Origin of the sequence: Hydrogenophaga sp. (assembly GCF_036675665.1) — a bacterium.
Lineage (GTDB): Bacteria > Pseudomonadota > Gammaproteobacteria > Burkholderiales > Burkholderiaceae_C > Hydrogenophaga.
In genome coordinates this window covers 285,414-341,357 of record NZ_JAKFEO010000006.1, presented here as the reverse complement: position 1 = coordinate 341,357, position 55,944 = coordinate 285,414, and the positions used below count along the sequence as shown (strand labels likewise).

Here is a 55,944-nt window from a genome sequence, read left to right as displayed (position 1 = left end):
ATCGGCGGTGCGCGATTCCAGATCGTTGATCGCCTGGGCCGCGTCGGTCTTGACCTTGACTTGATCGGCCTCGGCCTCGCTGCGTTTCATGAACCAGAGCTGGTGCTGCTTGAGCGTGACGCCAGCCTGCAGGTTGTTGTACTTCGCGGCCACCTCGGCCTGCTTCTCCAGCTTGTCGAGGTTGGCGTTGAGCTCGCGCAGGATGTCTTCGACCCGCGTGAGGTTCTCGCGCGTGTCGGCCAGGCGGTGCGCGGTCTCGCGGCGGCGTTCCTTGTATTTGGAGACGCCGGCGGCTTCCTCGAGGAACAGGCGAAGTTCTTCGGGCTTGCTCTCGATGATGCGGCTGATGGTGCCCTGGCCAATGATGGCGTAGGCGCGCGGGCCCAGGCCGGTGCCCAGAAACACGTCCTGCACGTCGCGCCGGCGCACCGGCTGGTTGTTGATGTAGTAGCTGCTGGTGCCATCGCGCGTGAGCACGCGCTTGACCGCGATCTCGCCGAACTGGCCCCACTGGCCGCCCGCGCGGTGGTCGCTGTTGTCGAACACCAGCTCCACGCTGGAGCGGCTGGCCGGCTTGCGCGTGTTGGTGCCGTTGAAGATCACGTCCTGCATGGACTCGCCACGCAGTTCGGAAGCCTTGGACTCGCCCAGCACCCAGCGCACCGCGTCCATGATGTTGGACTTGCCGCAGCCATTGGGGCCGACCACACCGACGAGCTGGCCCGGCAGCATGAAGTTGGTCGGTTCGGCGAAGGACTTGAAGCCGGAGAGCTTGATGGAGTTGAGACGCACGGCGCTGCCCGATGACTGACTGGATGAGAAACGCCCGCCCGAGGCCGACGACGCGAGCGAAATGATACCCCGCTGCCCCTGCGGAGCGGCCCGGGGTGGTGATCACCAAAGCGGTGAACGCCCCCTGGGGGCGGGGGTATGCGGGGCAAACGGATAATCGGGGGATGAACCCGCTCCTGTCCCGCCTGCAGCCCTACCCCTTCGAACGTCTGCGTCGGCTGTTTGCCGACATCACCCCCAACCCGGCCCTGCGCCCCATCAGCCTGGGCATTGGCGAGCCCAGACACGCCGCCCCCGATTTCCTGAAACAGGCCCTGGCCGCGGCGCTGGACACAGGCCTTTCCAGCTACCCCGCCACCGCTGGCGAGCCCGCCCTGCGCGAAGCCTGCGCGGCCTGGGTGCAGCGGCGCTATGGCGTGGCGTTGAACCCGGCCACCCAGGTGTTGCCGGTCAACGGCTCGCGAGAAGCCCTGTTCGCCTTCGCCCAGACCGTGATCGACCCGACCCGCCCGGGCGCCACGGTGGTGTTTCCCAACCCGTTCTACCAAATCTACGAGGGCGCGGCCCTGCTGGGTGGCGCCGAGCCGTTCTATGTGGCCAGCGACCCGGCGCGCAACTTCGCGGCCGACTGGGACGCGGTGCCGGCCGAGGTCTGGGCCCGTACCCAATTGCTGTTTGTGTGCTCGCCGGGCAACCCGGCCGGCGCGGTGATGCCGCTGGAGGAATGGCGCAAGCTGTTCGAACTGAGCGACCGGCACGGTTTCGTGATCGCTTCCGACGAGTGCTACAGCGAGATCTACTTCCGCGACGAGCCGCCGCTGGGTGGGCTGGAGGCGGCGCAAGCACTCGGTCGCACCGATTTCCGCAACCTGATGAGCTTCACCAGCCTGTCCAAGCGCAGCAACGTGCCGGGCCTGCGCAGCGGTTTTGTGGCTGGTGACGCAGCGCTCGTCAAGCCTTTCCTGCTCTACCGCACCTACCACGGCGGCGCCATGAGCCCGGTGGTGCAGGCGGCCAGCAAGGCCGCCTGGGCAGACGAAGCCCATGTGGTGGACAACCGGCGCCAGTACCGCGAGAAATTCGCCCAGGTCACCCCCCTGCTGTCCGAGGTGCTGGATGTGGCCCTGCCCGATGCCTCCTTCTACCTGTGGGCCGGCGTGCCGGCGTCTTTTGCCGATTCCAGCGCGGGCTTGAGCGCCGACGAAGCCTTCGCCCGCGCCCTGCTGGCTCAATACAATGTGACGGTTCTGCCCGGCAGCTACTTGGCCCGCACCTTCGCCGGATCCAACCCGGGCACGGGCCGCGTGCGCATGGCCCTGGTGGCCGAACCCGCCGAATGCCTGGAGGCAGCGCAACGCATCAGGTCCTTCATGGCCGGGCACGCCTGACTTCCCTTTTCTATTCCCTCCTCTGACCTGCCTCATGACACAACAACTGCAAACCCTGATCGACAACGCCTGGGACAACCGCGCCGAACTCTCACCAGCCTCTGCACCCAAGGAAGTGCTGGATGCGGTGGAGCACGTGATCGCCGAGCTCAACAAGGGCCGCCTGCGCGTGGCCACGCGCGAGGCCGTGGGCCAGTGGACGGTGCACCAGTGGATCAAGAAGGCGGTGCTGCTGTCGTTCCGCCTGAAGGACAACGAGATCATGCGCGCGGGTGATCTGGGCTTCTTCGACAAGGTCAAGACCAAGTTTTCCCACCTGAGCGAATCCGAGATGAAGGCCAGCGGCGTGCGCGTGGTGCCGCCTGCCGTGGCGCGCCGCGGCAGCTACATTGCCAAGGGCGCCATCCTCATGCCCAGTTACGTCAACATCGGCGCCTACGTCGACGAAAACACCATGGTCGACACCTGGGCCACGGTCGGCTCCTGTGCCCAGATCGGCAAGAACGTGCACCTCTCGGGCGGTGTCGGCATCGGCGGGGTGCTGGAGCCGTTGCAGGCCGGCCCCACCATCATCGAAGACAACTGCTTCATCGGCGCGCGCTCCGAGGTGGTCGAAGGCGTCGTCGTCGAGGAGAACTCCGTGCTGGGTATGGGCGTCTACCTCGGCCAGAGCACGCCCATCTTCAACCGCGACACCGGCGAGGTGTTGTTTGGCCGCGTGCCGAGCGGCAGCGTGGTGATCAGCGGCAGCCTGCCCAAGAAAACGGCAGCGGGCAAGGAGTACAGCACCTACGCAGCCATCATCGTCAAGACGGTCGATGCGCAAACGCGCTCCAAGACCAGCTTGAACGACCTCCTCAGAGACTGAATCTCCGGTTTTTGGAACTCCAAGGGAAAGGCACGACATGAGCAGCGGAACAATGGAGCGCATCCTGCGCCTGATGGCCGAGAAGAAGGCCTCGGACGTGTACCTGACGGCGCATGCGCCGGCCATGATCAAGATCAACGGCCAGACCATCCCGATCAACAGCCAGGTGCTGCCGCCCGAGGCCCCGCGCAACCTGCTCTCGGAAATCGTGCCGTCCACCCGCATGGAAGAGCTGCAGGAGACCGGCGAACTCAACATGGCGGTGCCCTTGGAAGCGCTGGGCAATTTCCGCATCAGCGCGTTTCGCCAGCGCGGCCAGGTGGCCGTGGTGATCCGCTACATCCCGGGCGACATTCCGGCGCTCGATTCGCTGAATGTGGCGCCCGTGCTGGCCGATCTGGTGATGGAAAAACGCGGCCTGGTGCTCATGGTGGGTGCCACCGGCGCCGGCAAGAGCACCACGCTGGCGGCCATGATCGATCACCGCAACGAATGCGCCAGCGGTCACGTGCTCACCATCGAAGACCCGATCGAATACGTCTACCGCAACAAGAAGTCGGTGGTGAACCAGCGCGAGATCGGGCCCGACACCGCCTCGTTGCAGATCGCGCTGAAGAACGCGTTGCGCCAGGCGCCCGACGTGATCCTGATCGGTGAAATCCGCGACCGCGAGACCATGTCGGCCGCGATCGCTTACGCCCAGTCGGGTCACCTGTGCCTGGCCACGCTGCACGCCAACAACAGCTACCAGGCCCTCAACCGCATCCTGAGCTTCTACCCGGTCGAGGTGCGCCCCACCATGCTGGGTGACCTGGCAGCCGCCCTGCGCGCCATCGTGTCGCAGCGGCTGCTGCGCACCCACACCGGCAGCCGCGTGCCGGCCATGGAGGTGCTGCTCAACACCTCCTTGATCGCCGACCTGATCCAGAAGGCCGATTTCTCCGGCGTGCGCGAAGCCATGGAGAAGTCGCTGGCCGATGGTTCGCAAAGTTTCGAGCAGGACCTGGCTCGCCTCATCAACGATGGTCTGGTCACGCGCAACGAAGGCCTGGCACAGGCCGACTCGCCCAACAACCTGTTGTGGCGTTTGCAGAACGACTTCCACGCGAGCAAGTCGAACGATGCGGCCAACGCGAGCGACGAAGACACCACCGAAAACGCCACCTTCACCGAGTTCACGCTCGACGTGAAGTATTGACCCGATGACCGATACCCTGCGCCTGACCGAACAGCTCATCGCCCGCGCCTCCGTCACGCCGCGCGATGAGGGCTGCCAGTCGGTCATTGCGCAGCGCCTCTCGGCGCTGGGCTTCGTGTGCGAGACGATCGAAAGCGGCCCCGACGATTTCCGGGTGACCAACCTGTGGGCCCGGCTGGGCACCGGCCAGCAGCCCACGCTGATCTTTGCCGGCCACACCGACGTGGTGCCCACCGGGCCCACCACCGCGTGGAGCAGCGATCCGTTCGCTCCGACGCACCGCGACGGCAAGCTCTACGGCCGAGGCGCCAGCGACATGAAAACCTCGCTGGCAGCCATGGTGGTGGCCTGCGAAGAGTTCGTGGCCGACCACCCCCGGCCAGCCATTGACATCGCCTTCCTGCTCACCAGCGACGAGGAAGGCCCGGCGCTGGATGGCACGGTGGTGGTGTGCGAGCAATTGAAGCAACGCGGCGAGCGGCTGGACTGGTGCATCGTGGGCGAACCCACCTCGGTGGAACGCACCGGCGACATGATCAAGAACGGCCGCCGTGGCACCCTGAGCGGCAAGCTCACCGTCAAGGGCATCCAGGGCCACATCGCCTACCCGCACCTGGCGAAAAACCCGATCCATCTCGCCGCCCCCGCGCTGGCCGAGTTGGCTGCCACCAGTTGGGACGAGGGCAACGCGTTTTTCCCGCCCACCAGCTGGCAGATCAGCAACATCCACGGCGGCACCGGCGCGAGCAACGTGATCCCCGGCACGGTAGTGATCGACTTCAACTTCCGCTTTTCCACCGAGTCCACGCCAGAAGGCCTGCAACAGCGCGTGGTCGAACTGCTGGCGCGCCACGGTCTTCAGGCCGCAGACGGCTACGACCTGGCCTGGACGCTGGGCGGGCGGCCCTTTCTCACCCCACCGGGCACGCTGGTGGCCGCGGTGCGCGACGCCATCCGCAGCGAGACCGGCCTGGAAACCGAACTCTCCACCACGGGCGGCACCAGCGACGGGCGGTTCATCGCCCAGGTGTGCCCGCAGGTGATCGAACTCGGACCACCCAACGCCACCATCCACAAGATCGACGAGCACGTGGCCCTGGCCGACATCGAACCGCTCAAAAATATTTACCGCCGCACGCTGGACAACCTGTCCCGCCTCGCCGGCACTCCAGACTGAGCGCCCCGTGAAACTGAAAGAATTGCTGGCCGCGGCCACCCGCCGCCTGGATGCGGCCCATCTGGCTTATGGCCATGGCACCACCAACGCGCGCGACGAAGCCACCTGGCTCGTGCTGTGGCAGCTTGGCCTGCCACTGGACAGCGATCTGGACGCCCTGGCTCGCCAACCCATCACGGCGCAGCAACAAGCCGCGGTGGAGGCGCTGGTCCAGCGCCGGATCGACTCCCGCGAACCCGCGGCCTACCTCACCGGCGAAGCCTGGCTGCAGGGTGTTCCCTTCCACGTGGACCGGCGTGCCATCGTGCCGCGCAGCTTCATCGCCGAACTGCTGGCCGAGGGCTCGATCGACCCCTGGCTGGATGAGAAGACGCGCGACGTGCTCGATCTGTGCACCGGCAACGGCAGCCTGGCCGTGCTCGCGGCCATGGCCTACCCCGACGTGCGCGTGACCGGCGCCGACATCTCGATCGAGGCACTGGAAGTCGCGCGCATCAACGTGGCGCGTCACGAGCTGCAGAACCGTATCCAGCTCGTGGTGTCCGACGGCCTGAAGAACTGCCCCGGCCCCTGGGACCTCGTCCTGTGCAACCCGCCGTATGTGAACGCCCGCAGCATGGCCGCGCTCCCACCCGAATACCGCGCCGAACCCGCCCTGGCGCTGGATGGCAACACCGCCGGCAATGTGGACGGCATGGACTTCGTGCGCCAGCTGATCCGCGACATCCCCAGACGCCTCAAGCCCCAGGGCGTGCTGGTGCTGGAAATCGGCAACGAACGCGAGCACTTCGAAGCCGCGTTCCCCCACCTGGAAACCGTCTGGCTCGCCACCAGCGCCGGCGACGACCAGGTTCTCCTGCTCACCCTTGATTCCCTTTTGGCGCTGCCCACCTCGCAGACGCCCGCTCCATGATCACTTTGAAAAACCTTGTCCTTCGCCGCGGTGTGAAGGTCCTGCTCGACAACGCGTCCTGCACCATCAACCCGGGCGAAAAAGTCGGTCTCGTGGGGCGCAACGGCGCAGGCAAATCCAGCCTGTTCGGGCTGCTCAACCACACGCTGCACGAAGACAAGGGCGACTTCTACGTGCCCCCGCAGTGGCGCATGGCACAGGTGGCGCAGGACATGCCCGAGACCGAGCAGTCGGCCACGCAGTTCGTGATCGAGGGCGACGTGACACTGTTGGCCGCCCAGCAGGAAGTGACCGCCTCGGAAGACAGCGGCGACGGCGAGCGCATGGCGCACGCCTACATGGCCCTGCATGACGCGGGTGCACACGACGCGCCCGCCCGCGCGCAGGCCCTCATCCTGGGTCTGGGGTTCCGCACCGACGAACTCGAGCGCCCGGTCAACAGCTTTTCGGGCGGCTGGCGCATGCGCCTGCAACTCGCGCGCGCGCTGATGTGCCCGAGCGAGCTGCTGCTGCTCGACGAGCCCACCAACCACCTGGACCTCGATGCACTGGTCTGGCTGGAAGCCTGGCTCAAGCGCTACGAAGGCACCATGCTGGTCATCAGCCACGACCGCGAGTTTCTTGACGCGGTGACCAACGTCACCATCCATATCCACACCGCGCAGCTCACGCGCTATGGCGGCAACTACAGCCGTTTTGAAGACATGCGCGCCGAGCAGATGGCGCTGCAGCAGTCGGCCTATTCGCGCCAGCAGGACAAGATGGCGCACCTGCAGAAGTTCATCGACCGCTTCAAGGCCAAGGCCAGCAAGGCCAAGCAGGCGCAAAGCCGCGTGAAGGCGCTGGAGCGCATGGAGAAGATCGGACCGGTGCTGGCCGATGCCGACTTCACCTTCGAGTTCGCCGAGCCGCAGAACCTGCCCAACCCGATGCTGGCCATGAGCGACGCCAGCTTCGGTTATCCACCGCCCGACGAAGGCAGTGAGCCCACCATCATCGTCAGGAACATCAGCCGTTCGGTGCTCGCGGGCCAACGCATCGGCATCCTCGGTGCCAACGGCCAGGGCAAGTCCACCGTGGTCAAGACCATCGCGCGCGACCTGCAGCCGTTGGCCGGCCAGATCACCGAAGGCAAGGGCCTGAACATCGGCTACTTCGCGCAGCAAGAGCTCGACGTGCTGCGCCCGGCCGATACACCGCTCGAACACATGATCCGCCTGGTTCGCGAATGCACCGCCGAGGGCCGGCTGAGCGGCCAGCCCACACGCGAACAAGACCTTCGCAGCTTCCTCGGCAATTTCAATTTCACCGGCGACCAGGTCAAGCAGAGCGTGGGCAGCATGAGCGGCGGCGAAAAGGCCCGCCTGGTGCTGTGCATGATCGTCTGGCAGCGCCCCAACCTGCTGCTGCTCGACGAGCCCACCAACCACCTGGATCTCGCCACCCGCGAGGCCTTGTCGGTGGCACTGAACGAATTCGAAGGCACCGTCATGCTGGTCAGCCACGACCGTGCCCTGTTGCGCGCGGTGTGCGACGAGTTCTGGCTGGTCTCGCGCGGCGGCATCGAGCCGTTTGACGGCGACCTTGACGACTACCAGCGCTACCTGCTGGACATGGCCAAACAATCGCGCGAGGCGCAACGCCAGGAACAACGCGACGCACAACGCAGTCCGGTGGCCGCCCCCGTGGCTGCGCCCGAGCAGAAGACCAGAACGGTCGAGCCGAACCGTTCGCCCGAGCAGAAACGCAGCGATGCCCAACGCCGCCAGCAGCTGGCCGAGAAGGCCAAGCCGCTGAAGAAAGAGCTCGAGCAGACCGAGAAACGCATGGCGCAACTCGCACAGGAGAAAACCCGGCTGGAAGCCAGCATGAGCCAACCCCTCAGCCCGGCCGACCTGGCCCACAACGGCAAGCAGCTCAAGGCGTTGAACGACGAGAACGAAGCGCTCGAAGCGCGCTGGCTGGAGCTCACCGAAGCCATCGAGGCCGTCAGCGCCTGACCCGTTGATGGACAGCCGCAGGCTCGGCGAGGGACGAGGGTGAAAAGCAGCTAGAGTGCAAGTTCTATTGCTTTTGTATCAACCCCAACCTTCAGGAGCCTCGCGAATGATGTCCATCCTCGGTACCCTCTTCATCGGCCTGATCGCCGGTTTCATCGCACGCGCCATCAAGCCCGGCAACGACAGCATGGGCTGGATCATGACCGCCCTCCTCGGTGTCGCCGGCGCGTTCCTGGCCGGTTATCTCGGCGCAGCACTTGGTCTGTACCGCCAGGGCGATCCGGTCGGTTTCCTGGCTTCGGTGGTCGGCGCGATCATCCTGCTGGTGATCTACGGCTTCTTCAAGAAGCGCTGAGTTGTAGCGAGGCGCCACCCGCCGCATGACATGCAGCGGGCAACAAAAAAGCCCTGATCTTTCGATCAGGGCTTCACATGTTTTGGTGGGACGTGCGGGGGTCGAACCCACGACAAACGGATTAAAAGTCCGCTGCTCTACCAACTGAGCTAACGTCCCATCAGGGTTTCGCGTTCTGCACAATGTGCTTCCTGCGAAGCCTCAAATTATAGCTTCTTTTTTGGTGACTTTTGAAGGCCTTGTCGAGATTGCTTTCGCATCTTTCGACACGGTGTTCAGCACCCACCCGGCGGCACAAAAACCGAAGGTCGCCGTGACACTCACCACCGAGCCGTAACCATGGCAATTGAGCGAACCATCAGCGCCCTCGATGTTGCACGAAGCATCAGGCGGGGCCACGGTTTCGCGACTGAACACGCAGCCCACACCCATGCTCCCCGCGCGCGCGCCGCCGTGGTGCTTGCGCAAGCGGTAGCGCAATTGAGCCAGCAAAGGATCGTGCGTGACCTCGGCCAGATCAGCGACATCAACCGCATGAGCGAGCTGCTTGCCGCCAGCGGCACCCACCGTGATGAAGGGCACCGAGTGAGCGGCTGCCCAGGCGGCCAAGGTCGTTTTGGCGCGCACCTGGTCACAGGCATCGATGACGGCCGAGGGCAAACTTGCCAGTCCCGGCACAGCATCGAGCAAGGCGGGCCAGTTGTCGGGCGTCACGAAGTCATCGACCACGTCGACCACACAACCGGGGTGAAAAAGCGCAATGCGTTCGCGCATCGCTTCGGCCTTGGCCTGGCCGAGGGTCGGCTCCAGGGCATGGATCTGCCGGTTGATGTTGGATTCAGACACATGGTCCAGGTCGATCAGCGTGAGGCGCCGAACGCCGCTGCGCGCCAGGGCCTCCACCGCCCAGGACCCGACACCACCGATGCCCACCACCACCACATGCGCATCGAAAACGCGTCGAGCTCCGTCGACACCATAGAGTCGGCGCAGGCCGCCAAAGCGCCGCTCGAAGGATTCGCTGGCGTCGTGCGTCACTCGCGGTCCAGCAACCATATCTGGAATCGAAAGCCACCGATGGCACCCAGCACGATCCCGGTCACGGCGATGATGCTCGTCAGGCTGAGCGTGGACAGGCCCGACATGCCCTGCCCCACGGTGCAGCCCAGCGCCGTGACACCACCCACACCCATGCAGACGGCACCGGCCATGTGCAGCGCCGTGTCTTGCGTGGTACGGAAACCCTCCCAGCGGAAGCTGCCTTCGAGCAAGGCGCAGATGAACGCTCCGACGACCATGCCCACCACCGTGACGATGCCGAAGGTGAGCACCTTGGAGGAATCGCTGAAAAAGATGAGCCAGTCCAGTGTGAACGCCATCGGTGCGGTGAAGGTCAGTGCCTCCATGCGCCCGGTGTTGCTGCCCAGGTAGACCGCCTCCAGTGTCTCGGGGTGTTCGGCCACGTAACCCAGTCGACCGCTGACCCACCACATCGCGATCACCACCAGCCCGAGCCCGATGCCGGCGAGCAGGTTGTTCCCGGTGCGGAAGTCCCGGCCCACCAGTGCCCACACCACGAGGGCACCACCCACCACCAGCGCGAAGACCAAACCGGTGAGCGCCGGCTCCATGCCCGTTGCGCTGGCCAGCCAGGCCGGCAGCGCAGACCCGGAGGCCATGTCGAAACTGACCTTGTCCACGGTGTTGACGCGCAGCACCGCGGTCACGCCGCGCAAGGTGGCAAAAGCAGCAATGCCCATGACGAAAAAGACCACCAGCGACTTCAAGCTGCCCGCGCCGATGCGCACCAAGGTCTTGCTGCCACAGCCCGACGCCAGCACCATGCCGAAGCCAAACAGGAGCCCACCCACCATGGCCGAGAGCCAGATCACGCGACTGCTGGTGTAGATGCTCTGGGTTGGATCGATCCAGCCCAGCCAGGCCATGCCGTAGAAGCCGATCATGGCAATGCCCACCGCCATGCCCCACATGCGCATGCGCGTCCAGTCGCCCATGTTCACGATGTCGCTGATCGCGCCCATGGTGCAGAAATGGGTGCGTTGGGCGATGAACCCGAAGACAACGGCCACCGCGAAGGCGGCCCAGAGCACAAGGGCGTTCAGTTTGAGAAGGTCGGCGATTTCCATGGCCGCCATTGTAGGAGGCGGCCCCTGCCCCTCATGAACGAACGGAACGCGCGCCGAAGCGCGCGTCTGGCGTCAGCGCAGGCGGGCCAGCCGTTCGCGCGCCGCTGCCGCGGCTTCGGAGTTTGGATACACCTTCACGAGGTCTTCCAGCGTGCGCTTGGCGGTGCGTGGATCTTTCAGTTCGATCTGGCTGTTGGCCATGGCGAGCATGGCCTCGGGCGTGCGCACGTGGGCAGGAAACTCGCGCACCAGCCGGCCGTGGGTGACCACGGCTTCCTTGTAGGCGCGGCTGGCGTACTGGGCGTTGCCCAACCAGTACAGCACCGACGGCGTGTAGCCGCTGGCCGGATACCGCTGCAGGAAGCCGGCATAGGCCGCAGACGCGGGCTGGAATTCGGATTTGCGCAACTGAGCCATCGCGGCCTCGAAGTCGTTCTTCTCGGCGGGCGCTGCCGTGAAGGTCTGGCCGTCGTACTCGACGCGCAGGGGTTCCACCTGGCGCAGGCGTTCGTCGATGCCCGACTGCACATCTTTTTGCTGGCGTTGCAGCTCGGAGACTTCGCGCGCCAGCTGTTCGTTCTGACCCCTCAGCCGGGCCAGCTCCGCGCGCAGCTGCTCGATCTGGTTGGACAGCTCGAGCAGGCTGCGCCGCGTGCCCGCATCACCTTCCCGCGCCTCTGCGGCCGCGGCGTCGGTGGCCTGCTTGTTGGCATCCACCTTCTGGCGCAGCTCGATGATGGCCTTGCGGGCCTCGTCGTCGCCGAACAGCGCGTGTGCCTGAAAGGGCCACAGGACCGCCAGGGAAAGCGCCCAGGGCGCTGCGGTGGAGAGCTTCATGTTCAACGGTAGGTCAATTCAACGCGGCGGTTCTTGGCGAAAGCGGCTTCATCCAGCCCCGCTTGCGCCGGCTTCTCTTCACCAAAGCTCACGGCTTCCATCTGTGTTTCGGTCACGCCCAGCAGGCCCAGTGCACGGCGCACGGCTTCGGCGCGCTTCTGGCCCAGCGCCAGGTTGTATTCACGACCACCGCGCTCGTCGGTGTGACCTTCGAGGTTCACACGGCGGGTGCGGTTGGCGTTGAGGTAGCGTGCGTTGGCTTCCAGCGTGGCGGCCGAGTCGGCCTTCACCTCGAAGCTGTCGTAGTCAAAATAAATGATGCGGGCCACGGCTGCAGGCTGGGCCGAATCGGCGCCACCCACGGCCACGCCGGACACGCCGCGCGGATCAACCGCGCCACCCTGACCACCCGCGGCAGCGCCGGAATCGAGCGCTGAACCGGAGCGGTCTTCAACCGGCACATCATCGAGCTTCACACCGGAGCTGCAAGCGGCCAGCACGGCGGCCAGCCCGAGGCCGGCGACCAGGCGAATGCCGCGCTGGGCCCAGCTGTTTCGGACGGCGGAGGTGTTCTGGATGTTGTTCATGTGAAGATTCCTTGGAATTGAAAAGATGGATGCGATTGGGAGCAGGAGGGCTCCCCATGTGAATCAGCGCAGGAACGGGCCCCATTCGGGTTCCCGGATGTCACCCTGCGCGCCGGCCAGACGGGTCTTGATGCGCCCGTCCACCGTGGTGGTCATGAGGGCTTCCTGGCCCTTCTCCCGGGTGGCGTAAATGATCATGCGGCTGTTGGGCGAGAAGCTGGGGCTCTCGTCGGCATTGGACTCGGTCAGCGCCGTGACGGTGCCGCTGGAGAGTTCCATCACGTGCAGGCGGAACGCACCGTTGACTCGCGAGACGAAAGCCAGCCAACGGCCATCGGGGCTGGGTGCCGGTGAGATGTTGTAGTTGCCGGTGAAGGTCAGGCGTTGCGCACCGCCGCCCTGGGCACCCATGCGATACACCTGCGGCGAGCCTCCGCGGTCGCTCACGAAATAGATGGTCTTGCCGTCGGGGCTGAACACCGGCTCGGTGTCGATGCTGGCCGACTGGCTGAGGCGGCGGGGCTCACCACCGTTGGCATCCATGGTGTAGACCTGTGCACCGCCGGAGAGCGAGAGCGTGGCCACCACCGAGCGGCCATCGGGCGACCACGACGGTGCGCTGTTGGAGCCCTTGAAGTTTGCCAGCAGACGCCGCTTGCCCGACGCCACATCGTGCGCGTAGATCACGGGTTTGCGGGCTTCGAACGACACGTAGGCCAGTTGCGCGCCACCCGGGGCCCAGCTCGGCGAGATGATGGGTTCGGGGCTCGTGAGGGCCGCGCGCGCATTTTCGCCGTCGGCGTCGGCCACCCACAGGTTGTGGCGCTGCGCGGATTTGGTGACGTACGCAATGCGGGTTGAGAACACGCCCTTCTCACCGGTGATCTTCTCGTAGATGAAATCGGCCACACGATGCGCGGCCAGTCTCAGGTCCTGCGCGCCCACCGGGTAGCTCAGGCCACCGAGATCCTGACCACGGACCACGTCCCAGAGGCGGAAACGCACGTCAAAGCGGCCGTCGGCCAGTTTGGTGACGCTGCCGGTGAGCAAGGAATCGGACCTGCGCTCGCGCCAGGGGCCGAGATCGGGGCGGGAGGTTTCGTCCAGTCCGCCCGCAACGGGCTCGACAAAACGGAATTGCCCGCTGCGCTCGAGGTCGGCTCGCACAATGGCGGCGATGTTCTCGCTGGCCACGTCGTTGCCACGGAAACCCACGGCAGAGAATGGAAACTGGGTGAGGCCAACGCCCGCCACTTCAACCCGGAACTGGGCCTGCGAGGCCAAGGGCCAGCCGAGCAGCGGCAGTGTGGAAACCAGGCCGAGCGCGCGGCGTCTCGGAATCAGGGGCAGCGCGTTGTGTCGGGTCAAATCCAGCATGCTGTGTGTGTCGCTTGTCCTGAGGTCGCAGCAGGGGCAAAACGCCCTGCACAGCCGACCGATAATAACGGAGGCATCCGGCCCTTCCGTGACAAGATGTGTGCGCGCAGGGCCGGCGCTTGTGGTGCAAGGCTGATTCAGCGCCGTGCGGAATGTTCCGCAAGCCCGCACATTTTGGGACCGATCCGCTTTTGACCGCATCCAACCGCTCCAACCCGCCCCTGGCCGGCACGCTGACCCAGCGCCTGCTGCGCCTGTGGCCTTATTTCCGCTCGGCCAAGACCGGCATCGCACTGGCGGCCGTCAGCACGCTGATCGGCGCGCTGACCGAGCCACTCATCCCTGCCCTGCTCAAGACCTTGCTCGACCGCGGCTTTGCCGAGGGCAACATCGACCTGTGGATGGTGCCGGTGGCGCTCATGGGGCTGTTCGGCATTCGGGGCATGGCGGGCTTTGTGGCGCAGTACACCTTGTCCTACACCGCCAGCCTGGGCCTGCTCAACCTGCGCCGGGCCATGTTCGTCAAGCTCAACGATGCCCAGATGACGCTGTTTGCCCGCCAGAGCGCGAGCAAACTGTCCAACACGCTGGTCTACGAGGTGCAGACCGGCTCGCAGATGCTGGTGTCGGCCTTCCTCACGCTCACCAAGGACAGCCTCACGGTGGTCGCGTTGATGGGCTACCTGTTCTACCTGAACTGGAAGCTCACGCTGATCGTGCTGACCGTGTTTCCAGGCCTGATCCTGATCATGCGGGTGCTCTCGCGCCGCCTCTACAAGCTCACCCGCGACAGCCAGACCGCCACCGACGAACTCGCCTATGTGGTGGAAGAAAACGCCCTGGCCCACCGCATGGTGCGGCTGCACGGCGCCCAGGCACGCCAGACCGAGCGCTTCGATGTGTTGAGCGTGGCGCTGCGCCGGCTGGCACTCAAGTCCACCGTCGCCATGGCGGCCATGACGCCGCTCACCCAGTTGCTGGCCTCGGCCGCTCTCTCCGCCGTGATCGCCGTGGCGCTGTGGCAAAGCAACAGCAGTGGTGTCACCGTGGGCAATTTCGTGGCCTTCGTCACCGCGATGCTGATGCTGATCACGCCGATCCGGCACCTGGCGGAAATCAGCGCGCCGATCACGCGAGGTCTCGCGGCACTGGAGCGCGGGCTTGAACTCATCGAGAACACGCCTGAGCAGCCCGGCGGCGCCCACACGGCCGACCGCGTGACCGGCTCCATCGCCATGACCGACGTGTGGGTGCGCTACCCCGCCAAGGACGATCAGGTGGTGCGCAGCGATGACGACAGCCTCGTGGCCCTGCGCGGCATCTCGCTGAACATCCATCCCGGCGAGACCGTGGCCTTCGTCGGGCCATCGGGCTCGGGCAAGACCACCCTGGTCAACCTGCTCCCGCGCTTCGTGGAGTTCGAGCGCGGCGACATCCGGCTTGACGACGTGCCGCTGACCGACTGGAACCTGACCAGCCTGCGTCGCCAGTACGCCATGGTGAGCCAGGACGTGGTGATGCTCAACGACACGCTCGCGGCCAATGTGGCCCTGGGAGCCATGGGCAACGAGATCGATGAGGGCCGCGTGCGCGCGGCACTGGTGTCAGCCAATCTCGGCGAGCTGATCGAACGCCTGCCCCAAGGCATTCACAGCACCGTGGGGCACAACGCCGCCGAGCTCTCGGGCGGTCAGCGCCAGCGGCTGGCGATCGCACGCGCCATCTACAAGGACGCGCCCATCCTGATCCTGGACGAAGCCACCTCGGCACTGGACAACGAATCGGAGCGGTTGGTGCAGGACGCACTGGCCCGGTTGATGAAGGGTCGCACAACGCTGGTGATTGCGCACCGCCTTTCCACCATCGAACACGCCGACCGCGTGGTCGTGCTGGCCGATGGGCGCATCAGCGAACAAGGCACACACCGGGAGCTGCTGCAGGCCGACGGGCTGTACGCGCGGCTGCACGCCCAGAGCTTCAGACCCGAGGTATAGGTCGGAGAAAGAGGTTCCATCCAGGAACACCGCGGAACCGGCTTTGCCGGGCCGCAGGTGTTGCCCCTGGGGAGGCGCCGCAGGCGCTTCGGGGAGCCTACAACAACACGATGTCGTACTGCTCTTGCGTCATTGAATTCTCGCTCTGCAGCGAAATCGGCTTGCCGATGAAGTCCGACAGGCCCGCCAGGTGGGCTCGCTCTTCGTCCAGAAACAGCTCCACCACCTTGGCCGAGGCCACCACGCGGAATTCGCGTGGGTTGAAGGCGCGGGCTTCGCGCAGGATCTCGCGCAGGATGTCGTAGCACACGCTGCGCGCGGTTTTCACCACGCCTTTGCCGCTGCAGGCTTCGCAGGGCTCGCTGAGCATGTGCGCCAACGATTCGCGTGTGCGCTTGCGCGTCATCTCAACCAGACCGAGCTGCGAGAAGCCGCCGGTCATGGTTTTCACGCGGTCGCGCGCGAGCTGTTTGCGGAACTCGCTGAGCACCGAATCCCGGTGGTCTTCGCGCACCATGTCGATGAAATCCACGATGACGATGCCACCCAGGTTGCGCAGGCGCAACTGGCGCGCGATGGCCTGTGCCGCTTCCAGGTTGGTGCGAAACACGGTGTCGTCGAAATTGCGCGCACCCACAAAACCACCGGTGTTCACGTCCACCGTGGTCAGCGCCTCGGTCTGGTCGATCACCAGATACCCGCCCGATTTGAGATCGACCCGCCGGCTGAGCGCGCGCACGATGTCTTCATCCACGTTGAACAGGTCAAAGATCGGTCGCTCGCCGCTGTAGTGCTGCAGCTTGGCCACCGTGTCGGGCATGAACTCGGCGGCAAATGCGGTGAGCAGGCCGTGCTGCTCGCGCGAATCGATGCGGATGGAATGGGTGCCGGCGCCCACCAGATCGCGCAGCACGCGCTGCATCAGGTTCAGGTCTTCGTGCAGCAGCGTGGCCGAAGGCTGGCGCGTGGCCGCCTCCTTGATGCGCAACCAGGTCTTGCGCAAGTAGGCCGTGTCATCTGTCAGCTCCTCGTCGGTGGCGTCTTCGGCATTGGTGCGCAGGATGAACCCACCCGCTGCGCTGCCATCGGTGGTGGCCGTCAACTGCAGCAATCGCTGGCGCAAGGCTTCGCGCTGCGCCGGTGGAATTTTCTGCGAGACGCCGATGTGGTTGTCCTGCGGCAGAAACACCAGCAGGCGGCCCGCGATGCTGATCTGCGCGGTCAGGCGGGCGCCCTTGGTGCCGATCGGGTCCTTGAGCACCTGCACCATCAGCGCCTGGCCCTCGAAAATCTGGCGCTCGATCGGCAGCACCGGGTTGGGCGTGAGCAGCTTGCCGTTGGCGCCGGGCGCTGGCGCTGTGGGCTCGGATTCGACCGCCACCGGTGCGTTCGCGCGCGGTGCTGCGTGTTTGGCGGCGATGTTGGGCATGAGATCGGCCACGTGCAGGAAGGCAGCGCGGTCCAGACCGATGTCGATGAAGGCCGACTGCATGCCGGGCAGCACACGCGAAACCTTGCCCAGGTAGATGTTGCCGACCAGACCCCGCTCCAGCGTGCGCTCCAGGTGCACCTCCTGCACCGCCCCCTGCTCCACCACGGCCACCCGCGTTTCCTGTGGCGACCAATTGATCAGAATGTCCTGGCTCATGGGGCCCTTCTCCGTGGCACGTTGCGGTTCAGATCAGCCGCACACCGGCGGCGTGCAGCACCTGCGCTGTCTCGTGCGCGGGCAAGCCCATGATGCCCGAATAGCTGCCGCTGATGTGGCTCACCCACAGGCTGGCCCGGCCCTGGATCGCATAGGCGCCGGCCTTGCCCATGGGCTCGCCGCTGGCCACATATCGCGCGATCTGCGTGGCGGTCAGCGGCTCGAACGTGACCCACGAAGTGGACAGGGCGCCATGGATGCGCGGGTTGCGTTTGCCGGGCACGCCCACCGCCACGGCGGTGAGCACGCGGTGGCGCTGGCCCGCCAGGCTGGCGAGCATGGTTGCGGCTTCTTGCGCGTCGGCCGGCTTGCCCAGGATGCGCCGGCCCAGCGCCACGGTGGTGTCGGCGCAGAGCACGGGCGCGCTCGGCAGGCCTCGGCGCTTCAAACGCGCCAGCGAAGCCTGAAGCTTCAGGCCGGTGACACGCTGCACGTAGGCTGCCGGCGCTTCACCCGGCAACACAGCTTCGAGCGACTCGGCGTCTTCGCTGGCATCGGGCAGCAGCAGTTCGCAGCGAACGCCCCACTGTTCAAGAAGCTGTTTGCGTCGGGGACTCTGTGAAGCGAGATAGATGAAGTCGGTCATATGCAGTTTCGCCGCCGGGCCGCCCAAGGCGAAACAGCCCCCTCAGGGGGCGGCGACCCGCGAAGCGGCGGCGCGTGGGGGCAGTCATTCTCTGTGGTACGGGTGGTTGGCATTGACGGACCACGCACGGTAGAGCTGCTCGATCAGCAGCACCCGCACCATGGCGTGTGGCAAGGTCAGGTCGGACAGGCGGATGCGCTGGTGTGCCGCCGCGCGAAACGCCGGGTCCAGGCCATCGGGGCCGCCAATGACGAGCGCCACGTCGTCGCTCTCCAGTTGCCACTCGTTCAGTTGCTGAGCCAGGGCCTTGGTGGTGAGGGTGGTGCCGCGCTCATCCAGCGCCACGATGCGCGAGCCGCGCGGGATGGCGGCTTCGATGCGCTCGCGCTCGGCCGCGAGCAGCGTCTCCAGGGTCTTGGAGCCGCGCGGCTCGGTCTTGACGGCTTTGAGCTCCACCCGAAGCTCGGGCGGAAAGCGCTTGGCGTAATCGTCGTAGGCGGTCTGGGCCCAGTCGGGCACACGTTGCCCGACCGCGACGATCAGCAGCTTCATGCCTTCCTGGGGGCAACTGCCTTGGTGGTTTTGCGCGCAGGCGCCTTGGCGGCCGGTTTGGCTGCCGCCTTCGGTGCTGCTTTGGCCGCCGGCTTCGCCGCGGTCTTGGCGCCCGGTTTGGTGGCCGAGCGGGGCTTGACCACCAGTTTCTGCAGCGCGGTTTTCGGTGCGCTGGTCGCGGGTTTGCGGGAGGTCTTGGCGGCGGAGGTCTTGGCCGGTGCCGACTTGGCAGCCGTCTTCCCCACGGGCTTCTTGGCCACCGTCTTGGTCGGTGCCGCAGCAGCGGTGCGCGCTGCCGACTGCGCAGCCTTGCGCGCCGTGCTCTTGGCGGGTTGGGCGGCGGCGGTGGCCACCGGCTTCTTGCGGCTGGTCTTGGCAGGCTTGGCCTCGGCCACCACGGGCTTCTCGGCACCGTGCTTCAGGCGCACGGGCTTGGCGCCCCAGATCTCTTCGAGCCGGTAGTACTGGCGGATCACGGGTTGCATCACATGGGCCACGGCAGCGCCGCAGTCCACGATGATCCATTCGCCATTGTCTTCACCTTCGATGCGGGGTTTGTCGAAGCCGGCTTCGCGCACGGCATCGCGCACGCTGGCGGCCAGGGCCTTGGTCTGGCGGTTGGAAGTGCCGCTGGCGACGATCACACGCTCGAAGAGCGGTGAAAGGTGTTCGGTGTTGAAAACCACGATGTCCTGACCCTTGACGTCCTCCAGTCCGTCGACGATGGCGCGCTGGAGTCTCTGGATGTCTTTTTTGGCAATGGTTTCGCTGGTCATGTGGGATTCTGATAAAGGTGATGGGTTGAAATGTAGCTTGCGACGGGCCCTGGCACCAGAACCTCCAGGGCGCGGGCACTCTGCGTAGCCTGTTCCAGCCGGGCCCGCACGGCGGTCGCACTGATGTTCTTGAGTGGCATGGCCAGCCGTTCGAAAGGCAGATCCACCTGCGACAGATCGGTCTCGACCTCTTGGTCCAGCGGGGCGTCAGCACCGATGTTGGTGGCGCGGTTGGCTACTGCCAGCGTGGCCAGATCCAGCACCTCCTGCCAGCGCACCCAGGTGCGAAAGGCCAGCAACTGGTCGGCACCGAGCACGAGAAACAATTGAGCATCAGGGTACTCGCGCTGGAGCTCGTGCAGCGTGTCGGCGGTGTAGCTCGGGCCTTCGCGGTGGATTTCGCGCTGGTCGATCTTCACACGGTCCAGGTCGTCGAACGCGAGATGGCACATGGCCACCCGATCAGCGGCGGACGAGAGCACCCGCGTCTTGTGCCAGGCGTGGCCGGTGGGCAGGATGTGCAGCACGTCCAGCCCAAGTTGCTTGAGCGCGGTTTCGGCCAGTGCGCGGTGTGCCCAGTGCGGTGGGTCGAACGCGCCACCGAACATGCCCACGCGCCGCGGGCCAGCAGCACCGCGGTTCAAAGCCAGTCCTTGCGCACCAGGAAATCCTTGTAGAGCCGCTCCTCGGGCGTGCCCTTCTTGGTCTTGCGGTTGTAGGCCCAGCTCACCAGCGGTGGCATGGACAGCAGGATGGACTCGCTGCGCCCGCCCGATTGCAGGCCGAAATGGGTGCCGCGGTCCCACACGAGGTTGAACTCGACGTAGCGCCCGCGGCGATAAAGCTGGAAGCTGCGTTCGCGCTCGCCGTAGGGGGTGTTCTTGCGGCGGTCGACGATGGGCAGGTACGCGTCGAGGAAGGCATCACCGACCGAACTCATCATGGCGAAGCTGCCGTCGAAGCCGAGCTCGGAGAAATCATCAAAGAACACACCCCCGATGCCGCGTTGCTCATCGCGGTGCTTCAAATAGAAATAGTCGTCACACCAGGTCTTGAAGCGCGGGTACTTGTCGACGCCGAACGGATCGAGCGCGTTCTTCACCGACTGGTGGAAATGCACCGCGTCTTCTTCGAAGCCGTAATACGGCGTGAGGTCCATGCCGCCACCAAACCAGCACACCGGCTCGCCACCGGCCGGCGTGGCCGCGAGCACGCGCACATTCATGTGCACCGTGGGCACATAGGGATTGCGCGGGTGAAACACCAGCGAGACGCCCATGGCTTCAAACGGCGCGCCGGTCAGCTCGGGCCGGTGCTGGGTGGCCGAGGGCGGCAGGCGAGGACCGGTGACGTGCGAAAAGCCGCAGCCCGCCCGCTCGAACACGGCGCCATCTTCGAGGATCTGCGTGACGCCGTTGCCTTGCAGGGCTTCGCCGGACGGCTTGGTCCAGCGGTCCACCACGAAGCTGCCACCGTCCACCATGGCCACGGTGGAGGTGATGCGGTCCTGCAAGTCGATGAGGAACTCACGCACAGAGGACAGAGAAGTCTGTTTCATGGTCAAACCGGTTCGGCGGAGATGGGCAGAAGGCTGCGAGGGGGCTGGCGGTTCAGCCGGCGATGCGAGCCGGATTCACAACGCACGGTATCCGATGTCGCGGCGGCATTGCATGCCGTCGAAATGGATCGCATTCACCACCTCGTAGGCGCCTTGTTGTGCGAGAGCGACCGTGTCGGCCAGGGCCGTCACGCACAGCACGCGCCCGCCTGAGACCTGGACCTCTTCGCCGGCCGTCGCTGTGCCGGCATGGAACACCATGCGGTCAGCGGCATCGGCCGGCAGGCCGGTGATCGCATCGCCCTTGCGCGGGCTCAGCGGGTAACCAGCGGCGGCCAGCACCACACCGAGCGCCACGCGTGGGTCCCAATCGAGGGTGACGCGGTCCAGCTCGGCGCGCGTGGCCGAGAGCAGCACCTGGGTGAGGTTGCTCTTGAGACGCATCATGATCGGCTGCGTTTCCGGGTCGCCCATGCGGCAGTTGAACTCCAGCGTCTTGACCCGTCCATCGGTCGTGATCATCAGGCCCGCGTACAGAAAGCCGGTGTACGGAATGCCGTCGGCGGCCATGCCGCGCAGCGTGGGCAGGATCACCTCGTTCATCGCGCGCTCGTGCACCGCGGGCGTGACCACCGGCGCAGGAGAATACGCGCCCATGCCGCCGGTGTTGGGGCCCTGGTCGGCGTCCATCAGGCGTTTGTGATCCTGGCTGGTCGCCAGCGCGAGCGCGTGTTCGCCGTCGCACAGCACGATGAAGCTGGCCTCCTCGCCTTCGAGGAATTCTTCAATGACGACACGCGCGCCGCCTTCGTTGTGCGCCACGCCCAACTTGTTGTCCAGCAGCATGAAGTCGATGGCTTCGTGCGCCTCGGCCGCCGTCATGGCCACCACCACGCCCTTGCCGGCCGCCAGGCCGTCAGCCTTGACGACGATGGGCGCACCCTCGGCATCCACGTAGGCGTGGGCCAGGGCCGGGTCGGTGAAGGCCTGGTACTTCGCGGTCGGAATGCCGTGGCGCTGCATGAACGCCTTGGAAAACGCCTTGGAGCTTTCCAGCTGCGCGGCGGCTTTTGTGGGACCGAAGATCGGCAGGTCGTGGGCGCGAAACTCGTCCACAACGCCTGCTGCCAGCGGCGCCTCGGGCCCCACCACGGTGAGTGCCACCCCTTGTGCCTGCGCCCACTCGCGCAGCGCCACCTTGTCGGTGATGTCGAGGTTGATGAGGTCCGGGTCGCGCGCCGTACCGGCGTTGCCGGGGGCCACGAAGACCTGGCTCACGCCGTCGTCGCGCTTCAGTTTCCAGGCCAGCGCGTGTTCGCGACCACCGCCGCCAATGACGAGGACTTTCATTCGTGAATCTCAGCGTTGTGGAAGACGCCTTGCACGTCGTCCAGATCTTCAAGGACGTCCAGCAGCTTTTGCATGCGCACGGCATCGTCGCCGGTCAGCACCACCGTGTTCTCGGCGCGCATCGTCACCTCGGCAATCTCGGGCCTGAGGCCGGCTGCCTCCAGGGCGTCTTTCACGGCTTCGAATTCGGTCGGCGAGGTCAGCACCTCGATGGCGCCGTCCGCGTCTGTGATCACGTCGTCGGCGCCGGCCTCCAGAGCCACTTCCATCACCTGGTCTTCAGAGGTGCCGGGCGCGAACACGAGTTGTCCGCAGTGCTTGAACTGGAACGCCACCGAGCCGTCGGTGCCCAGGTTGCCGCCGTGTTTGCTGAAGGCGTGGCGCACCTCTGCGACGGTGCGGACCTTGTTGTCGGTCATGGTGTCGATGATCACCGCCGCGCCGCCGATGCCGTAGCCCTCGTAGCGGATCTCTTCCAGGCTCACGCCTTCGAGCGTGCCGGAAGCCTTTTCCACGTTGTACTTGATGCGGTCGGCCGGCATGTTGGCGGCCTTGGCCTTGTCGATGGCCAGGCGAAGGCGCGGGTTCATGGCGGGGTCCCCGCCACCCTGGCGCGCGGCCACGGTGATCTCACGAATCACGCGGGTCCAGATCTTTCCGCGCTTTTCGTCCTGGCGGCCCTTGCGGTGCTGAATGTTTGCCCATTTGCTGTGTCCGGCCACGAAATTGTCCTTTTGCCTGCTTGGGCTTTGATCTAATAAGACTGCGATTTTACGTTTTCACCCGCCCTGCTCCGAACCCGCACACAAGGAACCTCCGCCATGGCCGAACCGATGCTGATCGCCCAGAATGCCATCACCACTTGCCAACTGCTGCCCGGACTGGCCAACCGCCACGGTCTGATCACCGGCGCCACCGGCACCGGCAAGACCGTGACCTTGCAAACGCTGGCCGAGCAGTTCTCCAACATCGGGGTGCCGGTGTTCATGGCCGACGTCAAAGGTGACCTTTCAGGCATCAGCCAGAAGGGCAGCTTCGGCGAAAAGATCAGCAAAGTGCTGCAGGATCGCGGCATCACCCTGCCCGTCTCGCAGGCCTGCCCCACCACGCTGTGGGACGTGTTCGGCGAGCTCGGCCATCCAGTGCGAGCCACCGTCAGCGACATGGGTCCGCTGCTGCTCGCGCGCATGCTCAACCTCAACGACACGCAGTCGGGCGTGCTCAACCTGGTGTTCAAGATCGCCGACGACAACGGCCTGCTGCTGCTGGACATGAAAGACCTGCGGGCCATGCTGCAGCACATTGGCGACAACGCCAAGCAGTTCACCACCGAGTACGGCAACATCAGCGCGGCCAGCATCGGCGCCATTCAGCGTGGGCTGATGCAGGTCGAGCAGCAAGGCGGCGACAAATTCTTTGGCGAGCCCATGCTCGACATCACCGACTTCATGCAGACGGTGGACGGCAAGGGAGTGATCAACATCCTGGCGGCCGACAAACTGATGAACGCACCGCGCCTGTACGCCACCTTCCTGCTGTGGATGCTCTCCGAGCTGTTCGAGACTCTGCCCGAGATCGGCGACCCCGACAAACCCAAGCTGGTGTTCTTCTTCGACGAGGCCCACCTGTTGTTCAACGACGCACCCAAGGTGCTGATCGAGCGCATCGAGCTGGTGGTGCGCCTGGTGCGCTCCAAGGGCGTGGGGGTGTATTTCGTGACCCAGAACCCACTGGACATCCCGGACAGCGTGCTGGGCCAACTGGGCAACCGTGTGCAGCATGCTCTGCGTGCCTTCACACCGCGCGACCAGAAAGCGGTGAAGTCCACCGCGCAGACCATGCGGCCCAAGGCAGGGCTGGACATCGAAGCCGCGATCACCGAACTCGCGGTGGGTGAGGCATTGGTGAGCCTGCTCGACGCCAAGGGCCGGCCCAGCGAGACCGAACGCGTGTTCGTCATCCCGCCGGGCAGCCAGCTCGGCCCGATCACCGATGCCCAGCGCCAGCAACTGCGCCAGGAATCGCTGGTCGCCGGGGTGTACGAGAAGCTGCTTGACCGCGAGAGTGCCTATGAAATGTTCGCCGACCATGCGGGCAAGCGCGGGGTGGAAGCCGAACCCGAAGCCACCAAGGACGCGCCCCGGACACCGCGCATTCCCGGCGCCGCGAAGCAGGAACCCGAAGCCGCCGGCGGGGGCTTTGGCGGCATGGTCAACGAAGCCCTGTTCGGCCGCACCGGTCCGCGCGGCGGGCAGTACGACGGCCTCGTGCAGACGATGGCAAAGACAGCGGCGCGCACGGTGGCCAGCGGCCTGGGTCGGCAGATCCTGCGCGGCGTGCTCGGTGGGCTGCTGGGCGGCAAGCGCTGACCGGAATCCCCACCATGAAATTCGCCCTCTACCTCGTCCTCACCGCCATCGTGCTGGCGCTCGTGGCCGCGCAGGTGGGTCTGTTGAGCGGTCAACCTCCGGCAGACCTAGGGGTGAGGGACGGACGCCTCAAGCCACCTTCACGCACCCGAAACAGCGTGAGCAGTCAGGCCGCGCTGGTTCCCGATCACCCGCAGCGCGCCTACGCCACCATCGATCCACTGCCGCTCAAGGGGGCCGGCGCTGCCGCCTCGCTCAAGGTGCTGGAAACCGTGCTGCGAGACATGCCTGGCGTGACCATCATGGAGCAGCGGCCCGACTACCTGTACGCGCAGGCGCAGACGCGCTGGCTCAAGTTCGTCGACGACGTGGAGTTCTGGGCCAACCCCGCCAACGGCCTGATCGAGGTGCGCAGCGCCAGCCGGCTGGGACGGGAAGACTTCGGGGTGAACCGCAAGCGCATCGAGGCCGTCCGCGCAGCCTACCTCGCTGCGCCTTGAACCGCATTGCGACCAAACAAAAAAAGGCCCGGGATCACCGGGCCTTTTTGCTGGGAGACGGAACTGGCTCAGCCCGCTGTGGCTTCCTCAGGCTTGGCCTTGCCTTCCTTCTTCGACAGCGGCTGGATGTCCAGCAGGACTTCCTGCACTTCCTTGCCGGCCTCGTCGGTCTTGAGCTCGATGTCCACCGTCAGGCGGCCACCTTCTGTCAGGCGCCCGAACAGCAGTTCGTCGGCCAGGGCGCGACGGATCGTGTCCTGGATCAGGCGCTGCATCGGACGTGCACCCATCAGCGGGTCGAAGCCCTTCTTGGCCAGGTGCTTGCGCAGGGCATCGGTGAACGTGACCTCGACCTTCTTCTCGCCAAGCTGCGTTTCCAGCTGCAGCAGGAACTTGTCCACCACTCGCATGATGACGTTCTCGTCCAGCGCCTTGAAGCTCACGGTGGCGTCCAGGCGGTTGCGGAACTCGGGCGTGAACAGGCGCTTGATATCGGCCATCTCGTCGCCCGCCTCACGCGGGTTGGTGAAGCCGATGGTCGCCTTGTTCATGGTCTCGGCGCCCGCGTTGGTCGTCATGATCATGATGACGTTGCGGAAGTCGGCCTTGCGTCCGTTGTTGTCCGTCAACGTGCCGTGGTCCATCACCTGCAGCAGCACGTTGAAGATGTCCGGATGCGCCTTCTCGATTTCGTCGAGCAGCAACACGCAGTGCGGCTTCTTGGTCACGGCCTCGGTCAGCAGACCCCCCTGGTCGAAGCCCACGTAGCCCGGAGGCGCACCGATCAGGCGGCTCACGGCATGACGCTCCATGTACTCCGACATGTCGAAGCGGATCAGGTCGATGCCCATGATGTAGGCCAGCTGCTTGGCGGCTTCGGTCTTGCCCACACCGGTGGGGCCGCTGAACAGGAAGGCGCCGATCGGCTTGTCGCTCTTGCCCAGGCCGGAGCGAGCCATCTTGACGGACGAGGCGAGGATCTCCAGCGCCTTGTCCTGGCCAAACACCACACTCTTGAGATCGCGCTCCAGCGTCTGCAGCTTGCTGCGGTCGTCGTTGGAAACGTTGGCCGGGGGAATGCGCGCGATCTTCGCCACGATTTCCTCGACCTCGGTCTTGCTGATGGTCTTCTTGCGCTTGGACACCGGCAGGATGCGCTGTGCAGCGCCCGCCTCATCGATCACGTCGATGGCCTTGTCGGGCAGGTGGCGGTCGTTGATGTACTTGGCACTCAGCTCCGCCGCAGCCTGGAGGGCGGCCACGGCGTACTTCACGCCGTGGTGCTCTTCAAAACGCGACTTCAGGCCCTTGAGGATGTCCACGGTTTCCTGCACAGTCGGCTCGACCACGTCCACCTTCTGGAAACGACGGCTGAGGGCCGCGTCTTTTTCGAAGATGCCGCGGTATTCGGTGAACGTGGTTGCGCCAATGCACTTGAGCTGACCGCTGGAGAGCGCCGGCTTGAGCAGGTTGGACGCGTCCAGCGTGCCGCCGGAGGCAGCGCCCGCCCCGATCAGGGTGTGGATCTCGTCGATGAACAGGATCGCGTTGGGCCGATCCTTGAGCGACTTGAGCACGCCTTTGAGACGTTGTTCGAAATCGCCGCGGTACTTGGTTCCGGCCAGCAAGGCGCCCATGTCGAGCGAGAACACACTTGAATCAGCCAGGATCTCGGGCACGTCGCCCTGCGTGATGCGCCAGGCCAGGCCTTCGGCAATCGCGGTCTTGCCCACGCCGGCTTCGCCCACCAGCAGCGGGTTGTTCTTGCGTCGGCGGCACAGGATCTGAATCACGCGCTCGACTTCGTACTCGCGCCCGATGAGCGGATCGATCTTGCCGTCCTTGGCCATCTGGTTGAGGTTCTGGGTGAACTGCTCCAGCGGCGAGGCCTTTTCATTGCTCTTGGCTTCACCAGCCTCTTCGTTCTCGGCCGCGCTCTCACCCGACTTGGTGGGCTCGGGCGGGTCGCTCTTGCGGATGCCGTGGGCGATGAAGTTCACCACGTCCAGGCGGGTCACCCCCTGCTGGTGGAGGTAGTACACGGCGTGCGAATCCTTCTCGCCGAAGATCGCCACCAGCACGTTGGCGCCGGTGACTTCCTTCTTGCCGTTGCCGGTGGACTGCACATGCATGATGGCGCGCTGGATCACACGCTGGAAACCCAGCGTGGGCTGCGTGTCCACCTCGTCGGTGCCGGCCACCTGTGGGGTGTTGTCCTTGATGAAATTCGTCAAGGACTTGCGGAGGTCGTCGATGTTGGCTGAGCAGGCGCGCAGCACTTCGGCGGCGCTGGGGTTGTCCAGCAGCGCAAGCAGCAGGTGCTCGACCGTGATGAATTCGTGCCGCTGCTGCCGGGCCTCGACAAAGGCCATATGCAAGCTGACTTCAAGTTCCTGGGCAATCATGGGGCACGTCCTTTGGGCTTGGGTGAACGGAAAAGCAATCGTCTGAAAAACAAAATGAAATGAATCAAGGGTCAGATGGGGAGCGTTGTGCTTTATTCAACTGGCTCGCTCATGCATTGAAGCGGGTGTCCGGCAGCCCGTGCCGCCTGGAGAACCTGATCCACCTTGGTGCTGGCCACGTCACGTGAATACACGCCGCAAATGCCTTTTCCCTCCAAGTGGATCTTGAGCATGATCTGAGTGGCGGTTTCACGATCCTTGCTGAAAAACTCCTGAATGACATGCACCACGAACTCCATGGGCGTGAAATCGTCGTTGAGCAAGACCACCTGAAACATCTGGGGTGGCTGGGTGCGCTGGGCGCGCCGTTCGAGCACCACCGACTCGTCGTTGCTGACGCTGGGCGGCGCCGTCGGGTTTTCGGGTTTTTTGGGGTTCTGGGTGGCCATGAAAACCATTCTAGCGGCGCCCATCTGCCCACATCACCACGCGGGAATAGGTATGACTTTTCACTCAAGACCTCGCCCCGCCCCGATAGCGGGGTCGAACGCTGGAGGAAGGCCTTTTCCATGCCTCATTGTGAGGCGAAAGCCCGGATGAAAACCACCAAGCTGGGCGCCTTCTTGCCGGTTTTTCGTTGGTTTGCTCACGCACCTTGCCCATCGGTAGCGCGCTGAACCCAGGTGCCGGGTTCAGGCCAGCTTGAAGACGGCCACCGCCTGCACCAGTTGCTGCGCCTGGTGCTTCAGGCTCGCCGCCGCCGCGGCCGATTCCTCAACCAATGCAGCGTTCTGCTGGGTGACCTGGTCGATCCGGCTCACCGCCTGTCCCACCTGAGTCACGCCGGAGCTCTGCTCGGTGCTTGCCGCGCTGATCTCGGCCACGATGTCGGTGACACGCCCGATGGAACTCACGGTCTTCTGCATCGTCGCGCCGGCCTGGTCGACCAACGCCGTGCCCTGCTCCACCTGTTGCACGCTGGCGTTGATCAGGAGCTTGATTTCCTTTGCCGCCTGCGCGCTGCGTTGTGCCAGGTTGCGCACCTCTGCGGCCACCACCGCAAAGCCTCGGCCTTGCTCGCCTGCGCGCGCCGCTTCGACCGCGGCATTGAGGGCAAGGATGTTGGTCTGAAATGCGATGCCGTCGATGGTGCCGATGATGTCGGCGATGCGGCGACTGCTCTCGTTGATCCCCTGCATGGTCAACACCACGTCGGACACCGCCCGGCCGCCCTCCGTGGCCACTGCGCGGGCATCCTGTGCGAGGTGGTTGGCCTGACGGGCGTTGTCAGCGTTCTGCGTGACCGTCGTGCCGAGCTGTTCCATGGAGGCCGCGGTTTGCTGCAAGGAACTGGCCTGCTCCTCGGTGCGCTGGCTGAGTTCATGGTTGCCCTGAGAAATCTGCGAACTGGCGGTGGCCACGCTCTCACTGCCTTGGCGCACCCTGGCCACCACGTCAGCCAGACTCTCGTTCATGGTCTTGAGAGCCTGCAGCAGTTCGCCGGTCTCGTCGGTGCTCGTGACATGAATGGTCGAACTCAAATCGCCGGCCGCGACCGTCTGGGCCACTCGAAGCGCCTGATTGATCGGCCGCGTGATGCTTCGGCCGATGAGCACGGCCGCGCCGATGCCTGCGAGCGTGGCGATCAGCATCAGGCCCAGGCTCAGCGCGCTCGCGCGCTGGCTCTCCCTGGTCGCGGCAGCAGCCGATGCTGCGGAGCGTGCGGCGATCTCGCCAACGGCCTTGTCAAGGAGTTCGGAGGGCGCGCGGTCCATGCCCTTGACGGCTCCATCGCCCACGGAGGCATCAAAACCAGCCGCCGAGAAGGCCGCAAAGCCCTTGCGGTAGCCCTCGCCCATGGCGGCGTGGGCCTGTAGGAACTGAGTGACCAACTGGTGCGCCTCGCCCTGAGGCAGCGACGATTGCAGGCGAGCGGCGGTGGTGGCAACTTCACCTTCCTTTTTCTGGAAGGCGCTCCAGTAGCGGTCGCGCTGCTTGTCGTCCTTGCCGCGCAGCAATGTGTTTTTCCACTCCTGTACCTGGGTCTTGAAGTTGGACAGCATCCCGGCAGCCATGCGCTCCTGCCCATAGTCCACTTCGATGAGGTTGGCATACGTACCCAGCGACTGCCGGAGTTGCAGTATGCCGAACAGGCCGGCGCAGGCGACCAGCAACAGGGCCACGGCAATGGCGAGCGGGAGTTTGTGGCGAATTTTCATGACATGTCTCGACAGGGGATGCCCCGGCCACAAGAGGTGGCGCAGGTCTCCCTTGTTTCGACATCGAAGCCAAGCGCTTGAACCCGCTCAAGCCCGCAATTGCCCCCGTTCGACAAGCCATATCTCGCTGCGCACCATGTTGGCGCAGCGCGCAGCGCGATCACATGTTGTCGATCATCACTTGACCGAATCCCGAGCAGCTCACTTGCGTGGCGCCTTCCATGAGGCGGGCGAAGTCGTAAGTGACCTTCTTGCTGGCGATCGACTTTTCGATGGAGCTGATGATCAGATCGGCGGCTTCCGTCCAGCCCATGTGGCGCAACATCATTTCGGCAGACAGGATTTCGGAACCGGGGTTCACATAGTCCTTGCCGGCGTACTTGGGCGCGGTGCCGTGCGTGGCTTCGAAGCAGGCCACCGTATCGGAGAGGTTGGCGCCAGGCGCGATGCCGATGCCCCCGACCTGGGCCGCCAGGGCGTCCGAGATGTAGTCACCGTTCAGGTTGAGCGTGGCCACCACCGAGTACTCGGCCGGGCGCAGCAGGATCTGCTGCAGGAAGGCATCGGCGATGCTGTCCTTGACGATGATGTCGCGCCCCGTTTTTGGGTTTTTGAACTTGCACCATGGGCCGCCGTCGATCAGCTCGGCACCGAACTCCTTCTGCGCGAGGGCGTAGGCCCAGTCCCGGAAGCCACCTTCGGTGTACTTCATGATGTTGCCCTTGTGCACGATGGTCAGGTTGGGCTTGTCGTTGTCGATCGTGTACTGGAGGGCCTTGCGCACCAGGCGCTCGGTACCTTCGCGCGACACCGGCTTGATGCCGATGCCCGAGGTGTTCGGGAAGCGGATCTTGGTCACGCCCATCTCTTCCATCAGGAACTTGATGAGTTTCCTGGCCTTGTCGGACTCGGCTTCGTACTCGATGCCCGCATAGATGTCTTCCGAGTTCTCGCGGAAGATCACCATGTTGGTCTTCTCGGGCTCTTTCAGCGGCGAGGGCACGCCCTTGAAGTACTGCACCGGGCGCAGGCAGACGTAGAGGTCGAGCTCCTGGCGCAGCGCCACGTTGAGCGAGCGGATGCCGCCACCCACGGGCGTGGTCAGCGGGCCCTTGATGGACACCACGTACTCGCGCAGCGCGGCGAGGGTTTCTTCCGGCAGCCACACGTCGGGGCCGTAAACCTTGGTCGACTTCTCACCCGCGTAGACCTCCATCCAGTGGATCTTCTTCTGGCCGCCGTAGGCCTTGGCCACGGCAGCATCGACCACCTTGAGCATCACCGGCGTGATGTCCAACCCGGTGCCGTCCCCTTCGATGTACGGCACGATGGGCTGGTCGGGCACATTGAGCGACATGTCGGCGTTGACGGTGATTTTCTCGCCCTGAGCGGGCACTTTGATGTGTTGGTACATGTGGGAGATCTCCGTGATTTTTGAAGCAGGCAGCCTTCTCGCGCAGAGCCGGCCTGAGCTTTGAGGTCGCGCGGGGGCGATCAGGAAATTCTAGTCCTCGCCAGACACATGCCGTGCGCGGTTGCGGGGTCTTCTGGCCAGACACACCTGCAGCGGGTGGATGGCGGAGAATGCGGGCCTGAAACGAACCACCTCCTTCATTGCATGAAAAAACTGTCCATCCACCTGCTGTCTCTGCTGTTCCTCGTGGTGGGGCCGGCCTGGCCCCAGGATATGCCCCAGCTTCAATTGCCACGGGTCACGTTGTCGGCCGGCATGCACCTGATCCAGGCCCAGGTGGCGGCCACCCCGCAGGAGCGCTCAGTGGGCCTGATGTTCCGCAAGGAGATGCCGGTCAACGAAGGCATGCTGTTTGCATTCGAGCAGGCCTCTGAGCAATGTTTCTGGATGAAGAACACCTTGCTCCCGCTGACGGCGGCGTTCGTGGCCGACGACGGCACCATCGTCAACCTCGCGGACATGCAGCCGCAGAGTCTGGCCTCGCACTGCTCTGTCAAGCCGGTGCGCTACGTGCTGGAAATGAACAAGGGTTGGTTCGACAAGCGCGGCCTCAAGGCGGGCTCAAAGTTGAGCGGCCCACCGTTCACACGGTAGGCCGCCTTATCTACTCACACGCCATCTTCAAGCCTGCACAGAAGCCAGCGCCGCGTTGAAGGTTTTGCTGGGTCGCATGATGGCCTCGAGTTTGTCGAAGTCGGGCTTGTAGTAGCCACCGATGTCCACTGGCTTGCCCTGCACGGCCGCCAATTCGGCCACGATCGCCTTCTCGTTGTCGGCCAGTTGCTTGGCCAGTGGAGCGAACTTGGCGGCCAGTGTCGTGTCGTCGGTTTGAGCAGCCAGTTCCTGAGCCCAGTACAACGCCAGGTAGAACTGGCTGCCCCGGTTGTCAAGCTGGCCGGTCTTGGGCGAGGGGTTCTTGTTGTTGTCCAGCAGCTTGCCCGTGGCCGCGTCCAGCGTCCTGGCCAGCACCTTGGCTTGCGGGTTGCCGGTCTTCAGACCCAGGTCTTCCATCGACACCGCCAGCGCGAGGAACTCACCCAGGGAATCCCAGCGCAGGTGGTTTTCTTCCACCAGTTGCTGCACATGCTTGGGCGCCGAGCCGCCGGCACCCGTTTCGTACATGCCACCGCCGGCCATCAGGGGCACGATGGACAACATCTTGGCGCTGGTGCCCAGCTCCATGATGGGGAACAGGTCGGTCAGGTAGTCGCGCAGGATGTTGCCGGTGGCGCTGATGGTGTCCAGGCCGCGGATCACGCGCTCCAGCGTGTAGCGCATGGCACGCACCTGGCTCATGATCTGGATGTCCAGGCCACTGGTGTTGTGCTCGTGCAGGTACATCTTGACCTTGGTGATGAGCTGCGCTTCGTGCGGGCGGTACTGGTCGAGCCAGAACACCACCGGCATGCCCGAGTTGCGCGCCCGGTTCACGGCCAGCTTGACCCAGTCGCGAATCGCCGCGTCCTTGACCTGGCACATGCGCCAGATGTCGCCCTGCTCCACATCCTGGCTGAGCAGCACTTCGCCGGTGGCCAGGTCGGTGATGTTGGCGACACCGTCTTCGGTGATCTCGAAGGTTTTGTCGTGCGAGCCGTACTCCTCGGCCTGCTGAGCCATCAGGCCCACGTTGGGCACCGTGCCCATGGTCTTGGGGTCGAACGCGCCGTGCCACTTGCAGAAGTTGATGATCTCCTGGTAGATGCGGGCGAAGGTCGACTCGGGCATCACCGCCTTCACGTCCTTCAGGCGGCCATCGGCGCCCCACATCTTGCCGCTGTTGCGGATCATGGCCGGCATGGAGGCGTCGACGATGACGTCGTTGGGCGAATGGAAATTGGTGATGCCCTTGGCCGAGTCGACCATCGCCAGCTCGGGGCGGCCCTCGTGGCAGGCGTGCAGGTCGCGCTTGATCTCGTCCTGCTTGGACTGCGGCAGCGTGGTGATCTTGTTGTAGAGATCAACCATGCCGTTGTTGACGTTGACCCCCAACTCGTCGAACAACTTGCCGTGTTTCTCGAAGGCGTCCTTGTAGAAGATCTTCACGCAGTGGCCGAACACGATGGGGTGCGAGACCTTCATCATGGTGGCCTTGACGTGCAGCGAGAACATCACGCCTGTCTTGTGCGCGTCTTCGATCTCCTTCTCGTAGAAGGCCAGCAGCGCCTTCTTGCTCATGAACATGGAGTCGATGATCTCTCGGTCAAGCAACGAGACCTTGGCCTTGAGCACGACGGTTTTGCCGCTCTTGGTGATCAGCTCCATCTTGACGTCGCGCGCCTTGTCCAGCGTCATGGACTTTTCACCGTGGTAGAAGTCGCCTGCGTGCATGTGCGAGACGTGCGAACGCGAGGCCTGGCTCCATTCGCCCATGCTGTGCGGGTTCTTGCGCGCATATTCCTTCACCGCTCTGGGTGCGCGCCGGTCGGAGTTGCCCTCGCGCAGGACCGGATTGACGGCGCTGCCGGTGCACTTGGCGTAGCGCGCGCGGAGCGCTTTTTCTTCGTCGGTCTTCGGGTTTTCCGGATAGTCCGGGATCGCATAGCCCTTGGCTTGCAACTCCTTGATACAGGCCACCAGTTGCGACACGGACGCACTGATGTTGGGCAACTTGATGATGTTGGCCTCGGGCTTGAATGTCAGCTTGCCGAGTTCGGCCAGGTCGTCTGGCACGCGCTGCGCTTCGGTCAGGCACTCGGGGAAAGCAGCCAGCACGCGCGCGGCCACCGAGATGTCGCTGGTGGCGACGTTGATCCCCGCTGGTGCCGCGAAGGTGCGGATGATGGGCAGGAACGCACTGGTCGCCAGCAAGGGGGCTTCGTCCGTCAGGGTGTAAATGATGGTGGGTTGCTGGCTGCTCATCGCGTATCTCCAAAATTGTTGGGCTGAGGTCTTCGAACCGTCCGGCACGGAATTTCCGGTGGGCTGGATCGAACCGTATGTGATTTTGCTTTCCGGAGCCTGATGCAAACCCCATTTTTTGAACCGCTATCTCACCATGCAAAAAGAGCGGTGAAATATCCGATTTCTTTTTTCAGATCGCCACCAACAAAAAGGGCCCGAAGGTTGCCCTTCGAGCCCAGTCACCGGGAAGCAGTCCTTCAGGCGAAGTTGGCTTCGGCGAACGACCAGTTCACCAGTTTGTCGAGGAAGGTTTCCACGAACTTGGGACGGGCATTGCGGTAGTCGATGTAGTAGGCGTGCTCCCACACATCCACGGTCAGCAGGGCCTTGTCGCCGGTGGTCAGCGGGGTACCTGCCGCACCCATGTTGACGATGTCGACGGAGCCGTCGGCTTTCTTCACCAGCCAGGTCCAGCCCGAACCGAAGTTGCCCACGGCGGACTTCACGAAGGCTTCCTTGAATGCGGCGTAGCTTCCCCACTTGGCGACGATGGCAGCAGCCAGTGCGCCGGACGGCTCGCCGCCGCCATTGGGCTTCATGCAGTTCCAGAAGAAAGTGTGGTTCCAGATCTGCGCGGAGTTGTTGTAGATGCCACCGCTGGACTTCTTGACGATGGACTCCAGGTCCATGGCTTCGAACTCGGTGCCTTTTTGCAGGTTGTTGAGGTTGACCACATAGGCGTTGTGGTGCTTGCCGTGGTGGAACTCCAGCGTTTCACGGCTGTAGTGGGGAGCCAGTGCGTCCAGGGCGTAGGGCAATGCGGGCAGGGTGTGTTCCATGGGGTTCCTCGTGAGTGGTGTTGTTGAAAGACTCGCCGCCAGGTTGGGCAGGCCTGCGAACAGGCGGCCATTGTAGGCACGCGTCTGTGCAGCGATGGTGTCAGGGTTTCTGGTCAGGCGCCTGCACCCGAACATCGACGCTGCCATCGGCCAGCGTGGCCCTGAGCTGCTGGTCGGGTTGCACCTGAGCGGCCCGCGTCACCGCCAGGCCTTGCACGTCGGTGAGAAATGCATAGCCGCGCTCCAGCACCAGTTGGGGGTCCAGCAGGCCCAGCGACAGCTCGCACCGCTGCAAGCGCTGCTGCTGCTGGTTGAACGAACGTTGCAAGGCGCTCGGCAGTTGCGCCTCCAGGGCTTGCAGCCGGCTGCGCCGCTGTTGCGTGCTGAGCATCCAGCCGCTCTGCAACCGGTGCTGCAGACGGCCGAGGTGCTGCAGGCTGTCGTGCAAGCGCGCAGACGGGCGCCCCATGCGCTGCGCCAGCCGGTCCAGCCGCTGACCGCGCTGGTCAAGGATGCTGAACGCCGCCGCGCCCAGGCGCTCCTGCAGGTAGTCGAGTTCCCCCAGGCGCTGTTCGCGCGCCGGAGCGCAGAGTTCTGCCGCAGCTGTGGGCGTGGGCGCCCGCAGGTCGGCCACGAAGTCGGCCAGGGTGAAATCGGTCTCGTGCCCGACGCCGCACACCACCGGCATCGGTGCACGCGACACCATGCGCACCAGTTCGGGGTCGTTGAACGACCACAGGTCTTCCAGAGATCCCCCACCGCGCACCAGCAGCAGGACCTCGCTCTCGCCCATCTCCGTATGGCGTCGGTAGGCCGTCTGCAGTGCCGCACACAGCTCGGCTGGCGCCTGGGCACCCTGCACCGAAGCCGGGTAGATCACCACGGGCAGATGCGGCACCCGCCGCTGCAGGGCGGTCACCACGTCGCGCAAGGCAGCCGCCCCCAACGACGTGACGACACCGATGCTGCGCGGCTGGGGCGGCAAGGGCTTTTTGCGTGCCGCTTCGAAGAGGCCTTCGGCCTCCAACTGGGCCTTGAGCCGAAGAAACTGCTCGAACAGCGCGCCCTGCCCGGCTGGCTGCAAGCTGTCCACGATCAGTTGCAGTTCACCGCGCGCGCCGTATACGTCGAGCTTGCCGCGGGCCTGCACGAGTTGTCCATCGCGCGGAGCGAACGTGAGCTGCTCGGCCGAACGCCGAAACAGCGCGCAACGCACCTGCCCGGTTTCGTCCTTCAAGGAAAAATAACAATGGCCGCTGGACGCGCGCGAGAAGCCGGATATCTCCCCGCGCACCGCCACCGGATTGAAGCGCGCGGCCAGGGTGTCCGCCACAGCTCGCATGAGCGGGCCAACTGCCCACACGCGCCCCGCCGATGTGGCTTCCGATCCGGAAAACGGCTCAGCCACGGGCGTCTCCCCGGAAAAAGTGTCCACAGACCGCATGAACGCTGGCGTTTGGGTGGGAGAAGCCTGCGTGCACAGGCTGGAGCGAATAGCGCATTGATTCAGAAGCGTTTTGCACTGCCTGTTTGCTGATCGATCTGTCAAAACTGAAGCCCCGCGCGGGCTGGCGACACTTGCGCGCCGGGTTCTTCACAAAGTTATCCACAGAATCTGTGCATCAAGGTCAGCACGTTGCGTGGTGCATGGGGTACGGGGTTGGGGGCTGTTTCGCGGGGTGGGCGCCACCCCTGAGACATAATCGCCGCACTGTCTTGCGCCGCGCGACCCAGCGGCACCCGCCTGGAGCCCAGACTTGCTTTCCATCATACAAGCCGCCGGATGGCCCATCTGGCCACTGATCCTCTGTTCCGTCATCGGATTGGCCCTCGTCATCGAACGATTCGTCAGTCTCAAAACAGCGAAGATCTTTCCCCCCAAATTGCTGGACGAGGCCATCATGGTGTCGCGCAATGGCGTGCCAGGCCCGGACGTGGTGACCCAGCTTGAACAGAACTCCGTGCTGGGCACGGTGCTCGCCAGCGGTTTTCGCACCTTCAACAGCAACCCACGCGCCAGCGAAGACGACTTGCGCGCCAGCCTGGAGGGCGCCGGTCGCCAGGCCGCAGCGCAGTTGCAACGCTATCTCGGCGCGCTGGCCACCATCGCATCGGCAGCGCCTCTGCTCGGTCTGCTGGGCACCGTCATCGGCATGATCGAAATCTTTGGCTCCCAGGGCGCGCAAGGTGCCGGCGTGGTACCAGGCGTGGGGGACCCCGCCCAATTGGCCCAGGGCATCTCGATCGCCCTCTACAACACCGCCTTCGGCCTGATCGTGGCGATCCCAGCGCTCATCTTCTGGCGTTATTTCCGCGCCCGGGTCGACGACTACCTGCTCAATCTGGAGCTGGCGGCAGAGCGGTTTGCGCGCCACCTGCTGAGCCTGCGCAAGCATTGAAGCCATGAATTTCCGTCCCGGCTCGCGCGATGAACCCGAGATCAACCTGATTCCGTTCATCGACATCCTGCTGGTGGTGCTCATCTTCCTGATGCTCACCACCACATACAGCAAGTTCACCGAACTCAAGGTGAACCTGCCCGTGGCCGATGCCCAGGCACCCAAGACAAACCCACAGGAAGTCGTCGTGGCGGTCGGCAGCGATGGGCGCTACTCGATCAACAGGCAGGTGCTTGAAGGCGCCAGCGTCGAGTTGCTCACAAGCGCGTTGAGCCAGGCATCGCAAGGCAACGCCGAGACCGTGATCATCATCAGCGCCGATGCCACCGCCACCCACCAATCGGTCATCAACGTGATGGACGCTGCCCGCCGCGCAGGCCTGGTCCAGATCACGTTTGCCACCCAGCAGACGGGCGCCGCCGCAGCCCGTGGCAAGCCCTGACGGGCTGAACCCCCGCCGCGCGCCGATGAGTCAGTCCCGCTGGCAGGCGCTGTGGTTGGTGCACTCCCGCAAGCGAGGTTGGCTGGCTCATCTGCTCTGGCCGGTTTCACAGGTGTACGCCGGCCTGACGGCTTTGCGCCGAACCTTGTATGCGCTTGGCATCTTCAAGACCCACCGCATCCAGGTGCCGGTGATCGTGATCGGCAATGTGGTGGTGGGCGGCGCGGGCAAGACACCCACGGTGATCGCGGTGGTGAACCACCTGCGCGACCAGGGCTGGCGTCCTGGTGTGGTCTCGCGCGGCCACGGCCGGCACAGCCAGGAGATCGTCGAAGTCAGGCCCGACATGCCGTCCGAAGAATGCGGCGACGAACCCGCACTGATTCGTCAGCGCACGGGTGTCCCCGTGTTTGTGGCTGCCAGCCGTGTCGCGGCAGCCAGTACTTTGGTGGGGGCGCACCCCGAGGTCGACGTGCTGGTTTGCGACGACGGCCTGCAGCACTGGGCTTTGCACCGCGATCTGCAGATCGTCGTGTTCGACGACCGTGGCACGGGCAACGGCTGGTTGCTGCCTGCCGGCCTGCTGCGCGAAGCATGGCCCCGCGGCTCCAGCGGCGGCCCGCTGCCGGATCTGGTCTTGCACCAGCACCGCGAAGATGCGCTTGCGCCTCCACGGATCAGCGCGCCCGGCGCATCGCCGTTCAGCGCAACACGACGGCTTGCGGATCATGCCGTGGGGCCGACTGGAGAACGCATGCCATTGCACGAGTTGCGCACCCACCGCCTGACCGCCGTGGCCGGCATCGCCAGACCCTCGGTGTTTTTTGACATGTTGCATGCAAGGGGTCTGCGGCCCGAGCGAGAAGTGGGCTTGCACGATCACGCCGATGCAGCCGACTATGCGGCGTTGATCCAGGACGCCGAGTGCACCCTGCTCTGCACCGAAAAGGATGCTGTCAAGCTGTTTCCCCTGCTGGCCGAGACGCCGCCCGCCTCGCGTGTCCAGGCGTGGGCCGTGCCTCTGGAACTGACGCCTGACCCGGCCTTCTTCAACACGCTCGACCACCGACTCCACACGCTCGGGCGCAAGCCCTGAATGCGCACGCGCGACTATCATCGCGACATGGACACCAAACTGCTCGAACTGCTGGTCTGCCCCGTCACCAAAGGGCCCTTGATCTTCAACCGCGAGAGTCAGGAACTGCTCTCTCGCAGCGCACGTCTGGCCTACCCGGTGCGCGACGGGATCCCGATCCTGCTGGAGCACGAGGCCCGGCCGTTGACCGACGAAGAAGCCGCACGACCCAACGCGCCCACGCCTCTGCCATGAGCGCTGCGCCGGAGCCGAACGGCTTTGTGGTCCTGATCCCCGCCCGACTGGCCTCCTCCCGTCTGCCCAACAAGCCCCTGGCTGACATTGCGGGTCTGCCCATGGTCGTTCGCGTGGCCCGGCAAGCGCAACTCAGCGGTGCTCGCCTGTGTGTGGTGGCGGCGGACGACCTGCGCATCGTTGAGGCTTGCGAGACACACGGCGTCAAAGCCATCCTCACCCGCAACGACCATCCCAGTGGGAGCGACCGGCTGGCCGAGGCCTGCGCCTTGCTGAGCTTGGCCGATGACGAGGTGGTGGTGAATGTGCAGGGAGACGAACCCCTGATCGCCCCCGATCTCATCAATGCCGTGGCCGCGCAGCTGCAAACCCGACCCGATTGCGTCATGAGCACGGCAGCACATGCCATCGATCAGTTGGCCGATCTCCTGAATCCCAACGTCGTCAAGGTGGTGCTGGACCGTCGACAGACAGCGCTCTACTTCAGCCGTGCGCCCATCCCCTGGTGGCGCGACGGCATTTCCGCCGATGGCGCTCCATCGCTGCCCTCACCCGCGCCGTTGCGACATGTGGGCCTGTACGCCTATCGCGTGGGATTCTTGAAGCGTTTCCCCAGCCTGGAACCCGCTCCGCTGGAAACCACGGAATCGCTGGAACAACTGCGGGTGTTGTGGCACGGCGAGCGCATCGCCGTGCACCTGAGCGCGGTCGCACCCGGTGCGGGCGTGGATACGCCACAGGACCTCGACAGGGTCCGCCGCATGCTGTCTCGGGACTGACTGGAACAGCCCGGGGACAGCCCGTTTGGCGCCCTGCGGCGTAAGCCGGACGCGAGGATGTGCATGCTATCCTCGATTGGTTGCCCCGGCCCCCACGCCTTGGGCGGCCGCTCGAGACAAGCGGCCAAGCCATTGAAACACCACAGAAGGAAAGCGATGAGACTGATTTTGTTGGGAGCTCCGGGAGCCGGCAAAGGAACGCAGGCGACGTTCATTTGCCAGAAGTACGGCATTCCCCAGATTTCCACCGGCGACATGCTCCGTGCAGCGGTCAAGGCCGGTACCCCGTTGGGGCTGCAAGCCAAGGCCGTCATGGAATCTGGCGGCCTGGTCAGTGACGACCTGATCATCAACCTGGTGAAGGAGCGCATTGCACAACCCGACTGCTCGGGCGGTTTCCTGTTCGACGGCTTTCCCCGCACGATCCCGCAGGCCGACGCCATGAAAACCGCCGGCGTCAAGCTCGACTACGTGCTGGAGATCGACGTGCCATTCGACGCGATCATCGAGCGCATGAGCGGGCGCCGTTCGCACCCTGCCTCGGGTCGCACCTACCACGTGAAGTTCAACCCGCCCAAGGTTGAAGGCAAGGACGACGTGACCGGCGAGCCACTCATCCAGCGCGAAGACGACAAGGAAGAAACCGTGAAGAAGCGGCTGGAGGTCTACAGTGCCCAGACCCGCCCGCTGGTCGACTACTACAGCAGTTGGGCACGCAATGACGCCGCTGCTGCGCCACAGTACCGCGCCATCAGCGGCATGGGCTCGGTCGAAGACATCACGGCGCGAGCCTTCGAGGCGCTCTCGAAGTAGCCCACCGCTCCCATAAAAAACCCGGCCTTGAGCCGGGTTTTTTATGGAGCGCTGCGCCTCATGCGGGGCTGGAGCGCAGGCCGTACACCTTGCCACCGAGAAACACGTATTCGGCCCGCACGATGGCAGCGCCCGCCTCATCCTTGAAAGTGAACCCCACCAACGAGAGCGCATCTCCACTCTTGATCTCGGGCATCTGCCACTGCCCCAGGCGGAACAGCGGCGCCAACTCCACCTCCCAGCGCCGATCGCGCCGCGTCGGAACCACGGCCTTGGCCAGCAACGCGGGTCCGTCGACACCGGCGGTTTGCGCAGGCAGTGCACGCTGGGCCAGATCGGCAGGCAGGCGCAGCGTGTCAGGCAGCTCCAGCACCAGTTCAACGTGCGGGTTGCGCCATTTCACATCGGCAGCCTTGCCTTCGAGGTAGATCGGGCGGCTCTGATCGAAGCTGCTCCAGCCATGGTGCGCCAGGGCACCCGTGGCGCCACCGCCCCAGCCCAGCAGGGCCGCCAGTTGTACAAAATCACGTCGTTGCATGGTGCTCTCCTTCAAACATAAGCAATCCAGCGCCCACAGGTGATGATCAGAATCCAGATCATCGAAGACAGGAGCATGCTCACACGGGCGGTGGCGTCCTGGCGCTGCAGCGAACGGCGCGCGTGAAACCAGCCCGCATTGCAGCCGGCCAGCATGATCAGCACCATTTTGATTGCGAACACGCGATTGGCCAGCAGTTCCCCGGGTTGGGTGCCAAACATCAGCAATCCCGTCATCGCAGCCAGGCCGAAGCCCAAACCGACCAGCCCCAGGCTCAACCGCGCCAGAGGCTCGATCGGCAAAGCAGACGCCCATCCAAATACACGCAGTTCGAGCATGACCAGATTGCCGAGGATCAGGGCCACGCCAATCAGGTGGCCCACCTCCAGCATGGGGTAGGCCCAGGGGTGTGCGCCCAGAGCCGCCAGCATGTCAGGCATTCAGCAGCTGCAACGCCAAGGCAAGACGCGCTTTCACGGGCGAAAGGCCGGCCGAGTCAGGCAGCGGTTGACCTTCATGCGGCACCACACGGCCCTGCGCGCAACGGCTGGCCACCACCACACGGACACCACCGGCCTGTGCTTGTTTCAGCGCCACCAGCAAGTCGTCGTGCACCGTGCCGTTGCCCGTGCCCGCCACCACGATGCCGCGCAACCGGCCGGCACTCGTGGGGAGATGGCCGAGCAGGGCTCGCACCATCTCGCCATCGGAGCCGGCGTGGCTGAACATCAGTTCCACGCGCGGCAGCTCGGCGGCATCCAGCAGGCGTTGCAGGCCTGCGGGGTCGTGCGTGCCCTGGCTCACGGCTGGCGGCCACGGTCGGAACAGACGCAACTGCGCCTCTTCCACGCAGCCCAGAGCACCTGCATCACCCGATTCGAATGGGTCCGTCCTGTAGGTATGCACCTTGGCCACGTCCAGGGCACCGTGAATGCGCCCGGCGCACACGACCACCACGCCGCAGGCCTGCGGATGCAGGGCCACCGCCACCGCGTCGCTCAGGTTTTGGGGCCCGTCTGGCACCAGCGCGGTGGCTGGCCGCATCGCGCAAGTCAGCACCACCGGCTTGGACGGCCGCAACAATGTCTGCAGCAAGAAGGCCGTCTCCTCGATCGTGTCGGTCCCGTGGGTGATCACGACGCCGGCCACCTCGGGCCGATCCAGATGCGCGGCCACGCGCGCTGCCAGCGCTTGCCATACGCCCAGCACCATGTCCTTGCTGTTGATCTGTGCCACCTGCTCCACGTCCAGCGGACAGGCCGCCAAGGCTGGAACCATCGCCACCAGATCGCTCACCGCGACCTGCCCCGCCACATAGCCCACGTTGTCGTTCGCCTGGGTTGCGCGTCCGGCAATCGTTCCGCCAGTGCCCAGAACCACCAGGCGACGCCCCTGATTTTCATTCTCCACTTGCCAAGTCCTTTGAACTGGTTAAAAATACAGCCACTGGATAAGAAAACAGTAAGCCACTGGTCGGATACCCCGCCCGGTGAGGCATCCACCCGATGAGGTTCACATGCTCGACATGCCCGCCACCACGCCCAAGCTCACCGCCCGGCAACAGCAGATTCTGGAACTCATCCAGACGGCCATTGCACGCACGGGTTCACCACCCACGCGTGCCGAGATTGCCAGCGAGCTCGGTTTCAAATCGGCCAATGCGGCCGAGGAACACTTGCAGGCACTGGCGCGCAAAGGGGTGATCGAATTGGTCAGCGGCACATCGCGTGGTATCCGCTTGCGCAGCGAAGACCTGCGCTCCATCAACGATTCGCGCGGGCGCCAGCTTACACTCCCGCTCCCCAGCCTGTCCCAGCTGATGCTGCCCCTGATCGGGCGCGTGGCTGCGGGTTCGCCCATCCTGGCGCAAGAGCACGTCGACCAGACCTACCACGTGGAGCGCAGCCTGTTTCAGCGCGAGCCCGACTACCTGCTCAAGGTCCGTGGCATGTCCATGCGCGACGTCGGCATCATCGATGGCGATCTGTTGGCGGTGAAATCCGCCAAGGAAGCCAAGAACGGCCAGATCGTGGTCGCCCGCCTGGGCGATGACGTCACCGTGAAGCGCTTCATGCGCCGGCAAAACGTCATTGAACTTCACGCCGAAAACCCGGACTACAAGACCATCGTGGTCGAGCCCGGCGAACCGTTCGAAATCGAAGGCCTCGCGGTGGGCCTCATCCGCAACAGTTTCCAACTCTGACCCTTGGGTCCATGTCGCCTCAGCAGGTGGCGGGCGTTTGGTCCGGCGAGCGAGCAGCCCGCCACATGGACACATCCCTGCGTTGGCGACTTCCTTGCAATCCTGCCTGTGTTCAACCCCTCATCTGGAGTTTCGCATGGGAAAAATCTTCAATACCAACACGTGGCGCGCACCCCTGCAGTTGATCGACTGCTGGTTGCCCTTGCCGCCTCAACGCCATGCTCGCCCAGCCGCTTCGGCTGTTGCGGCCAGGGCCATGCAGCGCTTCGCCCGTGCCGGCTGGCTGAACCGGGAAGCGGCCAACAGCGCTCCACCCCAGACGCATCCGGGCGCTGCGGTTGAGCCGCCCGCTTCGCCAACCTGCAAGGTTCGCGTGCTGCGTCAAGCCGAGGCCCGTCCTGTGAAGCGACCGGACATGCGTCTTGTCATATCCGGTCCGATCAACGATGTTTGCGCCGAACTCGACCGCCTTGCCGCGCTGGAGCAGGCGTCCATGACACGCGCAGCCTGAGGCCACAGAGCCGCCGGCCTGGAAGGCGCGGGCACAATAGGCCCATGAACATTGTGATTCTTGACGACTACCAGGACGCGGTTCGAAAGCTGAAATGCGCTGAAAAGCTGGAGTCTTACCCTGCCAAGGTATTCACCAACACCGTCAAGGGCGTCGGCCAGTTGTCGATCCGTCTGCGCGACGCCGACGTGCTGGTGCTGATCCGTGAACGAACCCAGATCTCTCGTCAGCTGATCGAGAAACTGCCACGCCTCAAACTCATCGCCCAGACCGGGCGAGTGGGCGGACATCTCGATGTGGCCGCCTGCACCGAGCGCGGTATCGCGGTGGCCGAAGGTGTGGGCTCGCCCGTGTCGACGGCCGAGCTCGCCTGGGCCTTGATCATGGCGTCGATGCGCCGGATTCCTCAGTACGTGTCCAACCTGAAGCACGGGGCCTGGCAGCAAGCGGGACTCAAGTCTTCCGCCATGCCGACCAACTTCGGCGTGGGCATGGTGCTGCGCGGCAAGACACTTGGCGTCTGGAGCTATGGGCGCATCGGCCAGTTGGTGGCGGGTTACGGTCGCGCTTTCGGCATGCGCGTGATCATCTGGGGCAGCGAAGATTCCCGCGCCCGTGCGGTGGCCGACGGCTTTGAGGCGGCAGAGAGCCGAGAGGCCTTTTTCGCCTCGAGCGATGTGCTGTCGTTGCACTTGCGGCTGAGCGAGACCAGCGCGGGCTGCGTCACGCTGGAAGACCTGGGCCGCATGAAGCCCACGTCCTTGCTGGTCAATACCTCGCGCGCCGAGCTGATCGAGCCCGAGGCATTGCTCGCCTCGCTCAACCGCGGTCGCCCGGGATTGGCAGCGGTCGACGTGTTCGAGTCCGAGCCGATCCTGCAGGGACACGCTCTGCTGCGACTGGAGAACTGCATCTGCACGCCCCATATCGGCTATGTGGAGCAGGACAGCTACGAGCAATATTTTTCCTCGGCATTTGACAACGTCGTCAACTTCATCAAGGGCACGCCCACCAACATCGTGAATCCCGGCGCTTTGCAGGTTCGTCGCTGACCGGCCAGCCCACTCAGCAAAAACGCCGCATCTGCGGCGTTTTTTTATGGCAGCTTGTGAAGCTCAGGTCTTCTTGCCGGACGTTCGGGCGCCATCGGGCTCATTCGGCAAGTCAAAGTCGAGAACCTCGAAGTCGATGAGGTTGCCCTCAGCCTCCCGGATTTCAAAGTCTGCGGGCTGGGTGGGCCTGGCCGATGGCTCCACCGCTGAGTTCACCTCGGGCAACAAGGCTTCGAAGCCGTCCATCTCTGCAAAGTCGTCCAGATTGATGTCCAGACCCAGACGGGACGAGGCCGGCGACATGTTGTCCAGGCCCATGGGCTGGGTGTGTCGCTCCGAAGCATCTTGCAGCGACACACTCACCACGGACACCGACTTGTCTGCCGCTTTCAACGGCTGCATGGCGGTGTGCTGGAAATCTCCAGTGGTTCGGGGAGCCGCGTTGTCACGCTGGATGAGGTCTTTGGCAATCGCATGCAGCATCAGCAGTTCGCGATAGGCTTCCAGATCAAACACCTCGGACGCTCCGTCGCTGGCGTCGCGGAAGATCGATTGCTCGATCAGGTCGAGCACCCGGGGTTCTGGCCACAGCGCCTGGATCCGGCTGAACGCGGTTTCGTACGCCTCAAGCCCTCGGCCCCGCTGGGAATAACTGTCAAACGGTGGCGCACCAGCGTTGAACACGTGATTGAATTCTTCGCGCAAACGTTCGTAATCACTGCGGCGCCCCAGCCGATGGTAGATATGGAACAGGTCCATATAGGTGAGTGCGCTGGGCTCGTGGCTTTCCGTCAGGTGATCCTTGAGGACCTGGATGGCTTGCTCGTCTTCGCCCAGCGACACGAAAAAATCGGCCTGCTGCTGCACGTCGAACAACTCTTCGGTGGCCACCGACCGGGACACGCCCAAGGCACTGGTGGAAAACTCCCGCCGATCGCGTGCGGACAACGGCGTCGCGGTCTGCTCGTTCACCCGCGCCCCCTTTGAGCTCAAAGCCGTTTCGTTGGAGCTCGCCAGCCCATCAAACGAAGAATCCTGGTCAAGATCGATATCCAGATCCACGCCGCTGCTCAGCGGGGTGAGACCGGAAGCCACCTTGGATGCGCCGGCATCTGGTTGCAGGGGCACCAGCACGGTCTTTTCTTCTTCCTCAGGTGCCCACCAGGCGCGGGAGGCTTCCGAGCCCTGAACCACCACCTCCTGACGGCGGCGCCAAACCAACAACACGGCCAGCAAGGCCAGCAGCAGCAATCCGCCCAGCAGATAGACCAGCCAGTTCTGGTAGCGCTGCGCCTGCGACCGTTCCAGCTGTGAGTTCAGATCGCCCAGTGCGGCCTGGGCCTGCGTCTGCTCCTGACGAAGCCGCGCCACCTCGGATTCCAGTGCGACCAGTTTCTGTCCTTCGCGCAGGACGTCTTCGGGCGAGGCGTTGATGCTTTTCCAGAGCTGAGCAGCAGCAGCGCGCGCTTCTTCCGAGGTGCTGGGTTCGCTCAGCAGCACCGGCGAGAGCTTGAGAGTGGGGTCGCGCTCGATGCCGGTGCTGAGGTCGATGGGGTCCAGCTGCAAGCGGGGCGCTGCGGCCACGGGCGGCTTGACAGGGGCGCGACGCACCACCGAAGGCGCTCGCGGGGGCAGTGCGTCTGCGCGCGCAGGTGCCACCGGTCTTCGTTGCGATGTGCCTGAGGCTTGCGCCGCAGGGGATGCGGTGGCCGACGACGAGGGCGCGCCAGGAGCACTCGCCGCAGCCGTGGCCCGCGGCAAGCCTGAAGGCGCCACGGCTACCGGGGCCGTTGGCAGTGCGCCTGTGGAGGGCTGCGCCGCGGCCGTGACCGGCTCATTGACCAGGTCGGCCAGCAACACGAAACGGCGTGTGAACTGGGTGCCACAGCCAGCTCGCACATAGAGGGTGACGAAAGGCTCATTGACCGGCAGATGGGACTGAACCCGCACCGATGCTTCTGCATCCGGCGTGGTTCTTTGCGGCGATGTCCGCACCAAGCTGGGCGACACCTGGGTATCGCCATAGAAGACGTCGGTCTCGATGCAAAGGTTGGCCAGGTCTTCGCCAGGTGCCAGCAACACCTGCACGCGCACATCGAGCGTGTGCCCGATCATGGCGGCCCCGCTGTGACGACCGAGGGTCACGGCGGAACTGCTCAAGGCAGTTGATAGCAAAATACAACCTGTCCAGTACTTGCGCACGCCAGACTTCCTTCTTTCGTTCGTTGGGCGATTCTGTCATAGCTCCAGAAGCACTCATTCCAAATACAACACACTTATGCAACCCATCTTTCACAACACCGGCCTCGTGGGAACCGGCGCCATGGGCCGTGGCATCGCACAGATGGCGGCCCAGGCGGGCAGCCAGGTCTGGCTGTTCGATGTCCAGCCTGGCGCGGCCCAGGCGGCGCGTGATGCATTGCACGCCACCTGGCAGACGCTGGTGAGCAAAAACAAGATGCCGGCCGAGCAGATGCAGGCCTGCGTGGACCGCCTGCATCTGGCCAATGCCTTGGGCGACCTCGCTGCCTGCGATCTGGTCGTGGAGGCGATCGTTGAGCGGCTCGACGTCAAGCAACGCCTTTTTGCCGAACTCGAAGGCATCGTCGGGCCCGAGGCGGTGCTGGCCACCAACACGTCGTCCTTGTCGGTCACCGCCATTGCCGCGCCGCTCAAGCGCCCCGCGCAGCTGGCGGGCTTCCATTTCTTCAACCCGGTGCCGTTGATGCGGGTGGTGGAGGTGATCGCCGGCCTGAAGACCAGTGCCAAGGTGTGCCAGCAACTCACCGACTTCACCCGCCAGTTCGGCCACACGCCGGTGACCGCGCAGGACACGCCCGGCTTCATCGTGAACCACGCCGGACGTGGCTACGGCACCGAGGCACTGAGGGTGGTGGGCGAACGCGTGGCCGACTTCGCCACGATCGACCGCATCCTGAAAGACCAGATGGGTTTTCGCCTCGGCCCTTTCGAGCTGATGGACCTGACCGCGCTGGACGTGTCGCACCCGGTGATGGAGTCGATCTACCACCAGTACTTCGAGGAACCACGTTACCGCCCGAGCGTGATCACCGCGCAGCGGCTGGCCGGCGGCGTGGTGGGCAAAAAGGTGGGCGAAGGCTTCTACGCTTACGACAAGGGTGTGGCCCGGGTACCGGCCGAGCCCGCCGTGCCTGGGGTGGCCGAGATGCCGCCGGTGTGGGTGTCGCCCAAGGCGGCGCGACGCGCTGAGCTCTACCTGTTGCTGAAAAATCTGGGTGCTCAGATCGAGACTGCGGCTGCGCCCTCTTCTGCCGCCCTGATCCTGGTGGCCCCCCTGGGCCTGGACGTGACCACCCTGGCCGCGGTGGAGCGGCTCGACGCCACGCGCACGGTCGGTATCGACATGATGCTCGACGACGCTGCGGTGAAACGCCGTGTGCTCGCCACCAACCCGGCCACCCGCCCTGACATGGCCCAGGCCGCTCACGCGCTCTTCGCGCGCGACGGCAAGACGGTCAGCGTGATCCGCGACAGCGGCGGCTTCGTCACGCAGCGCGTGGTGGCCACCATCGTCAACATCGCCGCCGACATGTGCCAGCAAGGCATCTGCTCGCCAGCCGATCTGGACGTGGCCGTCACGCTGGGCCTGGGTTATCCCATGGGTCCGCTGGCCATGGGCGACCGCATCGGTCCGACGAACATGCTGGAGATTCTGTTCAACCTTCAGACGGTCTACGGCGACCCGCGCTACCGCCCCTCGCCCTGGCTGCGCCGCCGCGGCGCGCTCGGCCTGAGCCTCACGCACGAGGAGACCTGACCATGACCGCCAGTCTCAAGAGCCACAGCCATGGTCAGACCATGGTGCTGACCATCAGCAACCCCGAGCACCGCAATGCGCTCGGGCCCGACATGTACGCCGCCGGCGTGGAGGCGCTCAACGTGGCCGAAAGCAGCCCGGAGGTGCGCAGCGTGGTGATCACCGGCGAAGGCAACCACTTCTGTGCGGGTGGCAACCTGCAGCGGCTGCTGGCCAACCGCCAGCAACCGCCCGAGGCGCAGGTGCAGAGCATCGAAGGTCTGCACAACTGGATCGAGACCATCCGCGCGTTTTCCAAGCCCGTTGTTGCCGCCGTGGAAGGCTCTTGCGCCGGTGCGGGTTTCTCGCTCGCCCTGGCCTGCGACATGGTGGTGGCCGCGCACAGCAGCGTGTTCGTGATGGCCTACAGCAACGTGGGACTCTCGCCCGATGGCGGCGCCACCTGGAGCCTCATGCGCGCCCTGCCCCGCGCAACCGCACTGCAACTGCTGATGTGCGGAGACCGCATCGGCGCCGAGCGGCTGCAGCAGCTCGGCGTGATCAACACCGTGAGCGCCACCGGCGAAGCGCTGGTGGATGCGCTCGCGCTGTGCGAGCGTCTCAATGCCCGCGCGCCCAATGCCCTGGCCAGCATCAAGGAGCTGGCCAACGATGCACCCACGGTATTGCTGCATGCCCAACTGGGCGCCGAGCGCGACCACTTCGTGCGCAACCTGCACCACGCGAACGCGGGCGAAGGCATCGACGCCTTCATCAACAAGCGCCCGGCCAACTACCGTTGAACCAGCGCCGAAGCACGGCAGCGCCAACCGTCTGCGCGCATACCCTGAGCCCGTTGCCACGTCCCTGTGGCGACAATCATTGACTTTTCAGTCACTCAAAAGACAGCCCATGGACGAACCGATTCTGACAATGGAAGAACGCGAGGCGATCAACAGTGGTCGCTGGTTCTCCAACCTTTCTCCCTCCCTGCGGCACGACATACTCCGATGCGCCTACGTCAAGCGATTCAAGGACAGCGACCTGATCGTCGCCCGAGGCGATCCGCCCTCCGAATGGACGGCGGTGGCCAAGGGTGCGGTGCGCGTGAGTTCCACGTCGCTCTCGGGCAAGCAGATCACGCTGACCTATGTGGAGCCCGGTGTGTGGTTTGGCGACGTGGCGATGTTCGACGGCGACCAGCGCACGCACGATGCCTACGCTCACGGACCCACCACGCTGCTGTGCGTGGCCCGCACCGATTTTCAGAAGATCCTCAGCTCACACATCGAGCTGTACGAGGCATTGATGCGCCTGCAGGCGCGGCGCATCCGCACGCTGTTCGGCCTGGTGGAAGACCTCAACACCCTGCCTTTGCGCGCCCGCCTGGCCAAACAACTGCTGCATCTGGTGCGCAGCTATGGTGTGCCCTGCCTGGCCGACGGCAACGAGATGCGCATCGGCCTGCAGCTGGCGCAGGAAGAACTGGCGCAGTTGCTTGGTGCATCGCGTCAACGGGTGAACCAGGAACTCAAGTCAATGGAGCGCGACAACGCGATCCGCATCGAACAGGGAGGGCTGGTGGTGCGCAACCGGGACATGCTGATGCGCATCGCAGAAGCCGAAACCTGAGCTGCCGTGCGATGGCCTTCCTCCCCACCACTCCCCAAGGCCATCAGACATGAGCGACACCCAGAACTTCACCGGCACGCGTCCCGTGACCGGCCAGCACGCATTCGACGAAGCCGCCCTGGCCACCTGGCTTGAGAGCCGGCTGCCAGGTTTTGAAGGTCCACTCACCGTGGAGATATTCAAAGGCGGTCAGTCCAACCCCACCTACAAACTCATCACGCCCCAACGCGCGTACGTGATGCGCGCCAAGCCGGGCCCCGTGGCCAAGCTGTTGCCCTCGGCACATGCCATCGAGCGCGAGTTTCGTGTGATGAGTGCGCTGCATGACACCGGCGTTCCGGTGGCGCAGATGCACGTGTTGTGTGAAGACGAGTCGGTGATCGGCCGCGCGTTCTACATCATGGAGTGCGTCAACGGGCGCGTGCTGTGGGACCAGTCCCTGCCCGGCATGACGAACGAACAACGTGGCGCGATCTACAACGAGATGAACCGTGTCATCGCCGCGTTGCACACCGTCAAGCCACTGGCCATCGGACTGGGCGGCTATGGCAAGCCCGGCAACTATTTCGAACGTCAGATCGGCCGCTGGAGCAAGCAGTACCTTGCATCCGTCACGCAGCCCATTCCCGAGATGGACCGGCTCATGGAGTGGCTGCCCAACAACATCCCGGCCATGGCTCGCGACGAGTCGATGCTGTCGGTGGTGCACGGCGACTTCCGGCTCGACAACCTGATGTTCCACAGCGAAGAGCCGCGCGTGCTCGCCGTGCTCGACTGGGAGCTCTCCACCCTGGGCCATCCGCTGGCCGACTTCAGCTACCACTGCATGTCCTGGCACATCCCGCCCGGCATGTTCCGCGGCATCGGCGGACTCGACGTGAAGGCCCTGGGCATTCCCACGGAAGACGAGTACATCGCGCTCTACTGCGAGCGCACCGGCATCGCAGCGCCCGCGCAGCTCAAGGCCGACTGGAACTTCTACCTCGCCTACAACATGTTCCGCCTGGCGGCCATCCTGCAAGGCATCGCCAAGCGGGTCGAGGCCGGCACGGCATCGAGCGACCAGGCGGTGAAGTCCGCCTCTGGCGCTCGCCCCATGGCCGAGATGGCCTGGCGATTCGCCAGCGGCACCTGAACCGCTTCAAAGACCCGATCACCCACAAGGAGACACCATGAATTTCGACTACACCGACAAGGTCAAGGACATGCGCGAGCGCCTGCTGGCGTTCATGGACCAGCACATCTACCCGAACGAGGCGCGCTTTTTTGCCGAGATCACGGCCAACCGGGCCAAGGGCAACGCGTGGATCCCGACCGAGATCATTGAAGAGCTCAAGCCCAAGGCTCAGGCGGCCGGCCTGTGGAACCTCTTCCTGCCGCGCAGCCCGCGCGCGCCACAGGGCCTGTCCAACCTCGAGTACGCACCCATGTGCGAAATCATGGGCCGCGTGCCGTTCGCCGCCGAGGTCTTCAACTGCTCGGCACCGGACACCGGCAACATGGAAACCCTCGAGCGCTACGCCAGTGAAGAGATCAAGGACGAGTGGCTGGAGCCGCTGCTGCGCGGCGAGATCCGCTCGGCCTTCCTGATGACCGAGCCCGACGTGGCTTCGTCGGACGCGACCAACATCGAGTGCAGCATCGAGCGTGATGGCAACGAGTACGTGATCAACGGCCGCAAGTGGTGGTCGTCGGGCGCGGGCGATCCACGCTGCGCGGTCTACATCGTGATGGGCAAGACCAATCCGGACGCGCCGCGCCATTCGCAACAGTCGATGATCATCGTGCCGGCCAACAGCAAGGGCGTCACCATCGTGCGACCGCTCTCGGTGTTCGGCTACGACGACGCACCGCATGGCCACATGGAGGTGGTGCTCAAGAACGTGCGCGTGCCGGTGGGCAACTTGCTGTTGGGCGAAGGCCGTGGTTTCGAGATCGCGCAAGGTCGCCTTGGCCCGGGGCGCATCCACCACTGCATGCGCTCCATCGGCGCGGCCGAACGTGCCATGGAACTCATGTGCAAGCGGCTCAACAACCGCGTGGCCTTCGGCAAACCGGTGTCGAGCCAGTCGGTGTGGCACGAGCGCATCGCCGATGCGCGCTGCCGCATCGAGATGGCGCGCCTGCTCACGCTGAAAGCCGCCTACATGATGGACACCGTGGGCAACAAGGTCGCCAAGGCCGAGATCGCGATGATCAAGGTGGTGGCGCCCAACATGGCCTGCGACATCATCGACATGGCCATCCAGGCACACGGCGGTGGCGGCGTGAGCGACGATTTTCCGCTGGCCTATGCCTACGCCAGCCAGCGCACCCTGCGCCTGGCCGACGGCCCGGACGAGGTGCACCGCATGTCCATCGCCAAGCTGGAGCTGGCCAAGCACATGCTCATCAAAACCGAGGTGGAGATGCCGATCACGCGCGGCTCCTGAGTCCGCCTGCCCGCGGAAGATTCAGCGGGCAGGCATCGCCATGGCGCGTTGACTCGCTCGGTCAAACAGTCCCATGGCGTGCAGCGCGGTGGCGGTGTCACCACCGCGATCCATCTGCATGCGCATGTAGGTCTTGCCACGTTGCAGCATGAGCATCACCGGCGTCTCTTCAGAAACCCAGTCCGGCCAGTCCATCAACTGCTGTTCGGTCTCCCTGTCGATCCAGCGCCTGGCGATGTCGGGCGTGTCGGTGAGCACCGCGTAACGGCTCCAGAAGCGCCGGTCCGGTCCTGCCCAACCCGCATCGCGGTAGGTGGCCAGCCACCTCACCTCTTCGGGCACCACACCCGCCATGGTCTGCAGATCGTCTGTGTACTGTGAATAGAGTTCCCGCGACTGCGCCTCAAGCAACTCCTTCAACCGACGGTTCATCACCACCACATTGCCTTCCTGCTTCAGACCGAGGTCGGCGCGTGCCATCAGCTCCATGCCCTGAATGAATGGGCGAGACGCTTCCAGGCACTGGATGCGCACCGGCCGGTCCTGCCAATGACCGGCAAGCGCATACGCACCACCCGCCATCGGGTTGAAACTCAGCGCGTGATCCTTCGCCCATTCGGCCAGCGGCGCCGAGCGGGCGCGCAGCCAGGCCGAGGGCGTCAAGGCATTCTTCAAGCGTGCATACATGGTTTTGGGTTTTACCTTAGAGTGCGGCAGCTTGCGCACGGCAAGCACGCACAGAAAGGCCGATTTGATGATCAATGTCCACTCCTGGCCCACGCCCAATGGCCACAAGGTCCACGTCATGCTCGAAGAGTGTGGTTTGCGCCTGGGCCGCGACTGGCATGTCCATGCCGTCAACATCGGCCAGGGCGACCAGTTCCAACCCGAGTTCCTGAAGATCAGCCCCAACAACAAGATCCCGGCGCTGGTCGATTCCGACGGCCCGGACGGCAAGCCCATCAGCCTGTTCGAGTCGGGCGCCATCCTGCTGTACCTGGCCGCCAAGACGGGCAAATTCCTGCCCAAGTCGGACCGGGCGAAGTTCAAGGTGCTGGAGTGGTTGATGTTCCAGATGGGGGGCGTGGGCCCCATGCTCGGTCAGGCGCACCACTTCCGCATGTATGCGCCCGAGAAGATCGAGTACGCCGTCAACCGCTACACCAACGAGGCCAAGCGTCTCTATGGCGTGATGAACAGGGAACTCGAGAACCAGAAGTTCATTGCCGGCAACCAGTACACCATCGCCGACATCGCGATCTTCCCTTGGCTGCGCAGCTGGCAGAACCAGGGCATCGACTGGGCCGACTACCCGCATCTCAAGGCCTGGTTCGACAGAATAGCCGCGCGGCCCGCGGTGCAACGCGGGGTGGCGGTGCTCGCCGATGCCCGCAAACCACTCACCGACGACAAGGCCCGCGACATCCTGTTTGGCAAGACTCAATACGAAAAGAGATGAAAGAGGAGCCTGCGCTCCAGAACCGCCCGATTCAGCAGGTACAATTCGCAGCTTAGTCGGAGCGTAGCGCAGCCTGGTAGCGCATCTGCTTTGGGAGCAGAGGGTCGCGAGTTCGAATCCCGCCGCTCCGACCATTCATCAAAAAAAGAAAAAGGCCCACTCTGTGGGCCTTTCTTCTATGTGCTGCCGGTTATCTGTCTGCCCGTAGCTCAACCGGATAGAGCAGCTGCCTTCTAAGCAGCAGGTCGGGGGTTCGAGTCCCTCCGGGCAGGCCAACCCTTCTCAGGGCGCGGTCCGTTTGATGGTGGCCAGAAGCAAGCCCCGTCAGAAGAAAACCCAACCCGGTGACACAGTTGAAAGCCTGGGCGCGGCGAGGCTGTTGAAGCCACTGTCTGGCACGCGCTGCGGTCAGTGCGTAGAAAGCCCGAAGAGTTCGAATGAGGGCGATCCCCTGGTCCATGGATCGGGGTTTCCCCGGGTGGTCAGTCAAAAAAACATGAAGTATATTGCGTGCACTTCATATGAGCACCCCTCCCAAACTCCTCATCCTGGTCGGCACCGTGACCGACACCGCAGAGCACGTGGCTCAGGCGATTCAGATGAATTGCACGGATCTGCTTCCGGCCATTGAAGTCCGGTTGATGGACGGTCTGGACATCCGGGTTTTTGAGGAAGATGCACTTTACGTCATCTGTTCATCCACCCACGGTTCGGGCGACGTGCCCGACAACGCCCGCCACCTGTACGAATCGCTGGCCACCGAGCCCCGGTTCCTGGGCTCGGTGCGCTACGGTGTCATCGCCCTGGGTGACAGCGCCTACCCCCAGACGTTCTGCAACGGCGGCCTGCGGTTCGACGAGCGCCTGGCGGACCTGGGTGCGGTGCGCATCGGCGAGGTGTTTCGCCACGACGCATCGGCCGACACCGAGCCCGAGGTGGTGTGCACGGCCTGGGCGCGCGACTGGCTGGCAACCACCCTGAATGCCGCCGTCTGACGCCAGGGCGCCCTCCGATTCACATGTAAATAGTTCAAGCCTCAAGTACGGGTTATTCTGTATCGTCAATCGCGACCCCGCCGTCTACAGTGCCCTGACACCTCACCGCTTTCCGCCAACCCACCTGGAGATCCCCAATGACCACTCGCCGACTTGTCCTGACCCGCAGCGCTGCCGTGATCGGCGCCGCGTCCACCGGCCTGCTGCTGCCCGAAATCGTGCGCGCACAGTCGGACAAGGTCCGTGTGGGTTTCATGCTGCCCTACACCGGCACCTTCGCCCAGCTGGGCGTGGCCATTGAAAACGGTTTCCGCATGGCACTCAACGAACAAGGCGGCAAGCTTGGCGGCCGCGAGGTGGAGTTCTTCAAGGTCGATGACGAATCCAACCCGGCCAAGGGCATCGAGAACGCCACCCGCCTGGTGCAGCGCGACAAGGTCGACGTGCTCGTCGGCACCGTGCACTCGGGCGTTCAGATGGGCATTCACAAGGTGGCGCGCGACAGCGGCGTGCTCAGCCTGATCCCCAATGCCGGCGTGCACGTGGCCACCCGCGCCCAGTGTGCTCCCAATGTGTTCCGCACCTCGTTCACCAACTCCCAGCCCACGCTGGCGCTGGGCAAGGCCATGATGGAGCGCGGCCACAAGAAGGCCGTGTGGATCACCTGGAACTACGCGGCCGGCGACGAGGCGTTTGAAGGCTTCGAGAAGAGCTACACCGAGGCCGGCGGCACCATCATCAAAAAGCTGGGCCTGCCCTTCCCCAACGTGG

The 55,944-nt window shown here is 64.6% G+C and carries 54 protein-coding genes and 3 tRNA genes (2 of these 57 running past the window's edge); 30 read left to right on the top strand and 27 right to left on the bottom strand.

Going from position 1 to position 55,944, the window contains the following annotated elements; genetic code table 11:
- Positions 1–792: the beginning of a chromosome segregation protein SMC gene (gene smc, locus V6M63_RS02085; protein WP_332738960.1), read on the bottom strand. It extends 2,727 nt beyond the left edge of the window; only the first 792 of its 3,519 coding nucleotides appear in the window; it begins with the start codon at positions 790–792; its stop codon lies off the left edge, out of view.
- A gap of 164 nt (positions 793–956) precedes the next feature.
- On the opposite strand from smc, the gene dapC reads away from it, so the two are divergent.
- The 7 genes from dapC (at position 957) to V6M63_RS02050 (ending at position 8,691) form a co-directional block, all read left to right on the top strand.
- The gene (dapC, locus tag V6M63_RS02080; protein ID WP_332738959.1) at positions 957–2,180 is read left to right on the top strand and encodes a succinyldiaminopimelate transaminase; all 1,224 of its coding nucleotides are present in this window, start codon (positions 957–959) and stop codon (positions 2,178–2,180) included.
- A gap of 34 nt (positions 2,181–2,214) precedes the next feature.
- The gene (dapD, locus tag V6M63_RS02075; RefSeq protein WP_332738958.1) at positions 2,215–3,048 is read left to right on the top strand and encodes a 2,3,4,5-tetrahydropyridine-2,6-dicarboxylate N-succinyltransferase; all 834 of its coding nucleotides are present in this window, start codon (positions 2,215–2,217) and stop codon (positions 3,046–3,048) included.
- Positions 3,049–3,085: 37 nt separating this feature from the next.
- On the top strand, positions 3,086–4,246 hold the full coding sequence (locus V6M63_RS02070; RefSeq protein WP_332738957.1) for a PilT/PilU family type 4a pilus ATPase: 1,161 nt from the start codon (positions 3,086–3,088) through the stop codon (positions 4,244–4,246).
- 4 nt (positions 4,247–4,250) lie between these two features.
- Positions 4,251–5,423, top strand: coding sequence for a succinyl-diaminopimelate desuccinylase (dapE, locus tag V6M63_RS02065; protein WP_332738956.1), 1,173 nt, complete (start codon positions 4,251–4,253; stop codon positions 5,421–5,423).
- Positions 5,424–5,430: 7 nt separating this feature from the next.
- Positions 5,431–6,336 (top strand): 50S ribosomal protein L3 N(5)-glutamine methyltransferase, encoded by a 906-nt coding sequence (gene prmB, locus V6M63_RS02060; protein ID WP_332738955.1) that lies wholly within the window; start codon positions 5,431–5,433, stop codon positions 6,334–6,336.
- Positions 6,333–8,336 (top strand): ATP-binding cassette domain-containing protein, encoded by a 2,004-nt coding sequence (locus tag V6M63_RS02055; RefSeq protein ID WP_332738954.1) that lies wholly within the window; start codon positions 6,333–6,335, stop codon positions 8,334–8,336. Before prmB ends, V6M63_RS02055 begins: the two co-directional genes overlap by 4 nt.
- A 106-nt stretch (positions 8,337–8,442) precedes the next feature.
- Positions 8,443–8,691, top strand: a complete 249-nt coding sequence (locus tag V6M63_RS02050; RefSeq protein ID WP_056265966.1) for a GlsB/YeaQ/YmgE family stress response membrane protein — start codon at positions 8,443–8,445, stop codon at positions 8,689–8,691.
- Positions 8,692–8,774: 83 nt separating this feature from the next.
- On the opposite strand, the gene V6M63_RS02045 is transcribed toward V6M63_RS02050, so the two are convergent.
- From V6M63_RS02045 to tolB, 6 genes are all read right to left on the bottom strand, one after another.
- Positions 8,775–8,850: transfer RNA gene (locus V6M63_RS02045), tRNA-Lys, on the bottom strand.
- Positions 8,851–8,892: 42 nt separating this feature from the next.
- Complete coding sequence (locus tag V6M63_RS02040; protein WP_442909520.1) at positions 8,893–9,747, bottom strand: tRNA threonylcarbamoyladenosine dehydratase; 855 nt, start codon at positions 9,745–9,747, stop codon at positions 8,893–8,895.
- Positions 9,726–10,838, bottom strand: coding sequence for a YeeE/YedE family protein (locus V6M63_RS02035; protein ID WP_332738948.1), 1,113 nt, complete (start codon positions 10,836–10,838; stop codon positions 9,726–9,728). The genes V6M63_RS02040 and V6M63_RS02035 overlap by 22 nt, the downstream gene beginning before the upstream one ends.
- Positions 10,839–10,910: 72 nt before the next feature.
- On the bottom strand, positions 10,911–11,675 hold the full coding sequence (gene ybgF, locus V6M63_RS02030; protein WP_332738946.1) for a tol-pal system protein YbgF: 765 nt from the start codon (positions 11,673–11,675) through the stop codon (positions 10,911–10,913).
- A 2-nt stretch (positions 11,676–11,677) separates the two neighbouring features.
- Positions 11,678–12,262 (bottom strand): peptidoglycan-associated lipoprotein Pal, encoded by a 585-nt coding sequence (gene pal, locus V6M63_RS02025; protein ID WP_332738944.1) that lies wholly within the window; start codon positions 12,260–12,262, stop codon positions 11,678–11,680.
- Between the two features lie 63 nt (positions 12,263–12,325).
- Positions 12,326–13,639, bottom strand: coding sequence for a Tol-Pal system beta propeller repeat protein TolB (gene tolB, locus V6M63_RS02020; protein ID WP_332738942.1), 1,314 nt, complete (start codon positions 13,637–13,639; stop codon positions 12,326–12,328).
- A gap of 152 nt (positions 13,640–13,791) precedes the next feature.
- On the opposite strand from tolB, the gene msbA reads away from it, so the two are divergent.
- Complete coding sequence (gene msbA, locus V6M63_RS02015; RefSeq protein WP_442909519.1) at positions 13,792–15,633, top strand: lipid A export permease/ATP-binding protein MsbA; 1,842 nt, start codon at positions 13,792–13,794, stop codon at positions 15,631–15,633.
- Between the two features lie 97 nt (positions 15,634–15,730).
- On the opposite strand, the gene V6M63_RS02010 is transcribed toward msbA, so the two are convergent.
- The 8 genes from V6M63_RS02010 to V6M63_RS01975 form a co-directional block, all read right to left on the bottom strand.
- Positions 15,731–17,281, bottom strand: a complete 1,551-nt coding sequence (locus V6M63_RS02010) for an Rne/Rng family ribonuclease (protein WP_332738938.1) — start codon at positions 17,279–17,281, stop codon at positions 15,731–15,733.
- A gap of 28 nt (positions 17,282–17,309) precedes the next feature.
- On the bottom strand, positions 17,310–17,927 hold the full coding sequence (locus V6M63_RS02005) for a Maf family protein (protein ID WP_332738936.1): 618 nt from the start codon (positions 17,925–17,927) through the stop codon (positions 17,310–17,312).
- An 84-nt stretch (positions 17,928–18,011) separates the two neighbouring features.
- A complete protein-coding gene (gene rlmH / locus V6M63_RS02000) occupies positions 18,012–18,479 on the bottom strand; it encodes a 23S rRNA (pseudouridine(1915)-N(3))-methyltransferase RlmH (protein WP_300654171.1) in 468 nt (155 codons plus the stop codon).
- Positions 18,476–19,255, bottom strand: coding sequence for a ribosome silencing factor (gene rsfS, locus V6M63_RS01995; protein WP_332738931.1), 780 nt, complete (start codon positions 19,253–19,255; stop codon positions 18,476–18,478). Before rsfS ends, rlmH begins: the two co-directional genes overlap by 4 nt.
- Complete coding sequence (nadD, locus tag V6M63_RS01990; RefSeq protein ID WP_332738930.1) at positions 19,252–19,899, bottom strand: nicotinate (nicotinamide) nucleotide adenylyltransferase; 648 nt, start codon at positions 19,897–19,899, stop codon at positions 19,252–19,254. Before nadD ends, rsfS begins: the two co-directional genes overlap by 4 nt.
- On the bottom strand, positions 19,896–20,813 hold the full coding sequence (gene hemF, locus V6M63_RS01985; RefSeq protein ID WP_332738928.1) for an oxygen-dependent coproporphyrinogen oxidase: 918 nt from the start codon (positions 20,811–20,813) through the stop codon (positions 19,896–19,898). Before hemF ends, nadD begins: the two co-directional genes overlap by 4 nt.
- 75 nt (positions 20,814–20,888) lie before the next feature.
- Positions 20,889–22,163, bottom strand: coding sequence for a phosphoribosylamine--glycine ligase (gene purD / locus V6M63_RS01980; RefSeq protein ID WP_332738926.1), 1,275 nt, complete (start codon positions 22,161–22,163; stop codon positions 20,889–20,891).
- A complete protein-coding gene (locus V6M63_RS01975) occupies positions 22,160–22,885 on the bottom strand; it encodes a YebC/PmpR family DNA-binding transcriptional regulator (RefSeq protein ID WP_332738924.1) in 726 nt (241 codons plus the stop codon). Before V6M63_RS01975 ends, purD begins: the two co-directional genes overlap by 4 nt.
- A gap of 99 nt (positions 22,886–22,984) precedes the next feature.
- On the opposite strand from V6M63_RS01975, the gene V6M63_RS01970 reads away from it, so the two are divergent.
- Entirely contained in the window at positions 22,985–24,532 is a 1,548-nt protein-coding gene (locus V6M63_RS01970) for a helicase HerA-like C-terminal domain-containing protein (RefSeq protein ID WP_332738922.1), read from the top strand.
- Between the two features lie 14 nt (positions 24,533–24,546).
- Positions 24,547–25,032, top strand: coding sequence for a DUF1499 domain-containing protein (locus V6M63_RS01965; RefSeq protein WP_332738920.1), 486 nt, complete (start codon positions 24,547–24,549; stop codon positions 25,030–25,032).
- Positions 25,033–25,100: 68 nt separating this feature from the next.
- Here the strand turns inward: V6M63_RS01965 and clpA are convergent, their stop codons facing one another.
- The 4 genes from clpA to icd all read right to left on the bottom strand — a co-directional run bounded on the left by clpA (position 25,101) and on the right by icd (position 31,070).
- Positions 25,101–27,437: an ATP-dependent Clp protease ATP-binding subunit ClpA gene (gene clpA, locus V6M63_RS01960; RefSeq protein WP_332738918.1), complete on the bottom strand. Its 2,337-nt coding sequence runs from the start codon at positions 27,435–27,437 to the stop codon at positions 25,101–25,103.
- 92 nt (positions 27,438–27,529) lie between these two features.
- A complete protein-coding gene (gene clpS / locus V6M63_RS01955) occupies positions 27,530–27,895 on the bottom strand; it encodes an ATP-dependent Clp protease adapter ClpS (RefSeq protein WP_082585483.1) in 366 nt (121 codons plus the stop codon).
- Positions 27,896–28,129: 234 nt separating this feature from the next.
- Positions 28,130–29,656, bottom strand: a complete 1,527-nt coding sequence (locus tag V6M63_RS01950) for a methyl-accepting chemotaxis protein (RefSeq protein WP_332738914.1) — start codon at positions 29,654–29,656, stop codon at positions 28,130–28,132.
- Positions 29,657–29,816: 160 nt separating this feature from the next.
- Positions 29,817–31,070, bottom strand: a complete 1,254-nt coding sequence (gene icd, locus V6M63_RS01945; RefSeq protein WP_332738912.1) for an NADP-dependent isocitrate dehydrogenase — start codon at positions 31,068–31,070, stop codon at positions 29,817–29,819.
- A gap of 204 nt (positions 31,071–31,274) precedes the next feature.
- Here icd and V6M63_RS01940 point away from each other — a divergent pair, with 204 nt between their 5' ends.
- A complete protein-coding gene (locus tag V6M63_RS01940) occupies positions 31,275–31,724 on the top strand; it encodes a DUF192 domain-containing protein (RefSeq protein WP_332738910.1) in 450 nt (149 codons plus the stop codon).
- 27 nt (positions 31,725–31,751) lie between these two features.
- Here V6M63_RS01940 and V6M63_RS01935 read toward each other — a convergent pair whose 3' ends face one another.
- The 3 genes from V6M63_RS01935 to xseA all read right to left on the bottom strand — a co-directional run bounded on the left by V6M63_RS01935 (position 31,752) and on the right by xseA (position 36,152).
- Positions 31,752–33,989 carry an NADP-dependent isocitrate dehydrogenase gene (locus tag V6M63_RS01935; RefSeq protein ID WP_332738908.1) on the bottom strand — a complete coding sequence of 746 codons (2,238 nt, stop codon included), beginning with the start codon at positions 33,987–33,989 and terminating at the stop codon, positions 31,752–31,754.
- 239 nt (positions 33,990–34,228) lie between these two features.
- The gene (locus V6M63_RS01930; protein ID WP_056278063.1) at positions 34,229–34,810 is read right to left on the bottom strand and encodes a superoxide dismutase; all 582 of its coding nucleotides are present in this window, start codon (positions 34,808–34,810) and stop codon (positions 34,229–34,231) included.
- 100 nt (positions 34,811–34,910) lie between these two features.
- Complete coding sequence (xseA, locus tag V6M63_RS01925) at positions 34,911–36,152, bottom strand: exodeoxyribonuclease VII large subunit (protein ID WP_332738905.1); 1,242 nt, start codon at positions 36,150–36,152, stop codon at positions 34,911–34,913.
- A 415-nt stretch (positions 36,153–36,567) separates the two neighbouring features.
- Here xseA and V6M63_RS01920 point away from each other — a divergent pair, with 415 nt between their 5' ends.
- The 6 genes from V6M63_RS01920 to adk all read left to right on the top strand — a co-directional run bounded on the left by V6M63_RS01920 (position 36,568) and on the right by adk (position 40,573).
- Positions 36,568–37,209, top strand: coding sequence for a MotA/TolQ/ExbB proton channel family protein (locus tag V6M63_RS01920; RefSeq protein ID WP_056277508.1), 642 nt, complete (start codon positions 36,568–36,570; stop codon positions 37,207–37,209).
- Between the two features lie 4 nt (positions 37,210–37,213).
- Complete coding sequence (locus V6M63_RS01915; RefSeq protein ID WP_332738902.1) at positions 37,214–37,651, top strand: ExbD/TolR family protein; 438 nt, start codon at positions 37,214–37,216, stop codon at positions 37,649–37,651.
- Positions 37,652–37,676: 25 nt separating this feature from the next.
- Entirely contained in the window at positions 37,677–38,747 is a 1,071-nt protein-coding gene (lpxK, locus tag V6M63_RS01910) for a tetraacyldisaccharide 4'-kinase (protein ID WP_332738900.1), read from the top strand.
- Positions 38,748–38,774: 27 nt separating this feature from the next.
- Positions 38,775–38,981: a Trm112 family protein gene (locus V6M63_RS01905; protein ID WP_332738898.1), complete on the top strand. Its 207-nt coding sequence runs from the start codon at positions 38,775–38,777 to the stop codon at positions 38,979–38,981.
- Positions 38,978–39,760, top strand: coding sequence for a 3-deoxy-manno-octulosonate cytidylyltransferase (gene kdsB / locus V6M63_RS01900; RefSeq protein ID WP_332738896.1), 783 nt, complete (start codon positions 38,978–38,980; stop codon positions 39,758–39,760). Before V6M63_RS01905 ends, kdsB begins: the two co-directional genes overlap by 4 nt.
- A gap of 156 nt (positions 39,761–39,916) precedes the next feature.
- A complete protein-coding gene (gene adk / locus V6M63_RS01895; protein WP_332738894.1) occupies positions 39,917–40,573 on the top strand; it encodes an adenylate kinase in 657 nt (218 codons plus the stop codon).
- 58 nt (positions 40,574–40,631) lie between these two features.
- On the opposite strand, the gene V6M63_RS01890 is transcribed toward adk, so the two are convergent.
- Genes V6M63_RS01890 through V6M63_RS01880 form a run of 3 tightly spaced genes read right to left on the bottom strand, consistent with a single transcriptional unit; the run spans position 40,632 to position 42,521 of the window.
- Positions 40,632–41,111 (bottom strand): DUF6152 family protein, encoded by a 480-nt coding sequence (locus tag V6M63_RS01890; RefSeq protein ID WP_332738892.1) that lies wholly within the window; start codon positions 41,109–41,111, stop codon positions 40,632–40,634.
- 11 nt (positions 41,112–41,122) lie between these two features.
- A complete protein-coding gene (locus V6M63_RS01885) occupies positions 41,123–41,542 on the bottom strand; it encodes a hypothetical protein (protein WP_332738890.1) in 420 nt (139 codons plus the stop codon).
- Between the two features lies 1 nt (position 41,543).
- Complete coding sequence (locus tag V6M63_RS01880; RefSeq protein ID WP_332738889.1) at positions 41,544–42,521, bottom strand: asparaginase; 978 nt, start codon at positions 42,519–42,521, stop codon at positions 41,544–41,546.
- Positions 42,522–42,636: 115 nt separating this feature from the next.
- Here V6M63_RS01880 and lexA point away from each other — a divergent pair, with 115 nt between their 5' ends.
- The 3 genes from lexA (at position 42,637) to V6M63_RS01865 (ending at position 44,877) form a co-directional block, all read left to right on the top strand.
- Positions 42,637–43,314: a transcriptional repressor LexA gene (lexA, locus tag V6M63_RS01875; RefSeq protein ID WP_442909525.1), complete on the top strand. Its 678-nt coding sequence runs from the start codon at positions 42,637–42,639 to the stop codon at positions 43,312–43,314.
- A 94-nt stretch (positions 43,315–43,408) separates the two neighbouring features.
- Positions 43,409–43,825 carry a hypothetical protein gene (locus tag V6M63_RS01870; RefSeq protein WP_332738885.1) on the top strand — a complete coding sequence of 139 codons (417 nt, stop codon included), beginning with the start codon at positions 43,409–43,411 and terminating at the stop codon, positions 43,823–43,825.
- A 44-nt stretch (positions 43,826–43,869) separates the two neighbouring features.
- On the top strand, positions 43,870–44,877 hold the full coding sequence (locus tag V6M63_RS01865; RefSeq protein ID WP_056277535.1) for a D-2-hydroxyacid dehydrogenase family protein: 1,008 nt from the start codon (positions 43,870–43,872) through the stop codon (positions 44,875–44,877).
- Between the two features lie 63 nt (positions 44,878–44,940).
- Here the strand turns inward: V6M63_RS01865 and V6M63_RS01860 are convergent, their stop codons facing one another.
- Positions 44,941–47,037: a type IV pilus assembly protein FimV gene (locus V6M63_RS01860; RefSeq protein WP_332738883.1), complete on the bottom strand. Its 2,097-nt coding sequence runs from the start codon at positions 47,035–47,037 to the stop codon at positions 44,941–44,943.
- Between the two features lie 118 nt (positions 47,038–47,155).
- On the opposite strand from V6M63_RS01860, the gene V6M63_RS01855 reads away from it, so the two are divergent.
- From V6M63_RS01855 to V6M63_RS01835, 5 genes are all read left to right on the top strand, one after another.
- Positions 47,156–48,676, top strand: a complete 1,521-nt coding sequence (locus tag V6M63_RS01855; RefSeq protein ID WP_332738881.1) for a 3-hydroxyacyl-CoA dehydrogenase — start codon at positions 47,156–47,158, stop codon at positions 48,674–48,676.
- Between the two features lie 2 nt (positions 48,677–48,678).
- The gene (locus V6M63_RS01850) at positions 48,679–49,458 is read left to right on the top strand and encodes an oxepin-CoA hydrolase, alternative type (protein ID WP_332738879.1); all 780 of its coding nucleotides are present in this window, start codon (positions 48,679–48,681) and stop codon (positions 49,456–49,458) included.
- A 109-nt stretch (positions 49,459–49,567) separates the two neighbouring features.
- Positions 49,568–50,287 (top strand): Crp/Fnr family transcriptional regulator, encoded by a 720-nt coding sequence (locus V6M63_RS01845; protein WP_056277544.1) that lies wholly within the window; start codon positions 49,568–49,570, stop codon positions 50,285–50,287.
- Positions 50,288–50,336: 49 nt separating this feature from the next.
- Entirely contained in the window at positions 50,337–51,422 is a 1,086-nt protein-coding gene (locus V6M63_RS01840; protein WP_332738876.1) for a phosphotransferase, read from the top strand.
- A 37-nt stretch (positions 51,423–51,459) separates the two neighbouring features.
- The gene (locus tag V6M63_RS01835) at positions 51,460–52,719 is read left to right on the top strand and encodes an acyl-CoA dehydrogenase family protein (RefSeq protein WP_332738874.1); all 1,260 of its coding nucleotides are present in this window, start codon (positions 51,460–51,462) and stop codon (positions 52,717–52,719) included.
- Positions 52,720–52,740: 21 nt separating this feature from the next.
- Here V6M63_RS01835 and V6M63_RS01830 read toward each other — a convergent pair whose 3' ends face one another.
- On the bottom strand, positions 52,741–53,406 hold the full coding sequence (locus tag V6M63_RS01830) for a hypothetical protein (protein ID WP_332738872.1): 666 nt from the start codon (positions 53,404–53,406) through the stop codon (positions 52,741–52,743).
- Between the two features lie 67 nt (positions 53,407–53,473).
- Here V6M63_RS01830 and V6M63_RS01825 point away from each other — a divergent pair, with 67 nt between their 5' ends.
- From V6M63_RS01825 to V6M63_RS01805, 5 genes are all read left to right on the top strand, one after another.
- A complete protein-coding gene (locus tag V6M63_RS01825; RefSeq protein ID WP_332738870.1) occupies positions 53,474–54,178 on the top strand; it encodes a glutathione binding-like protein in 705 nt (234 codons plus the stop codon).
- 57 nt (positions 54,179–54,235) lie between these two features.
- A tRNA-Pro gene (locus tag V6M63_RS01820) sits at positions 54,236–54,312 on the top strand.
- A gap of 64 nt (positions 54,313–54,376) precedes the next feature.
- Positions 54,377–54,453 (top strand) — tRNA-Arg (locus tag V6M63_RS01815).
- A 246-nt stretch (positions 54,454–54,699) separates the two neighbouring features.
- Positions 54,700–55,173 (top strand): flavodoxin domain-containing protein, encoded by a 474-nt coding sequence (locus tag V6M63_RS01810; RefSeq protein ID WP_332738868.1) that lies wholly within the window; start codon positions 54,700–54,702, stop codon positions 55,171–55,173.
- A 137-nt stretch (positions 55,174–55,310) separates the two neighbouring features.
- On the top strand, positions 55,311–55,944 hold the 5' portion of the coding sequence (locus V6M63_RS01805) for an ABC transporter substrate-binding protein (protein WP_332738866.1). It continues 554 nt past the right edge of the window; only the first 634 of its 1,188 coding nucleotides appear in the window; it begins with the start codon at positions 55,311–55,313; its stop codon lies beyond the right edge, outside the window.

Coding starts and splice junctions, on each gene's coding strand:
- dapC (WP_332738959.1), top strand. CDS start 957: ATGAACCCGCTCCTGTCCCGCCTGCAGCCCTACCCCTTCGAACGTCTG.
- dapD (WP_332738958.1), top strand. CDS start 2,215: ATGACACAACAACTGCAAACCCTGATCGACAACGCCTGGGACAACCGC.
- V6M63_RS02070 (WP_332738957.1), top strand. CDS start 3,086: ATGAGCAGCGGAACAATGGAGCGCATCCTGCGCCTGATGGCCGAGAAG.
- dapE (WP_332738956.1), top strand. CDS start 4,251: ATGACCGATACCCTGCGCCTGACCGAACAGCTCATCGCCCGCGCCTCC.
- V6M63_RS02055 (WP_332738954.1), top strand. CDS start 6,333: ATGATCACTTTGAAAAACCTTGTCCTTCGCCGCGGTGTGAAGGTCCTG.
- V6M63_RS02050 (WP_056265966.1), top strand. CDS start 8,443: ATGATGTCCATCCTCGGTACCCTCTTCATCGGCCTGATCGCCGGTTTC.
- V6M63_RS02040 (WP_442909520.1), bottom strand. CDS start 9,747: ATGGTTGCTGGACCGCGAGTGACGCACGACGCCAGCGAATCCTTCGAG.
- V6M63_RS02035 (WP_332738948.1), bottom strand. CDS start 10,838: ATGGAAATCGCCGACCTTCTCAAACTGAACGCCCTTGTGCTCTGGGCC.
- ybgF (WP_332738946.1), bottom strand. CDS start 11,675: ATGAAGCTCTCCACCGCAGCGCCCTGGGCGCTTTCCCTGGCGGTCCTG.
- pal (WP_332738944.1), bottom strand. CDS start 12,262: ATGAACAACATCCAGAACACCTCCGCCGTCCGAAACAGCTGGGCCCAG.
- tolB (WP_332738942.1), bottom strand. CDS start 13,639: ATGCTGGATTTGACCCGACACAACGCGCTGCCCCTGATTCCGAGACGC.
- msbA (WP_442909519.1), top strand. CDS start 13,792: ATGTTCCGCAAGCCCGCACATTTTGGGACCGATCCGCTTTTGACCGCA.
- V6M63_RS02010 (WP_332738938.1), bottom strand. CDS start 17,281: ATGAGCCAGGACATTCTGATCAATTGGTCGCCACAGGAAACGCGGGTG.
- V6M63_RS02005 (WP_332738936.1), bottom strand. CDS start 17,927: ATGACCGACTTCATCTATCTCGCTTCACAGAGTCCCCGACGCAAACAG.
- rlmH (WP_300654171.1), bottom strand. CDS start 18,479: ATGAAGCTGCTGATCGTCGCGGTCGGGCAACGTGTGCCCGACTGGGCC.
- rsfS (WP_332738931.1), bottom strand. CDS start 19,255: ATGACCAGCGAAACCATTGCCAAAAAAGACATCCAGAGACTCCAGCGC.
- hemF (WP_332738928.1), bottom strand. CDS start 20,813: ATGAAACAGACTTCTCTGTCCTCTGTGCGTGAGTTCCTCATCGACTTG.
- purD (WP_332738926.1), bottom strand. CDS start 22,163: ATGAAAGTCCTCGTCATTGGCGGCGGTGGTCGCGAACACGCGCTGGCC.
- V6M63_RS01970 (WP_332738922.1), top strand. CDS start 22,985: ATGGCCGAACCGATGCTGATCGCCCAGAATGCCATCACCACTTGCCAA.
- V6M63_RS01965 (WP_332738920.1), top strand. CDS start 24,547: ATGAAATTCGCCCTCTACCTCGTCCTCACCGCCATCGTGCTGGCGCTC.
- clpA (WP_332738918.1), bottom strand. CDS start 27,437: ATGATTGCCCAGGAACTTGAAGTCAGCTTGCATATGGCCTTTGTCGAG.
- clpS (WP_082585483.1), bottom strand. CDS start 27,895: ATGGTTTTCATGGCCACCCAGAACCCCAAAAAACCCGAAAACCCGACG.
- V6M63_RS01950 (WP_332738914.1), bottom strand. CDS start 29,656: ATGAAAATTCGCCACAAACTCCCGCTCGCCATTGCCGTGGCCCTGTTG.
- icd (WP_332738912.1), bottom strand. CDS start 31,070: ATGTACCAACACATCAAAGTGCCCGCTCAGGGCGAGAAAATCACCGTC.
- V6M63_RS01940 (WP_332738910.1), top strand. CDS start 31,275: ATGAAAAAACTGTCCATCCACCTGCTGTCTCTGCTGTTCCTCGTGGTG.
- V6M63_RS01935 (WP_332738908.1), bottom strand. CDS start 33,989: ATGAGCAGCCAGCAACCCACCATCATTTACACCCTGACGGACGAAGCC.
- V6M63_RS01930 (WP_056278063.1), bottom strand. CDS start 34,810: ATGGAACACACCCTGCCCGCATTGCCCTACGCCCTGGACGCACTGGCT.
- xseA (WP_332738905.1), bottom strand. CDS start 36,152: ATGCGAGCTGTGGCGGACACCCTGGCCGCGCGCTTCAATCCGGTGGCG.
- V6M63_RS01915 (WP_332738902.1), top strand. CDS start 37,214: ATGAATTTCCGTCCCGGCTCGCGCGATGAACCCGAGATCAACCTGATT.
- lpxK (WP_332738900.1), top strand. CDS start 37,677: ATGAGTCAGTCCCGCTGGCAGGCGCTGTGGTTGGTGCACTCCCGCAAG.
- V6M63_RS01905 (WP_332738898.1), top strand. CDS start 38,775: ATGGACACCAAACTGCTCGAACTGCTGGTCTGCCCCGTCACCAAAGGG.
- kdsB (WP_332738896.1), top strand. CDS start 38,978: ATGAGCGCTGCGCCGGAGCCGAACGGCTTTGTGGTCCTGATCCCCGCC.
- adk (WP_332738894.1), top strand. CDS start 39,917: ATGAGACTGATTTTGTTGGGAGCTCCGGGAGCCGGCAAAGGAACGCAG.
- V6M63_RS01890 (WP_332738892.1), bottom strand. CDS start 41,111: ATGCAACGACGTGATTTTGTACAACTGGCGGCCCTGCTGGGCTGGGGC.
- V6M63_RS01885 (WP_332738890.1), bottom strand. CDS start 41,542: ATGCTGGCGGCTCTGGGCGCACACCCCTGGGCCTACCCCATGCTGGAG.
- lexA (WP_442909525.1), top strand. CDS start 42,637: ATGCCCGCCACCACGCCCAAGCTCACCGCCCGGCAACAGCAGATTCTG.
- V6M63_RS01865 (WP_056277535.1), top strand. CDS start 43,870: ATGAACATTGTGATTCTTGACGACTACCAGGACGCGGTTCGAAAGCTG.
- V6M63_RS01855 (WP_332738881.1), top strand. CDS start 47,156: ATGCAACCCATCTTTCACAACACCGGCCTCGTGGGAACCGGCGCCATG.
- V6M63_RS01850 (WP_332738879.1), top strand. CDS start 48,679: ATGACCGCCAGTCTCAAGAGCCACAGCCATGGTCAGACCATGGTGCTG.
- V6M63_RS01845 (WP_056277544.1), top strand. CDS start 49,568: ATGGACGAACCGATTCTGACAATGGAAGAACGCGAGGCGATCAACAGT.
- V6M63_RS01840 (WP_332738876.1), top strand. CDS start 50,337: ATGAGCGACACCCAGAACTTCACCGGCACGCGTCCCGTGACCGGCCAG.
- V6M63_RS01835 (WP_332738874.1), top strand. CDS start 51,460: ATGAATTTCGACTACACCGACAAGGTCAAGGACATGCGCGAGCGCCTG.
- V6M63_RS01830 (WP_332738872.1), bottom strand. CDS start 53,406: ATGTATGCACGCTTGAAGAATGCCTTGACGCCCTCGGCCTGGCTGCGC.
- V6M63_RS01825 (WP_332738870.1), top strand. CDS start 53,474: ATGATCAATGTCCACTCCTGGCCCACGCCCAATGGCCACAAGGTCCAC.
- V6M63_RS01810 (WP_332738868.1), top strand. CDS start 54,700: ATGAGCACCCCTCCCAAACTCCTCATCCTGGTCGGCACCGTGACCGAC.